A 55,226-nucleotide genomic window follows, 5' to 3' on the forward strand; every position below is an offset into this window, starting at 1 on the left:
TTGCGATTCAACGAGCGCGACGACGGAGTCCAGCTCCAGCGGTTCGTTCGCCACGGCGCGGGACTCGAGAAGGCGGAGCGCACGGGAGAGCACCAAGGCCGCCTCCTGCTCTTCTTCCGAAAGGAAACGGTTCCGGCTGGACAAGGCGAGTCCTTCGGTGCTGCGCACGGTGGGCACCGCCACGATGTCCACCGGAAAGCTGAGATCCGCCACCATCCGTTTCACCAGGGCCAACTGTTGGGCGTCCTTCTGGCCGAAGTACGCACGGTACGCGGCAGCACCGCCGTCGACGGCTGGACCGCCAGGCATGCCGTAGTGCAGCAGTTTGGCGACCACCGTGAGGGCGCCGTCAAAGTGCCCGGGACGGGATGCGCCCTCCCATTTCTCACCCAGCGGCCCCGATGTCACGCGAACCAACGGTTCGCCGCCGGGATAGACCTCCTCAACGGATGGGGCGAAGACGAGATCCACACCCTCGGCGTCCAGCAGGGCCATGTCGGCGTCAAGGGTGCGCGGATACCGTTCCAGGTCCGCGGCCTCACCGAACTGGAGCGGGTTCACGAAAATGGACGCCACCACGACGTCGTTCTGCTCGACGGCGGTGCGGGCCAGCGCCGCATGCCCGGTGTGCAAGGCTCCCATCGTGGGGACGAGGCCCTGGGAACTGCCGCGCTTTTCCGCGAGCAATCGCGCACTTTCGGCCCGCAGTTCCGCCGCGGTGGTGACAAGTTTGATGCCCATGGTCAGTTTCCTTCCTGCGTCCCGGCAGCGTCGCCGCCCGGTCGATCGTCGCCATTGTCCGGCGTGCCTGAGCCGTCCAAAGCGTTGTTGATGTCGCCGAGCTGGCCCTCTTTGAGCAATCCACGGTTGACGGCTCGACGGGCCGTGGCCCGGGCCATCGCCAGGTAAGCGTCCAGGACATCGCCGCCGGCACCGGCGTCGTACTCCTTGAGTGCCTCCGCATGGGCGGACACTGTTCCCACATCTCCGCGGGCCACCGGACCGGTCAACGCGGACTCGCCTGAAGCCAGCGCGTTCTCCAAGGTAGCGCGCAGCAATGGGCCGAGCATGCGCTCAGGCGAATCGACGCCGATTTCCCGCAAGAGCTGCGAGGCCTGGGCCACGAGCGTGACCATATGGTTCGAACCGTGGGCAAGGGCTGCATGGTAAAGCGTACGGTCGGCCTCAGCGATGGCCACAGGTTCGGCACCCATCTCCACCACAAGGGCCTGGGCGATGGGCAGCATGGCTGCGTCGGCCGTAACTCCGAACGTGCAGTCCATGAGCCGGGTCAGGTCCAGGCTCATGCCCGTGAACGTCATGGCCGGGTGGAGGGCGAGCGGAATGGCGCCGGCGGCGCGGACAGGCTTCAGAATCCCGACGCCGAAACGGCCGGAGGTGTGCGCCACGAGCTGGCCTGGCTGCCACGCTCCGAGCTTCGCCAGTCCAGTCACGAGTTCGCCAAGAGCATCGTCCGGGACGGCAAGGAGTACCAGTTCGGACCGCTCCACTATGTCCGGGATCCCCAGGACGGGGACCCCGGGAAGCAGTGTTGCGGCCCGCTCGCGGCTCGCCTCCGACACGGCGGAAACCCCGACGACGGCGTGCTCGGCCCCGCGCAGGGCCGCACCCAAGACGGCGCCCACTTTGCCGGCGCCGATGATTCCAACGCCGAGTCGTCCTGGCCTAGCCATGGTCTGGTTCCTCCTGGTTTGATGAGTGGTTTGATGAGTGTTGTACTGCGTGCACCCCTGGTAACTGGGCCAGCCATTGCTCGCTGGTCTGCAATTTGCGGGCTTTCCGGGCTCGGGCGGCCTGCTGGTCGAACAAGCCGACCGCTTCCGCGGTGGCTGCCTGGATGAGCCGGGGTGCCACGGGTCCTGGAGTCGTGTGGAGCACCAGATCGGCCACGCCAAAGAGCCGGGCCAACGGACCTTGGTGGAGGGCCATGGACTGGGTTCGTTGATGCGGGACCAGTACCAACTTCCGCCACCAACGTCCGGAGCGCAGCAACAAGGCCGTATCCGTGGCATGGAAGCCGTTGCGTCGCCAGCCCAACGGGGAAAGAATCCAGGCACGCTTGGGGCTGGTGACAAAGCCGGCGTCGGAATCGAGGCCGGTCAAGCCCGCGGTGAAGACACGCTCCGGCTCGGCGGTACCGGGATCGGGCAGGACGAGCGAGAGCATCATCATCACTTCGGACTTCCGGCCGACGGGAAGCAGCATGGTGCGGTGCTCGGCTTCGCTGCGGTGGTGTTCACCATAGCCTGCAACGTTCACGTGGATCCGATACCAGCCAAGAATGCGCCACAAGGGCGGCTGCGTGACTTTGACGGCTTGGATCCGGCCTGGGGGCACGGTCTGGGCCTGGGTGTCCAGGAGTCCGTAGCGCAGACGGATGCCGTCAGGGGAAATTGCCGCCGTGAAGTTGTAGCCCTTGTTGAACGAGCGCCAGTAGGCCGTGCCCAAACCGAGGATTGCTGGAATCAAGTAGAGGATGAAGGCGCGGGACTCAGTCAGCACGGACACCAGCACGGATGCGATGGCGCTGAGCACAATGAAGAAACTTTGCTCGCTCAGGATGAGCGAACCGACAAGCCTTCCAGGCGGGAGGTAGAGCACCACCAGTTCAGGAGCCTCGGGCACCTCGACCGTTTCGCTCCCGTCAGCAATACCGGCGGCACGGCCCAGGATGGTGGCACGGAGCTGCTTGGCCTGGGCGAGTCTCAGGTAGGAGAGCCGCACCGCCGAGTGTCCGGCATCGGCCACCTCGAACTTCAGCTCCGCGAGCCCGAAAATACGGGCAAGCAAGGGCTGCACAATGTCGATGGCCTGGACCCGGTCAAGCCTGGCCTGGCGCTGCTGTTTGAACAGGAATCCGGTGTTGACCCGGACATAGCCTTCGGCAAGCTGATAGCGGGTGAAGTACCAGCTGAGGACGAAGGATCCCAAGGCCAGCAACAGCACGACGCCTCCACCAGCCAAGAGCCATGGCGTGCGGTCGTTGAGGTTGTCGCCAATGTTTCCGCGGCCTTGGAGGGTCCGCTCAAAGGTATCTCGGCCAAAGAAATAGACGATCGCGACCAGTGCCACCCATCCCCGCATGAACGGCGACGCCGGGTGCACACGGTGCCAGTCGCCGTCGACGGCGGTCTGTTCCTGGGTCACAGCCCGGCCAGCCTCGCTTCGCCGCGCGCCGAAAGCTGCTCCCGCAGCCGCGCGCCTTCAGCGGCGGGGATGCCGGGCAAGTGGGCGTTTGTTCCAGCTGAGGCCGTGTGGAGTTTAAGGGTGCACAACCCCAGGAATCGCTCGACGGGCCCCACGGCAACATCGACGTACTGCATCCGGCCATAAGGAACCACCATCACCCGCTGGAAGAAGATGCCGCGGCGGATCAGCAGGTCGTCGTCGCGTTCCGCATAGCCGATGGCGTGCACTTGCCTCGGGATCAGCACGAGCCTCCACAGGGCAAGGAGCAGAAGCGCCGCGGGAACGGCAACGGCGAGCCACAGGGGCGGCCACTTCCACCAGCCCAGTTGAACGAAAAGCAAAGGCAAGCTGAAGACGGCAACCATGAGCACGTTGCCGATGGCCCACTCCACGAGCCGCACGGTCACGTACTTCGGTGATACACGCAGCCATTGGATGCCAGGAGGGTCAATCGCCGCGGTATGCATATTCGCCTTCGCCCTTGGCCTCGCCGTGCCGGGTACCCGTGACCCCGGGTCCGCCTTCCAGGTCTTCCGGCGGGATCCGGCAGAATCGCTCCACCACGAGCCCGACGATGGTCATGACGAGGCCTCCGCCGCCCATGATGAGCGCGAGCCAGAAAATGCCCTGATCACTGCGGAGGTTCCAGAGCCGGAGTTGCTCCAACACGATTCCCACATGCCAACCGAGCAGCACCGTGCCCGCGTAGGCGCAAGCCTGGGCCAGGAGAAGGGTTCGCGCGGCCAGAATGGGGTTGAGCATGGTCTTCTTCTTGCCGTTCCGCCAGCGCAGGACGCGGATACCCATGATCAACGTGAGCGCAGCGATGACACCCATGGTTACCAATGCTGATGGCGGAAGCACCGGCGTCGCCATGCTGTAACGCGTGGTGAGCACGGAAGCCAGCCAGCCAACGATGGCAAGAATGACGGTGATGATCGCCAACAGGATCGGACGCATGGCCTTCATGGACTACTCCACCGCCCCGGCGGCAGCAACGCTGCCGGACCCGTCGAAACCGTCGAAGGGCCGGAGCCCGGAAAAGTCCTCGGCCTTGGCGGCCAACTCGGCGACGCTCTCGCCGTTCAGCTGCGCGGCAGGATCCAGAAGCGCCCACGGATACAGCACGAAGGCCCGCTCCGCAGCCCGGGGATGCGGAAGGGTCAGGATTGCGTCGTCGCTCGTGAGTTCGCCGTAGACAATGATGTCCACATCCAGGGTGCGAGGGCCCCAGCGAACCTCGCGTACCCGGTGATGCTTTTGTTCGACGTCGTGGCAATGCTGCAACAGCTCGAGCGGCGCAAGCGTGGTCTCAACCGCGACCACCATGTTGAGGAAGTCCGGCTGTCCTTCCGGTCCGCCAACGGCCGTGGTCTGAACCACGGGAGAGACACCCAGGAGGCGTATTTCCGGGCGGTCGACGAGGTCGGCGACGGCGGTGGACAAGGTGTCGTTCCGCTCGCCCAGGTTGCTTCCCAGGGCCAGGATGGCTTTCGTGAAACGGGAGCTCATGCACGCTCCCTGTGGACGCTGACAGTGACGTCACCGAAGGGAACTTCGATGGGGGCCTGGGGTTTGTGGACCGTGACGTCAACCTCCGCGACGCCGAAGCCGGCCAAAATGCCCTCCGCGATCCGCACGGCAAGGGCCTCGATGAGGTTAAGAGGCTCTCCGGTAATAACGGAGGTAATGTATTCGGCCACTTCGCCGTAGTGTGCCGTGAACTGCAAGTCATCGGTTTCCGCGGCCTTGCTGAAATCGGTGTACAGCACGGCGTCGACGACGAATGGCTGTCCATCGCGGCGCTCGAAATCGAAAACGCCGTGATGCCCGACGGCGGTCACTCCGGTCAGTGCGATCTTGTCCAAACCGGTTCCTCCCCCTTTGCTCACGAGGCTTTAGTGTCTGACGCGCGCGGCAACCTTGACGGCGTCAAGGCTGGGTCCTACGTCGTGGACCCGCACGGCCCACGCGCCGTTCGCGGCGCTGATTGCCGTAATGGCAGCCGTGGCGTGGTCCCGTTCCTGCGGTGCCGCTGCCTTGCCGGCAACGGTCAGGAGCGTTCCGAGGAAGCGTTTACGGGAAGCCCCGATCAGGACTTTATGGCCGAGCTCATCCAGCCTGCCGATGTGCTTGAGGAGTTGCCAATTCTGGTTCTCGTCCTTGGAGAAGCCCAGGCCCGGATCCACAATGATTTGCTCCGGGGACACGCCCGCTGCGTAGAGCTTGTCGCGGACGCCCTTCAGCTCCTCGATGACTTCCTCCACCACATTGCCGTAGTCGGCAAGGCTGTTCATGGTCTCGGCGTCGCCCCGGCGATGGGTGAGGACATAAGGCACTTTGGTGCGCGCGACGAGTTCGGCCATCTCAGGTTCGAGGCTCAACCCGGAGACGTCATTGATGATCGCGGCACCGGCTTCCACGGCCGCTTCGGCCGTGGAAGTGTGGGTCGTGTCGATGCTGACGAGGGCCCCAGCCTTGACTAGTGCCTGAATCACCGGCAAGACCCGGCGTTGCTCTTCTTCCGGCGAGACAGACTCGGCGCCCGGGCGGGTCGATTCCCCGCCGACGTCGATGATGTCCGCTCCTGCGTACAACATACGCAAGCCGTGGGCGATGGCGGTATCCGCCGTGGGGTGCTTGCCGCCGTCGCTGAATGAATCCGGCGTGACATTCAGGATTCCCATGACAAGCGTGCGGTCGGCCGGCAGGTCCGCGAAGCGGGCGGCTGGACGTGGTTTGCGAAGAATAGGCAGGGGGCTCGTGGCCGGGCCTGTTCCTGGTGCTGCTGCGAGGGAATCCATGGTCTTTCTTACCTTCCGAGTATGAGGCTCATGGCTTCGGCGCGGGTTGCCGGGTCATGAAGTTGCCCGCGCACCGCACTGGTTACGGTCTTGGCGCCGGGCTTGCGGATGCCACGCATGGACATGCACATGTGTTCGCATTCGATCACGACGATCGCGCCCCGGGGCTTGAGGTGAGTTACCAGCGCCTCGACGATCTGGGTGGTGAGGCGTTCCTGCACCTGGGGACGCCGGGCGAAAATGTCCACGAGGCGGGCCAGCTTGCTCAGGCCCGTCACCTTGCCGTCGTGGGAGGGGATATACCCAACGTGCGCGACGCCGTGGAACGGGACCAGGTGGTGCTCGCAGGTGGAGTAGAACGGAATGTCCTTGACCAGCACGAGTTCCTCGTGGTCGAGGTCAAACGTGGTGGACAGGACATCCACGGGATCCTGGTGCAGGCCCGCGAAGACCTCGGCGTACGCCTTGGCTACGCGCTTTGGCGTATCCACGAGTCCACCCCGGTCCGGGTCTTCCCCCACTGCGATGAGGATCTCGCGGACGGCAGCCTCGATGCGGGGGCGGTCGACCTTGTACCCGTGGTGTCCGTGTCCGTGGCCGTGGCTGTCCGAAGATTCCCCGGATCCGCCCGCAGGCGAGTCGCCGAAGGCATCACTCGGGCGATCACTGGGGGCACCGCTGAAGTCGTCGTCGTCGATGTGAGTCACAGCAGAAAGCTTAGCCGTGATGGGAAACGTCGGTGCCCGCGTCAGGTCCTGTACCGGTGAAGGGCTCCTGGCTCCCGACTCCCTGCGGATGCGGTGACTGGGCGTCCAAAGGTTGGTCGAGACGTGCTTTCTTGGCTTGTTCCTGGGCTTCGCGCTCGGCCTTTTCCGCGCGGGATTCCACCGGCGGGAGGGTCTGGACCGGACGGGATTCCTTGGAGAGCCAGACCTCGCGGAAGTCGCGCTTGCGGATGTCGCGGAAGATGTAGGCGATCTCGGCTTGGTTCAGGGTCTCGCGCTCAAGCAGTTCGAGGGCCAGCTGGTCCAGGACGTCGCGGTTCTCGGTCAGGATGGCATAGGCCTCGTCGTGGGCCTGGTCGATCAGGCGGCGCACTTCCTCGTCAACGATGTACGCCACGGAATCCGAATAGTTGCGTTCCTGCGCCATGTCGCGCCCGAGGAATGGCTCGCCGCCACCCGCACCAAGCTTCACTGCGCCGATACGCTCGCTCATGCCGAACTGGGTGACCATCTTGCGTGCTGTACCGGTGGCCTTTTCGATATCGTTCGAAGCCCCCGTGGAGGGGTCATGGAAGACGATTTCCTCCGCGACGCGGCCACCCATGGCGTAGGCCATCTGGTCCAGAAGCTCATTACGGGTGATCGAGTACTTGTCGTCCTCGGGGACCACCATTGTGTAGCCGAGCGCACGGCCACGGGGCAGGATGGTGATCTTGGTGACCGGCGCGGAATTGCGAAGAGCCGCCGCCACCAAGGCATGGCCGCCTTCGTGGTACGCCGTGATCTTCCGTTCCATCTCCTTCATGACCCGGCTCCGCTTCTGCGGGCCGGCCATGACACGGTCGATCGCCTCGTCCAAGGCACGGTCATCGATCAGGTTGGCGTTGGACCGCGCCGTCAGAAGGGCCGCCTCGTTGAGCACGTTGGCGAGGTCTGCACCGGTGTAGCCAGGGGTCTTCTTGGCGACACCCTTGAGGTCGACGCCGTGTGCCATGGGCTTGCCCTGGGCATGGACGTTCAGGATTTGCTCGCGGCCAATCAGGTCCGGCGCTTCCACAGTGATCTGGCGGTCGAAGCGTCCCGGACGCAGCAAAGCGGGATCCAAGACGTCCGGACGGTTGGTTGCGGCGATCAGGATGACGTTGGTCTTGACGTCGAAGCCGTCCATTTCGACCAAGAGCTGGTTGAGGGTCTGCTCGCGCTCATCATTGCCGCCGCCAATACCGGCACCGCGGTGACGGCCGACGGCGTCGATCTCGTCGACGAAAATGATGGCGGGCGCATTGGCTTTCGCTTGCTCGAAGAGGTCGCGGACGCGGGAAGCACCGACACCAACGAACATTTCGACGAAGTCCGAACCCGAGATGGAGAAGAACGGGACCCCGGCCTCGCCCGCGACGGCACGGGCCAGGAGGGTCTTACCCGTCCCCGGAGGGCCGTATAGCAGCACGCCCTTGGGGATTTTCGCCCCAACGGCTTGGAACTTTGCCGGTTCCGCGAGGAATTCCTTGATTTCCTGGAGCTCCTCAACGGCTTCATCCGCACCTGCAACGTCAGCGAAGGTGACCTGCGGCATATCCTTGTTGACCAATTTGGCCTTGGACTTGCCGAACTGCATCACCTTGGAGCCGCCACCCTGCATACGGGAGAGCAGGAACCAGAAAAGCACACCCAGGAGCAGCACAGGCACGAGGAGCGAGAACAGTCCGGAGAACCAGTTGTTTTCGACCGGCTGGTCGGTGAAGCCGCCGGATGGCTGGGCATTGGTGACAGCCTTGACGACGTCTGCAGCGCGGGCCGTGACATAGAAGAACTGGACGTTCTTGCCCTTGTCCTGGCCATCAATGACGAGGTTGTCTTTCAGCGTCAAATCAACGCGGTTCTCGGCGTCGTAAATTTTGGCCTGGTCCACCTTGCCGCTCTGGGCGAGGATCGCGAGACCTTTATCGGTGTCGATACGGGTGGATCCGCCGGGGGCAAGGGTTGCAAATGCCACCAGGAGCAAGCCGACTACGACAACAATCCAGATGCCCGGGCCCTTGAAGAAACTCTTAGCTTTCATCTGTTCGGGGGCTCCGCCCCGTCCCTCCTGGTAGTGCTGCACGGCGCAGTTTCTGCGCGCGTGTGGTGCTGCGTCATTTTCTAGCTTTACACCGTTCGGAGTGATTCACGCACAGTAAGGGATAAAAGTTCCCTCTAGGCGTACACGGAGGTGCTCCTGGAAGAGTTATTCGTAAACGTGCGGGGCGAGGGTTCCCACAAAGTCCAGGTTGCGGTACCTCTCGGCGTAGTCCAGTCCATAGCCGACAACGAATTCGTTGGGAATGTCATAGCCGACGTATTTGACGTCGATCTCCACCTTGGCGGCCGTCGGTTTGCGGAAAGCAGTACAGATTTCCACGGAAGCGGTGCCGCGCGATTCGAGGTTAGTCTTGAGCCAGGAGAGGGTCAGCCCGGAATCGATGATGTCTTCGACAATGAGGACATCCTTGCCCATCAAGTCGGTGTCAAGGTCCTTGAGAATGCGCACGACACCGGAAGACTGGGTGCCGGAGCCGTAGGAGGACACTGCCATCCAGTCCATGCTGACGTGGCTGTGAAGTGAGCGCGCGAGGTCGGCCATGACCATAACGGCGCCCTTGAGCACGCCGACGATCAGCAGTTCACGGCCCTCATAGTCCTTGTCGATCTGCGCGGCCAGTTCACCAATTCGTCGCTGGATCTGCTCCTTGGTGTAGAGAACGTGCTTGAGGTCTGCCTGGACGTCGTTTGAATCCACCAATGGCTCCTGTGTTGATGCGTGGGTGCGGCTAGTGTTGGGGCGATCTTTGATGCCGGAATACTAGCTTCCCACAGCCGCCGCCTTCACGGGGAACGGCAGTTCCTCCTGCGGAGGCCTCCTGCTGGAATTCGCTGAGGGATACGCGAAAGACGCTGACGCTTCCGGGAAGTTGCACGGGACCGGCCGAGCCCTGCCGGCGCAGTAAGGCTTCGGCAGCTTGAAGCCGCCCGTAGCTAGGCTGTTGGCCCCCGACGTCGGCGGCTGCTTTGGCGATGACCCGGAACCTCAGTGCGGGGGCAAGTTCCCTCAACGCGTCTTCGGGGAGCCAGACGCCGTCGTCGGTCCGGTGCAGGAGGCCCGCATAGCTCTCTGCGGCGAGCTGCTCCAGGAAATCAGCGTCCTGTTGGAGAATCGCGGCGGTACGGGCGAGTGACTCGGCGACGCCGGGCCCCAGTTTGTCCTCAAGCAAGGGCATCACCTCCACTCGGGTTCGCGAGCGGGCGAAGGCTGGGTCCGCGTTACTGGGATCGTGCCAGGTTTCGAGTTCCTCGGCCTCGCAGATTTCGAGCGTTTCTGCGCGGCGAAGCCCGAGGAGGGGACGAAGGAGTTTGCCCCGGGCAGGGCGCATCCCGGCAAGGGAGCGGGTTCCCGAGCCGCGGGCAAGTCCCAGCAGCACCTGTTCCGCCTGGTCATCCAGGGTGTGCCCGAGCAGGATTGCCTGGCAATCGAGCTCCGTAGCGGCTGCTTCGAGGGCTGCGTGCCGCGCGTCCCGTGCTGCGGCTTCGGGTCCGAATCCGGTGGCCGCCACCTCCACGGTCCGCAGCTGAACAGGCGAAAGTCCCAGCTCTTCCAGGATCGCCACAGTGCGTGCCGCGACCTGGCCCGAGCCTTCCTGCAACTGGTGGTCAACCACGACGGCGGCCACGCTCACGGAGCGGCCGTCCACGTCTCCGCGACGAGCGAAGTAGGCAGCGGCGGAGGCGAGGGCCAGGGAGTCGGGCCCACCGCTGCAGGCCACCAGGATTCGCTCGGGGTAGCCTGCGGAGGCCAGCGCGTCCCGTACCATGTTCCGGGCTTTGCCGACGACTGGCGCCAAACGTCCGGGACGCCGTCGTCCGCTGCCCGGTGAACTGCTGAGCGAACTACTGCATGCACTTCTGCTGCCTGCTCCGGAGCCGGATGGGCTATCCAGGGTCACAGCCCCATCCGCTCAAGCCACAGCTTGGAGTCGTGGATTTCGGTTTCCGTGGGCAGTTGCTCGGCAGACTCCCACACCCGGTTCAGGCCTTCCATGCCAGCAACCGCAACAACTTCGCGGACAAACTTGGCCCCGTCGCTGTACTGGCGCATCTTGGCATCCAAGCCGAGGATGTTGCGGATGAATTTCTCGATGACTCCGCGATCCTTGCCCCGTGCGCTGAAGCGCTGCCTGATGGTCTTCACCGACGGGATCAGGGTGGAATCCACGGCGTCCATCACTACATTGGCGTGGCCTTCCAGCAAGCTCATGACGGCTGTGAGGTGCGAGAGCGAGGCCTTTTCCTCGGGGTTTTGCAGGAGGTCCAAGATGGCCCCGCGGCCTGGCACGGCCCCCGTGGAGCGGTCGCGCAGGGAACGCGCGGCAGCGGTGGCACGGTCCATGATGGAGTCCACATTGCCGAGGAGGTTGGTGCTGAGGCGCCCGATTTCATCCAGCATGTGAGTCCGGAGCCACGGCGCGGCGGCGAACTGCACACGGTGGGTCTGCTCGTGGAGGCAGACCCAAAGCCGGAAATCGTCCGGATCCACGTTGAGCTCGCGCTCCACGGAGATGATGTTCGGAGCCACGAGCAAGAGCCGGCCAGCAGGCGGCGCCTTCGAGTCCGGGGCGAGTGCCGCAAAAGGATCGTATTGGCCAAGGACCTTGCTCGACAAAAAGGCAAGCACGGCCCCGAGTTGGCTGCCCGTAATGGCACCACTCGCGGCCGCCGCGGCCGGAGTCATGGCCGGGCCTCGCCGGGAATCCAGCATTTGCTGAAGGGCCGGCTGGAGCATCACTGCGAAGCTTTGGGTGTTGGCCTTCGCCCACGACGCCCTGTCCACTACCAGGACATGGGAATCGCGGAGATCGCGAGCGGCTTCCAATCCGGTGATGTCGTGCACATGCGGCACCGAGATGTCCGCGTTTAAGCGGAGGTTATCGACGGCTTTGCCGATCTGGGCCGGACTCAGGGATGGACCGGGGGGAGCGAGCCGGGCAGCCGTGGAGGCGGCCAGCTCCCAGTTGATGAGGGACTGGGCTTGCTGCTGAGACTCCATACGGTCCATCAGAACACAGCGGGCTGAATCTGCGCCCTTAAGTTCGCTCAGCGGCGAACGTCAGGCAGCTTGAACGTCAACCACCAGTGCAGCCGCACGAGGCGAGTGCCGTGGCAGACCTGTCCAGCGCCACCTTGTTCCCGGCGGCACCGGGCGTCAGCCCGTTGCCGATAAAGGAGAACACCAGAAGGCGACCATTCGCGTCCACGACGTAGCCGCTCAAAGCGATGACCGTATTCAGTGTTCCGGTCTTGGCCCGGACCAGCCCCGCCCCTTGGGAGGTGCTGGCGTCACCGTAGCGGTCACCGAGTGTTCCGGTCAGCCCGGCGACCGGGAACCCGGCGAGGGCCGCGCGGAGGCGGGTGTCGGGCCCGGAGGTGATGGCCCGGACCACATCCGCGAACTGCCGGGCTGATACCTGGTTACCTAGGGCCAGGCCGGACACGTCTGCCAGATGCATGGAGTCCGTGGCGATCCCGAGCTCCGCCAGCTGGGCGCTCACGGCCGCCGTCGCGCCGTCGTTGGATCCCGCCTGTCCCATGGAAAGCGCGGCCATCCGGCCGAATATCTCGGCGAGGTAGTTGTCCGAGGTTTCCAGCATCAAGTCCACCTGCTCCCGGACGGTGGCGGACTCCACGTTGGCGAGGACGTCCTGCTGTCCGGCCGGGGGTTTGGCACGTTCGACGCCGGGGGCCACCGTGAATCCGGCAGCGGCACCTGCGGCTTGGAGCTTCCCCGCGAAGGCCTCGGCGGCGGTGAGCGCGGCGTCCTGCGGTCGCGTACCGGTGGTTGCGCCGGGGCTGGTCCGCGCAGAGTTCAGTGCGAGCGGGAAGATCGGCGCGGTTTCGCCAGCAGCGACGTCGTCGAGGCTCCATGCTGGATTCAGGGCCGGCCCGCTGAACAAACCATCATCCAACTGGACGGTGACCGGGCCCTTCACTCCACGTTCCTGCAGCGCTTTGGCCGCATCGACTGCGAGGGTTTCCGCACCGGCATGGCCCAGCACTTCGCTTGGTTGGGACGGCCCTGCACCGAGCAGGACGTCGCCCCCAGCGCTCAGGATGATCGTCGACGCCGATGATCCCGTCAGGACCCGCGTGCTGAAGCGTGTTTCCGGGCCGATCGCCCGCAATGCCGCGACGGCGGTGAGCAGCTTCATGTTGGACGCCGGCACCCGGTTCTTGGCGCCGTCGCGGTCGTAAAGTGAAAGTCCGGTCAACGCGTCCTCAACGACGCCGGTGAAGTCTCCCCCGCCGTCGGGGGTCAGGAGGGCGTTGAGCTGGCGTGTGACATCGGCCGGAAGCGGAACCGGTGCAGAAGGATCCAGGGGTGAGACCACCTGGGTGCGGCTCAACTTATTGGGGATCTGTTGCCAAGCCGGCACCTGGGGCGTGGGCGAACTCACGGCCCCCAGGAACCCTGGACCGAAGAATCCGGGCGCCACCCCCAGGCCCATCGGCACCGCCAAGGCAGCGATGACAACGGTCAGGAGGACCAAGGGCAGAAAGCGCCAAGTGCGCTTCGACGCCCGTTTCCTAGGTCTGAAAGCAGGGGTCTCCTGCTGGTTCGAAGCCGGCTTTCCGGCTCCCGCCTCGTCAACGACCTTCATGCGGCTTTAGTCCTCAAAGTCTTGAATGTCCCCACCGTTTCAAGAAACTTGGGCCTCTCGCTATATCCTCAATAGTAGTCGGCGGCGTCGGCTGTTCTCTTGCCGCGCCCATGCCAATACCGTCAAGGAGCATTCCATGAAGCACGACGTCACGATCGAGATCCCCAAGGGGTCGCGCGTCAAGTACGAAGTTGACCACGAGACCGGTCGCGTCCGCCTGGACCGCGTCCTGTTCACGTCCATGCAGTACCCCACCCACTACGGGTTCTTCGAGAACACCCTGGGCGAAGACGGCGACCCGCTGGACGCATTGGTGCTCCTGCAGGACTTCGACCTCTACCCCGGCGTCATCGTCGAGGCCCGTCCGATCGGCGTGTTCAACATGACCGACGACGGCGGCGGAGATGCCAAGGTCCTGTGCGTTCCGGTCGACCCGCGCTTCGACCACATCCAGGAAATCTCGGATGTCAGCGAGTTCCTGATCAAGGAAATCGAACACTTCTTCACCCGCTACAAGGACCTTGAGCCGGGCAAGTGGGTCAAGGCCGAGGGCTGGGCCGATCGCGCAGCCGCCGAAGCCGAGCTGGAAGCTTCCATCAAGCGTTACGTTCCGCTCGCCCACTAAGGTCCCGACCACCTGCCCCGCGGCGGGGATCTACATGCACGACGACGGCCGGTGAGGTTCCCTGCGAACCTCACCGGCCGTCGTCGTCACGAAGCAGTGGGCTCAGTTTAACCGGTTGAAACTTGGCTACCTGCCGGTAATGTTTGATCCACCATGTTCACGCTGACCATCAACCAACGCGACAACCGTCGCGACGGAGACCTCGTACCGCAGCTACTGAAGGACCTGCGCCACATCCCTGCGCGCCTGGACTTTGACCGCTCGGTGGAGGATGAAGTCCAAGGCATCGTGGACTGCCCGCACCAGGCTGTGGACACGGCGCTCATCGCTTTGCGGAGCGGACAATGGTACGTGGGGATCGGTGTCGGGCCGGTCAACGAGCCTCTTCCGAACCAAATCAAGGACGCCTCCGGACACGGGCTGGTCTACGCGCGCCGCGCAGTGGACCGCGTGCGGAACAGCAAGGAGCGGGTCCCTGTGGCCGTCGAGGGGCCGGTCGCTGCCCTCGCCGCCGAATCCGAAGCGGTGCTGCGGCTCCTGGGGCACATCGTGCAGCACCGAAGCGTTGCCGAGTGGCGCGTCCTTGACCTGCTGACACCAGGCGTGCGTGGACAACAAAAGGCCGTCGCCCAGGAACTGGGGATCAGCACCCAGGCAGTCAGCAAGGCACTCTCCCGCGCACAGTGGGCGGAGGAGCACGCTGCCCGGCCAGCTGCTGCTCGTCTACTCAAGTTGATCCTTGAGGTTTACTAGCGCCGGGACGTTTCCGTGTCTGGACGATCCTTCGATAACCTTCAGCCGAACTTGTCCTCGACACATCCGACGCCTTGCGCCTACCTTGGGTCATGATCCCCAAGCCAAAGCTTCGGCGGGTTCTTCCAGCCCTGAGGCAAGCCGTCACGGGCCACCGGCTCCTGTTTGCTGCAAAGACGGCCGCCGCGGCCGGGCTGGCTTGGTACCTGGCGCCGCTCATGCCCGGAACTGCCGCCTCCTACCCTTATTACGCACCCTTGGGCGTTTTGGTCAGCATGCACCCTACCGTCGCCGCTTCGGCGAAACACGGACTGCAAAGCCTGCTGGGACTCGGCTTGGGCATTGCCATGGCCTTCGTCGTGACCACGGTGAGCACGCCGACCGCGCTGGCGGTGGCCGTCGTCGTCGGGCTGGGAGTGGTCATCGGCGGCCTGCCAAGACTCGGAAGCGCTTCCGAATGGGTTCCCATGGCGGCCTTGTTCGTGCTGGTCCTGGGCTATTCAAATACGCAGGGATTCTCTTTCGCCTACGTCCTGCAAATGGCCATGGGGGTTGCTGTCGGCTTCGCGGTGAACTGGCTGGTCTTTCCTCCCCTGCATCTTGAAGGCATCGATCCAGCCATCGACGGACACCAACGGGCGCTGTCCAAGCAGCTCGAGGACATGGCAAGCGCCATGATGGAATCCTGGCCGCCGAACCATGAGGATTGGGCGAGCCGCAGCGGCGAGCTCGCCCGCACCGCGACCGCAGTGCGGACAGCTGTCCAGGCGGCGAAGTTGAGCGCCAAAGCCAATCCGCGGTCGCGCCGTCGGGCCGGACGCTTGGGCGGCGACCTGGCCGGTTTGCGCACGGTGGAACGGCTGACCTTCCACGTCCAGGACATCACCGACGTCCTGGCAAGCGTGATCTGGGAAGAGAACGCGGGGACTGTCATCCCCGAGGGCGTCCCCCGGAATTTATCCCGGGCACTGGAGGACGTAGCCACCTTGATAAGGCAATGGCGACACGGAGACGCAGAGGACTTCAAGGGGGCCTTGGACGACGCTCATGACAGCGTCGCGGCCCTCAGCGGCACCCTCACGGAAGTGGCCGCCGACAAGGCACCCGTGAATGCCCCCGCGTCAGTCGCCATGAGCCTCCGGCGTATCATCACAGCGGTCTCCGACGGCTGAGCCGAAAAGCGTTGGTCCGCCCCCCGCACGTCTGTCTACAGGAGGCCACGCAAGATCAGGGCCGCGCCATCGTCGTACACCGAAGCGGTGACTTCGTCCGCGACGGCAATGACTTCCTGGGGGGCCTGGCCCATGGCGACGCCGCGGCCGGCCCAGCTGAGCATCTCGATGTCATTGCGGCCGTCTCCCACCGCCACCGTGTGGCGCGGGTGCGTGCCCAGCCGCTGACGCAACTGCTCCAAGGCACTTGCCTTGGTGACTCCGGCAGCGGCAATGTCCAGCCAGGCGGTCCAGCCTACGGAGTACGTGACGCCGGACAGCCCGATCTCGCGGATTGCGGTGGAAAATTCCTCGGCGGTGTTCTCGCTGCTGAACACCACGACGCGCACTGCGGTGGCATCCAGCATGGTCTGGAAGTCCACGCCGATTGCCTCGACGCCGAAACTGGCGTCCTGGAACCGTTCGGTGGAGAGGAAGTTCCCGTCCTCGTCCTCAAGGGCGTACTTGGCGGATGGCAACTGCTCGCGGAGCGCCCTCAACGCCGGTGCAGGATCGAAGGTGGCTTTCTGGATGATCTCGTAGCCGGCATCCAGCTGCGGATCGAGCCTTACGGTGACGCCGCCGTTGCAGCACACTGCGTAGCCGCGGTCCAGTCCGATCTGCTCGATGATGGGCAAGGTGGCGTTCAAGGATCGGCCGGTGGCGATCAGGACGTCGTGACCGCCGGCGACAACTGCCCTGGCAGCATCGCGGACGCCCGGCGACATGTGGCCATCGTGGTCCACGAGGGTTCCGTCAACATCCAAGGCGACCATGAGTTTGTGATTGAAATTCCGCTGGTCATCGATGCCAGCGACTGAGGTACCAGTCAAAGTAGTCATGCCTCCAGTGAAGCAGACCCCACCAACACCGGCTAGGACGCAGGCCACTGCAAGGGATTAACAAGCGGTGAATACTCCCACGTTTTCCACAGTGTGAGTATTTACCTCCGGAAGTTATCCACATAGGCGATGTGCGGGGTACTCCTCTGCGCGCCGACCAAGGAAGGTGGTCCCATGAGCAAACCACCTCCATTCATCGTTGCCCGCGATCAGCGCCCCGGCTCCGGTGATATCCGGATATTGAGCCGGAGATACGCAAAGGGCGAGCTCGTCAGGGTCCGCAGGGGCGTCTACCTCGCCAAGCAATACTGGCTCTCCCTGACCCCCTGGGAACGCTATGCCCGGACCACGGAAGCCGTGGCCCTGGAACTCCCCACGGCCGCCTTTTGCTACGAAACCGCCGCGCATGTGTGGGGCTTGAAATTGCTTGGCGTACCTTCCCATGTCCACCTGGCCGTGAAGTCGCCTAGCCATGCAGGGGCCGGGAAGGCCACAACTACTGCCGCAATGCAGGCGAGGTCAGGAAACACCGGCCTTGAGGACGTCCGGGGCTATGGAATATTCCGCCACTGCTACGCAGGATCGCCGGTGCACCACCGGGGCCTGAACGTCACCCCCCTGCTGCAGACCGCCGTCGATGTCATGGCCCGCTCTTCGTTTGCGAAGGCCGTCGTCTTGGCGGACCACCTCGTGAATCCCCTGCACTTCAAGGGCATCTCCACCGTCAAGGCGGACCTGCACGGCGCCGCAAAAGGCCTCCATTCCTCGTCCCGGCAACAACAGGTTGCCCGCGTCATCGATTTTGCCGATGCGCAGTCCGGATCCCCCGGGGAATCCTTGAGCCGGGCTCAGATGCACCTTCTCGGGTTCCCGAGGCCGGAGCTTCAGCTCGGGTTCCAGGACAGTGACGGTTTCGTTGGCCGGGCGGACTTCTTCTGGCGGGAGCTGCGGATTATCGGGGAATTCGACGGCGGCGCGAAATATCTGCAGGACGAGTACCTTCACGGACTCTCGGCACGCGAGGTGGTCTTGGCCGAAAAGAAGCGTGAAGACCGTTTGCGTGCATTGGGATTCACGATGGTCCGCTGGGACTGGCCCATCGCGAAAGATCCGGCGAAGCTCACGAGGAAACTCGTTCAGGCGGGCCTTCCCCTGGGGAAGGCAAAGAATAAGAAGCTTCGCCTGCTATAAGACCGGCAAGACCTCGAGGCCACCGATGTACTTCTGGAGAGCCTTGGGAACGTTGACCGAGCCATCCGGGTTCTGGTGGTGCTCCAGGATGGCCACGATCCAGCGGGTGGTAGCCAAGGTCCCGTTCAGGGTCGCGACGGCGCGCGTGCCCTTGGCAACGCCTTCCTCGTTGACCGTGCGCTCACGGATGTTGAGGCGGCGGGCCTGGAAGGTGGTGCAGTTTGAGGTGGAGGTGAGTTCGCGGTACGCATTCTGGGTGGGGACCCAGGCTTCGCAATCGAACTTACGCGCAGCCGACATTCCGAGGTCTCCGGCCGCCGTGTCAATCACACGGTACGGGAGCTCCACCTTGGCCAGCATTTCCTCTTCCCACGCCAAGAGCCGCTGGTGCTCGGCAGCGGATTCTTCAACCGTGGTGTATATGAACATCTCCACCTTGTTGAACTGGTGGACACGAATGATTCCGCGGGTGTCCTTGCCGTGCGAACCAGCCTCGCGACGGTAGCAGGAGCTCTGTCCTGCATAGCGGATGGGGCCGCCGGAAAGGTCCAGGATCTCATCCGCGTGGTAGCCGGCGAGGGCCACTTCCGAGGTTCCCACCAAGTAAAGGTCGTCGTCAGCGAGACGGTAGATCTCGGCGTCGTGCTTCACATCGAAACCGGTGCCCTGCATAGTCTCCGGACGGACCAAGGTGGGGGTGATCATCGGCACGAAGCCGGCCTCTATGGCTTGGTCCATGGCCATCTGGAGCAGCGCCATCTCCAGGCGGGCACCTACACCGCGGAGGAAATAGAAACGCGCACCGGATACCTTGGCGCCACGTTCCATGTCGATCGCGCCAATGAGTTCGCCGATTTCCAAGTGGTCCTTCGGCTCGAAGTCGGGGAATTGGCGGGGTGTGCCAACGGTCTTGACCACCACAAAGTCGTCCTCGCCGCCCTCGGGCACGCCATCCACGATCAAGTTGGGGATGACGCGGAGCAGCTCGTCCTGCTTGGCCTGGGCGGCATCGGCCTCGACGGAGGCTGCCTTGACCGAGTGGGCCAGTTCCTTGACCTCGGCCAGCAGTGCCTGCTTTTCCTCGCCCTTGGCCTGTGCAACCTTCTTGCCGAAGACGTTCTGCTCAGCGCGGAGGTTTTCGTAACGGATCAAGGCTGCACGGCGGTCTGCATCGGCGGAAATGATCGCGTCCACCACGGACTCGTCGGCGCCGCGGGCGCGCTGGCTTGCACGGAACTTGTCCGGGTTTTCGCTGAGGTCTTTAACGTCGATCACCAGACAAGAGTATCGAATGAGGGCACAGCTGCGCGGCCAGCGTCCGACCGTGGCATGCTCCCCTGCCGCCGTGCGCGTCCGGACCCGGCGGCGGGATAGGGTTGGACCACCATGAGCGACTGGATCCTGTACGCGATTTTCGCTGGGGGCGTGGTCTTCGCCGCCTCCAGTTGGTGGGGTGTGCGCCGGCTCAGGGCCAGGCACACCCGCAGCGCCGTGCGTGAAGACGCGCACAAGCCCGGACCCGGCTTGCAGAGAGTCGCCGTGATCCTGAACCCTGTCAAAACCAAGGCCGAGGAAGCCCGGAGGATCATCCGGGAAGCCTGCCACCTTGCCGGCTGGGACGAACCCCGCTTCTTCGACACCACTGCGGAGGACCCTGGCCATTCTCAAGCCAAAGCGGCGCTGGCTTATGAGCCCGACGTCGTACTCGTGGGCGGAGGCGACGGCACGGTGCGGGTGGTGGCAGAGGCCCTTGCCCACACCGACGTCGCAATCGGTCTGATTCCCCTCGGAACCGGAAACCTGCTGGCGCGCAACGTCAACCTGGATGTCAACGATCTGCGCGGCAACGTCCACACGGCACTTTTCGGGAACCAGCGCTACATCGACACTGCCCGCATGGCCATCCACAACGCGCTGACGGGCGCCTCCTCGGAACATGCTTTCCTGGTGATCGCGGGCATGGGCTTGGATGCCGAGGTCGTGGGCGACACCAACGACGATCTCAAGAAAGCAGTCGGCTGGCTCGCCTACACGGAGGCGGGTGTTCGCCACCTGCCCGGGAGGCGCAAGCGGGTCACCATTGCCATGGACGACGAACCCGAGCAATCCCGGAAGATCCGAAGTGTCTTGTTCGCCAACTGCGGCCTGATTCCAGGGGGTATTGACTTCATCCCCGGGGCGATGATTGACGACGGCGTCCTGGACGTTGTGGTGATGAGCCCTCGCAGCGCCATCGGCTGGCTCGCTGTGTACGCCAAGATCTTGTTCAAGCACAAGCGGAACCTGCCGGTCATGAACTTCTACCGTTCAGGAAAAGTGGTCATCCGGAGCAACGAACCAATGGCGACGCAACTTGACGGCGATCCGTCGGGTGAAGCCACGAAGGTCACCGTCAAGGTGGAGCCGCGTTCTCTTCTGGTGCGAGTGCAGTAGCTGATGCACGTGGATTAGCGAGCCGCCCTATTTGGCGTTCTTCGCCGCTTCCGCTGCCTTGTGTTCTGCCAATTTGTGTTCCGCCAAGGCCTTGGCGGCTGCGCGCGCTTCCGATTGCTCGCGGATCATGGCCTGTTCTTCCTCAAAGCGCAGCCGATCGGCACGGTCGGCGTCGTCGCCGTCCCAGTCCTGGTTGTCCGCCTTGGGCTTCGGGTTGACGATCATTCCCTGGCCGCTGGTGTCATTGCTATTTCCCGACATGGCCCGCTCCCTCCGTTAGGGGCATGCGTCCATCAATTGTGGATCAAGCAAGCATACGCACAGAAATATCCACGCGATAGGGGTTGAAGAGTCAATTATCCCAGTCGTGGGGAAACGTTTTCCCCGCCCAGGATGTCCCGGACCCACGCATGCGCGGATGCGAAGGCAGCGTCCGAAGTATGCGGAGCAACCGAGGTCTGCTGCGCGTCGGCCCTGGCGTAGGAACCCAGGAAGCGGGTAGCAGGGCTGATCCGGTGCAGGCCCGCCAAGGCATCGGCTACACGAGCGTCGGAGGCGTGGCCGTCGGCGTCGATGCTGAAGAAATAATGGCCGAGGTATTGGCCGGTGGGCCTTGACTCAATGCGGCTGAGGTTGACCCCGCGGGTGGCGAACTGATCCAGGATCTCCATGAGGGCGCCGGGGCGGTCTTCCGGCAGCGGTACGACGACGGTGGTCTTGTCCGCACCCGTCCGTTCTGTCAGCGCGCCCGGGCGGCTGACCAGGATGAAGCGGGTGACCGCACCCGGGTTGTCTCCGATGTTCTCGGCAAGCACGTTCAGGCCCGGCCGTTCGGCTGCGACCAAGGGTGCGCAGATGGCCGCCTCATAGTGCGCATCGTCTTCGAGAAGCCCGACGGCGGCAGCCGCCGTGGAGGATCCGGGGACGTATTCTGCATTCGGGATATTTTCGTCGACCCAGAGCCTGCATTGGGCCCACGCATGGCCATGGGTCGAAATTCGGCGGATGTCCGAGATCTTCACCCCCGGGCGGGCAACCAGCACGAAGGTGATGGGTACGAGGGCTTCACGGATGATCCGCAGCTCGGTTCCAGTGGCAATCGCGTCCAGGGTGGCCGTCACGCCGCCTTCCACCGAATTCTCGATGGGCACCATGGCCGCGTCGGCCTTGCCTTCACGGACGCGCTCCAAGGCAGTGTTCACATTTGTGCACGGCACCCGGTCGGCGTCAGCCGCGCCGGGGACCTGCAGGAGTGCAGCCTCAGTGAAGGTGCCCTCCGGGCCGAGGAAGGTGTAAGTAAGCGCGGATGCCGGCATCAAATATTCCTTAGGTGTTATGCGGCGCGGCTAGAGGACGACCGGCTTGAGGCCGTTCTCCGAAACCATCGGAAGGCCGGACTCGAACCACATGTCCATGCCGCCGCCGATGTTCGTCGCGGTGTAGCCCTGACCCACGAGCCATTGAACGGCTCGGTAGGAACGTCCCCCCGTGCGGCAGATGACAAAGAGGTCTTCGTCAGGATCTAGATCGTCAAGCCGTGCAGGGAGCTGGTCAAGGGGAATGTGCAATGCGCCCTCAGCGTGACCGGCTACCCATTCGTAGTCCTCCCGGACATCCAAGATCTTCGCGTCGGCCGGAACATCGCCGACAGGCACGGTCTCGAAATCGCTCACGTGACTTCCTTCCAGTTGATCCAGGTCTCCAGCCCAGCCTAGTCCCCGCCGGCTGCCCTTACCTCGCTTCGCTTCGGCAAGGGAACCCTCGCGGCGTGGGCCCACCGCCGGCTACGGGATCATCACCGCTGGAACCCTCGGGTTACGGTACTTCCTCACTCGGCCGCCGCGGCACTAGTCTTGGCGCTAACGTCCGGCATGAAAGCCCGGCGACCCGCACACGTCAGGAGGAGTCACATGGCTACTGGCGAGCCCACTATCTTGGCGACCTCCGGCGGCTACAAATCCGGCCATCGCACCAGGATGGAGTTCGATCTCCTGGTGCACCACGCCGTCGAACTCTCGGGAGTGAGCGGGCGCGCGCCGCGCGTGGCGCATATCGGCACAGCGTCCGGGGACCAGCGTTGGTTCGCCGCGGAATTGGATCAGGCCGCCCGCGTTTCCGGTTTCGATTTCAGTCACTTGAACCTCTTCACGATGCCCAATCACCATGACCCCGAGGCCTACCTTTTGGAACAAGACGTGGTGTGGGTCAATGGAGGCTCTGTAGTCAATCTTCTGGCTGTGTGGCAAGCGCACGGACTGGATGGCATCCTCAGGCGTGTCTGGGAGCAGGGAGTGGTCCTGGCAGGGGTCTCCGCGGGCTCGATTTGCTGGTTCCAGGGCGGCACCACGGATTCCTATGGCCCTGAACTGCGCGCCGTCACCAATGGCTTGGGGTTCCTCCCCTATGCCAACGGTGTCCACTATGACTCCGAGCCGGGCCGCCGCCCGCTGGTCCATCAACTGGTGGCGGAAGGCGTGCTGGGTGAAACGCATTGCACCGACGACGGTGTAGGGCTCGTCTACCGAGGCACGGACCTTGTTGATGTGGTCGCCGAAGTCAGGGGCAAAGCCGCCTACCGGGTCACCGCGGCACCCGGCGATTCCACCGGCGCCGTAGCCGTGGAAGAGCGCTTGGAGTCCCGCTTCCTTGGCTGACATCCACGAACTCGGCGCGGTCGAGTTACGCCACGCCCTGGCCACGGGTCGGCTCTCCGCAACAGAAGTGTCAGAACACTTCCTTGCCAGGATCGCAGAGCAGAACCATAGCTTGGGCGCTTTCATCACGGTGACGGCAGAGCAAGCCATGCTCGATGCCCATGAGGCCGACTCAGCCTACGTTCGCATGCGGAGGGAAGGTACCGAACTTCCGTCGCTGCACGGTGTACCGCTGGCCTTCAAGGACCTCACCGATGTTGCAGGAGTCGTGACCACCCACGGCAGCGCCGCCTTGGACCGCAAGCCCGCCCCGGAGGACGGAGCCCTCGCAGCCATGCTCAAAGGCGCTGGCGCCATCTCACTGGGCAAGACTCAGGTTCCGGAGTTCGGACTGACGGCATACAGCGAAAACCGCATCGCTACGCCGTCGCGCAATCCGCACGCATTGAGTCGCAGCTCCGGTGGGTCGTCGGGAGGGAGCGCTGCCGCGGTCGCCGCTGGCTTGGTTCCCTTCGCACCCGGGAGCGACGGCGGCGGTTCGATACGTATTCCAGCTGCGGCATGTGGATTGCTGGGTTTGAAGCCAGGCCGTGGGTTGGTGCCTGCCGGCGAAAGTGTCGGGGACGCCGCGCGCTTGGTGGTTGCCGGGCCCCTGGCGCGGACTGCGGCCGATGCTGCGCTCATGATGGACTCCTTGGTGCCGCGCGAACTCCAGCCGGAAGCTGGCTACCTTGCGGGCCTCGCGGAAGCGCCAGCCACCTTGCGCATCGGAGCGAGCCTCGACAGTCCATGGTCCACGGCATTTCCCTTCAGCACCGGGCAAGAGGCCCTGGATGCCTTCGCCCGCGGAATCGAAATGTTGACGCAAGCGGGCCACTCCGTTTTCGACGCCGAAGTCCGCTACGACAACCGCTATCCGGTTGCGTTCACCACCGCCTGGACTGCCGGCGTCGGGAGCGCACGCATACTGCCTCAGCGCGAAGCCCTGCTGACCCCGCTGACCCGGACCTTCCGGCGTAGGGCACAACAACGGAGCGCAGCAAAGGTCAACGAAGCGGTCGCCTTCCTTCGGCAATTCACGCACGACACCGTTGCCCAGTACGCGCAGTGGGACCTGGTGCTAACGCCGTCGTTGGCGCAAGTGCCAAGACCGGTGGGTTGGTTCACCGGAACAACGTCAGGAGGCGAGCAGTGGCCGGCCCCCGACTGGCCAGGCGACGCAGATGACGATTACCGCAAGCAATGCGAGTTTGCGCCATGGTCCTCCATGGTGAATGTGTGCGGACTGCCTGCGATTACCCTCCCTGTCCATTGGACCGGACCGATCCCCGGAACGGGGCTTCCCATGGGCATTCAACTCATCGGAAGAGCGGGATCCGAACTCCTGCTCCTGCAGCTTGCAGCGCAGCTTGAGCGGCAGCAAAAAACGACACCCAACCCTCCAGGTTAGTTGCCTAAGGCATCTAAAAAATGTGACAATGCGCTCAGTCAATGTCACCATGGATTAGATGAGCACAACTCTTGACACGCGGACGCCCGCCAAAAACACGGGCGATACGTCATTTTTCGGCCACCCAAAGATGCTGGCCAGTCTCTTCTCCGTGGAAATGTGGGAACGCTTCTCCTTCTACGGCATGCAGGGCATCCTGCTTTACTACATGTACTTCACCGCAGACCACGGCGGACTATCGATCAACAAATCGCTCGCCGCCGGATTGGTTGGCGCGTATGGCGGAGGCGTCTACCTCTCCACGATCCTGGGCGCCTGGCTGGCGGACCGGATCTTCGGCTCAGAGCGAGTTCTGTTCGGTTCGGCCATCATGATCATGGCCGGCCACGTCGCCCTCGCACTTCTCCCCGGCATCCCGGGCCTGGTAGCGGGCCTGGTGCTCGTGGGAGTGGGCTCCGGTGGCCTCAAAGCGAATGCCACGGCGTTGGTCGGAAGCCTCTACAAGGAGAAGGACGAGCGCCGTGACGCCGGCTTCTCCATCTTCTACATGGGTATCAACATCGGCGCCCTGATTGGCCCGATCGTCACCGGCTGGCTGCAGGAAAGCAACGGCTTCCACTGGGGCTTCGGCGCGGCCGCAGTTGGCATGGCGATCGGCCTCGTCATCTACGCGCTCGGCCGAAACAAGCTCCCGGAAGAAGCGCACCGCGTCCCGAACCCCCTTCCTTCAGCACAGCGGCGCCGCTACGGGCTCATCTTCCTGGGCATCGCCGTCGTGATCGCTGTGCTGCTTCTGAGCGGTGCGGTGAACCCGGGCAATCTGGCCCGCAGCATGGCTTACGCAGCAATCGCCGTCTCGGTGCTGTATTTCACGCTGATCTTCCGAAGCAAGAAGGTCACGCCGATCGAGCGAAAGCGGGTTACCGCGTTCATTCCGCTCTACATTGCCTCGGCGGCATTCTGGGCGCTCTTCCAGCAGCAATTCACCTTCATTGCCGTCTACTCGGAAGAAAAGCTGGACCGCAACCTCTTCGGTTGGGAGATGCCCGCCGCCTGGGTGCAGTCCATCAATCCGGTATTCATCATCGTCTTTGCCGGCGTCATGGCCGCCCTCTGGACCAAACTCGGCCCGAAGCAGCCGGGTTCCCCCGTCAAATTTGCCGCCGGACTCTTCGTCATGGGCCTGGCGTTCCTGGCCTTCATCCCGCTGACCGGTGCGGGCAAGACCCCGCTGCTGGTGCTCGTGGGAATCCTGTTCCTCTTCACCCTGGCGGAACTGTTCCTGTCCCCCATCGGCCTGTCCGTGAGCACCAAGCTGGCACCCCAGGCGTTCCATACCCAGATGGTGGCCCTGTTCTTCCTCTCGGTATCGCTCGGCACCACGCTGGCCGGAATTCTGGCCGGGCTGTACAACCCTGACAACGAAATGCCGTACTTCCTGGGCGTCGGCGGCACCGCAGTGGTGATCGCAGTGGCTTTGGCAGCAGGCTCGCCCGGCATCAAGAAGTTGATGAGTGGGGTGCGTTAGGACACCCGCTTAAACCGCGACGGCGGCCGGAGCGCTGGGTGGGATTCCCGCCCAGCGCTCCGGCCGCCGTCGTCGTTACTAGTAGTTGTAGTTATAGTGCGAAGCGGTCGTGGCAAGAATCGCGAAACCGACCCAGACGATGATCGCGCCGACGATGCCGAGGTATCCCATCACGAGGCCGGCGATAGCCATGCCCTTGCCGGCCGGCTCCTTTTTAAGGGCCATGTGCCCGAGGATCACGGCAGCGATCTGCGGCAGGAAGAAGAAGCCGAATCCAATGAAGACCGCGATACCGCAGCACATGCTGGCAATACTCAAGCCCTTGGGCTCGGCCGGCATGCCGTAGTAAGTGGGCTGTCCGTAGGGGCTGGCGGGCTGTCCATATCCGGGCTGGCCTTGCGGGGCCTGAGCATAAGGCGAAGCGGGCTGGCCGAATTGGCTCGGACCACCTTGCTGCTGGCCGAACGGTTCGTGCGGCCGCTGCGGCTGGGGCTGCGATTGCGGTTGGCCGTACGGGCCCGATGCAGCCGGCGAGGCAAACGGCTGCCCGCCGTACGGGTTCTCACCGGATTGATCCGCAGCTGGGGCCGCAGGCGGAACGTACGACGGCGGTTCGTAGCCCTTCGGCGGTTCCTCGCCCTGGGGAGCGTTCTCGGGTCTGGCTGGCTGATCGGTCATGGAAATCCCCCTGTGAGTCTTTGTGCCAAGCCTACCGCCGAGCCAAGGCGCACATAAGCTTATGGGCCCGGCTTCCCAGAACGTGCCGCATTCCGGTAAACGTGCAGTGAATCTTCGTCAGTGAAGCGGAAATAAGGAGTCACAGGCACCCCAATAGTCGGTTTTCTCTTCAAGCGCACAGAACCGTCTGGCATGCTGGGTCAATGGCTAGCCGTGCGGGCACAGTTGCCCTTCCCCAGGACCTTGTAGACATCACCGCTCTTCTTGACGCGTACTACGACGTGACGCCGGATCTAAGCGATCCCGCCCAGCGCGTTGCCTTCGGCACCTCCGGGCATCGGGGGTCGAGCCTGAAGGCCTCGTTCAACGAAGGGCATATCCTCGCTATCACCCAGGCGATCGTGGAATACCGTGCCGGGCAGGGCATCACCGGCCCTCTCTTCCTCGCGAAGGACACTCACGGGCTGAGCGAACCTGCACAAAATTCTGCCCTTGAAGTGCTTGCGGCCAACGGGGTGAATGTACTCATCGACGCGCGCCACGGCTATACGCCCACCCCTGCGCTGAGCCACGCAATCCTCAAGTACAACAACGAGGCCGGCACGGGGCAGCCTCAGGCGGACGGCATCGTAGTCACCCCGAGCCACAACCCTCCGGCCGACGGCGGCTTCAAGTACAACCCTCCGCACGGCGGCCCAGCCGACACGGACGCCACCGGCTGGATCGCCAACCGTGCCAACGAACTCCTGGAAAACGGGCTGCGCGGCGTCAAGCGTATTCCGCTGAACGACGCACTCAAGGCAGATGCCACCGGGAAGTTCGATTTCTTGAGCAGCTACGTGGACGACCTCCCCTCCGTCTTGGACCTCGATGCGATCCGCACTGCCGGCGTCCGCATCGGCGCAGACCCCATGGGCGGCGCGTCCGTGGACTACTGGGGTGAAATCGGCGAGCGTCACCAGCTCAACCTGACCGTGGTCAACCCCACCGTCGACCCGCAGTGGGCATTCATGACCCTCGACTGGGACGAGAAGATCCGCATGGACTGCTCCTCGCCGTCAGCCATGGCCTCACTCATCAAACGTATGTCCGACAGTGCTTCGGGCGGCACGGGCGCCTTCGACATCGCCACCGGAAACGACGCCGACGCGGACCGCCACGGCATCGTGACACCCTTTGTTGATGGGCAAGGCGGGTTGATGAACCCGAACCACTACCTCGCGGTCGCGATCGACTATCTGTACCGCAACCGCACGGGCTGGAATCCGAACTCCGTTGTCGGCAAGACCCTCGTGTCCTCCTCCATCATTGACCGCGTAGCTGCGGGTCTGGGGCGCAAGCTCGTGGAGGTTCCCGTGGGCTTCAAGTGGTTTGTCCCGGGGCTGCTCTCCGGCGAGGGCGCCTTCGGCGGCGAGGAATCGGCCGGTGCGTCCTTCAACAAGCGCGACGGCAGCGTCTGGACCACCGACAAGGACGGCATCCTGTTGGCCCTGTTGGCCTCCGAGATCACGGCGGTCACTGGCAAGTCGCCGTCGCAGCTTTACAAGGGCCTCACCGATCAGTTCGGCGCGCCCGTGTACGCCCGGATCGACGCCGCGGCCACGCGTGAGCAGAAAGCCAAGCTCGGCAAACTCTCCGCTGCGGATGTCACCGCAACCATGCTGGCAGGAGAAGAAATCACGGCCAAGCTGACCGAGGCTCCCGGAAACGGCGCCTCAATTGGCGGCCTCAAGGTGGTGACGGAGAACGCCTGGTTCGCGGCCCGCCCGTCCGGGACCGAGGACGTCTACAAGATCTACGCCGAGTCCTTCAAAGGCGCCGACCACCTCAAGCAGGTCCAAGAAGAGGCCAAGGCACTCGTGGACGGCGTGATCTCCTAGCCCTCGGGGGCGTTTGGCTCCGCCGGGAGGCGCCACAACTTCAGGATTCGACGGATGGTGTGGTTGCCTTCCGGCGCCATGTCCACCAGCGCAATCTGATTAAGCACGACGGCGTCACCCGGCTTGGGCCGCTTGCCGTCGTGGTGCGAAATGTGCGGACGGTAGTGCTCCATGACGTATTGCGGGGTTGCCGGGCGCCCTCCGATGCTTGCCACGGCCTCGAACAATTCTTCGTGCAGGCCCTGCAAAATGGGATGGTGTTCCACGAGGCTGACCGCAATGGAACCTTGGTGACCGAATCCGGCGTCGGGCCCGACGGTAAGGTCCGTCCCCAAGGCGCCCATCGCGGGTGCCGTTACAAGCTCGCTGAGGCGAGCGGCGACGTCGTCATCGTCGGAGGGCTCGACGTCGAACCTCAACAGAGTGATGTGCAGCGGCCAGTCGCTGCGCGGGAAGATCAGCCCGTCAGCCACCGATTCGACGAACGCCACCAAATTCAGGTTCCGCATAAGGAAATCTTGCCACCGAAGCCGCTCGTCCCGGGGCCGACGCTCGCTCACATATCCGGCCTTAAACACCTACGCTCCATCACAAGTCGTGAAGGAGCGTAGGCGGAAAAGGGAACAAAAGTGAGCGAGCGTCACATGGGCCGGTGGCGTTAGACGGTGCGGACGACGTCCTCATACGCGAACTTCGGCTTGGCTTCGCCGAATGCGTCCGGGCCCGGCTGGCCGATATTAACCACGAGGAAGCTCTTCTGATCCCCGGCCGGGAAGAACTCGGCGTCGATCGCGGCGAAGTCGGCACCCGTCATGGGGCCGGCCGCAAGCCCGAGGGAACGGACGGCGAGGATGAAGTAGCCAGCCTGCAGGTGGGCGTTATTGTTGCCCGTGGCTGCGGCGAGCTCGGGGTTGACGTCGTACATAGCCTTGGGGGCCGCGTAGACGGGGAGGAACTTGTCCCACTGCTCGTGCCAGGCGGTGTCGTAAGAAAGGACTGCGACCAGCGGGGCGGAAGCGGTCTTGGCCTTGTTTCCCGGAGAAAGGGTCCCGACGAGCTTCGCGCGGGCCTCGTCCGAACGGACGTAGGTGACGCGCAACGGCTGGGAGTTGAACGCCGTCGGGCCGAACTTGGTCAGCTCGTAGATGGCGTGGGCCTGTTCCTCGGAGACTTCACCGGCAAAGGAATTGGCCGTGCGGGCTTCGGCAAAGATGGCGTCGACTGCTGCGGAGTCAATCACTGCTTCTTCGTGGGCGATCGTCATTCGCATACCTTTCGCTGTGCCCGCAGCCGTGGACGGCCGGGCGCTTATGCTTTCCATGGTTGCAACTTCAGCCTCGGGCTTCCTCTTCCCGCGAAGCCACGTGACGTTCCACACAGCGGCAGGGACAAGCCATTCGGGCGGTAAGGTTGCACCCGGACAATCACAACTTTCAGGGAAGGCTCCCGTCGATGAGCATGCTCGGAACCAAATGGAAGCTGCACGGAAACGGCAAAACAATCCGGCCGGGACACGTGGTGGCACCCGAGGAGCGGCTTGCATGGCCGCTGACTATCGGCATTGGCATGCAGCACGTCGTCGCGATGTTCGGCGCTACCTTCCTGGTACCCATCATCACGGGCATGCCACCGGCCACCACGCTGCTCTTCTCCGGCATCGGCACCCTCTTGTTCCTAGTCATCACGAAGGGCCGCGTACCCAGCTACCTTGGCTCGAGCTTTGCTTTCATCGCCCCCATCCTGGCGTCCCAACAGCAGTTCGGCGTTCCCGGTGCGCTCGGCGGAGTGGTGCTTGCCGGCGTCGTACTGGCGCTTGTCGGCGCAGTGGTGCAAAAGTTCGGTGCTGAGTGGATCAACCGGACAATGCCGCCTATCGTCACGGGCGCAATTGTCGCCCTGATCGGACTGAACTTGGCGCCCGCCGCGAAAGCGAACTTCGACAAAGCCCCGGTCACCGCCCTCGCCACGCTCGTGACGATCATCTTGGTGAGCGTCCTGTTCCGCGGTATTCTGGGCCGCCTGAGTATCCTGGCGGGTGTAGTGGTGGGCTACTTCACCGCCATGGCGCGCGGCGAAGTGGACTACTCCAAGATGGACGCGGCCTCGTGGATCGGACTGCCGCATTTCCAGACGCCCGAATTCCACCTCGGCGTCGTGGGCTTGTTCGTGCCGGTTGTCTTGGTGCTTGTGGCTGAGAACGTAGGGCATGTGAAGTCCGTCGCCGCGATGACGGGACGCAACCTCGACGACGTCTCCGGGCGTGCTTTGATGGCCGACGGCGTCGCAACGGTCCTCGCCGGGTTCGGCGGCGGCTCCGGCACCACAACGTATGCCGAGAATATCGGCGTCATGGCAGCCACGAAGGTCTACTCGACGGCGGCTTACTGGGTTGCCGGGATCTTCGCCATCCTGCTGAGCTTCTCGCCCAAGTTCGGCGAACTGATCGCCACAGTACCCGCTGGCGTCCTGGGCGGCGCCGCGACCATGCTCTACGGAATGATCGGCGTCCTGGGCGTGAAGATCTGGGTGCAGAACAAGGTCAACTTCTCCAACCCGATCAACCTGACCACGGCCGCGGTTGCTTTGATTATCGGGATCGCGGATTACACCTGGACCATCGGCGAATTGAAGTTCACTGGCATCGCGTTGGGTTCGGCCGCTGCTTTGGTGGTCTACCACGGCATGAAGGGCCTGGCCCGTTGGCGTGGGACCGTCGCCGAGCCGGAGACGGAGACGGCGGGGCTGCCGCCGGCTGTGAAATCGGCGATGAATTCCGCGGCTAAGAGGAGCGGGAAGAAGCCGTAAGGGCCCGTCCCAGGGCAATTCATGTGCTCGGCGGGGAGGGTTGCCCTCCCCGCCGAGCACCATTAGCTATGACAGGCGCTTGCGGACAATCTCACTGACCGCCTTGCCGTCGAAGCGGCCAGCGACCTTTTCGTTGACCGGTTTCATGACATACCCCATGTGCAGAAGGGTCAACTCCACGCCGTCGGCCTTCCGGGAGGCTATGACCTCGTCAACAATGGACTCGACTTCTTCGAGGGTTAGCGGTTCTGGCAGGTAGGCCTCGAGTACCTCGGCATCCGCGATCTCCGTAGCGGCACGCTCGGACTCTCCGGCCTCCTCGTAAAGACGAGCGACCTCGTGGTACTGGGAAGCCTCCTGCTGCAACATCGCCGTAATGTGGGCGTCGTCCAGATGGATGGGCGTCTTCCCGGCCTTCTCACGGGTGTCAATCTCGCTGAGGACGTTGCGCGTGGCGTTCAGCGCGATGCGGTTACCGTCCTTCATATGGCTGACGACGTCTGCGTGCAGGCGCTCTTTCAAGGTGGTCATGGTGTGCTCCTCGATTCGAATTGCCGTGCTGGCCGGCTGCCAGCCCGGCAGGCGGTGACGGCGTCCCGGCGGGGTCGTCGCATCGTAGGCGCATGGCAGAAGTTCAAGCCATACTTGTACCTTCATTATCTGCCCTGCGACGACGCCTGGCCCCATTGAGCATGCCCCCTCTTGGCACTCAGGAATGGACATATTGGCACTATGTCCATTCCTCGTGTCCACCGGAGGGCATGTCCCTTGGTGGACGGTGGCTAGACCCCTTCGAGTACCTGGCTCGTGGCCCACGCCAGGTACTTGGCGGCGTTCGCTACGGCGTCGTCGGCGTCGGGCACTCCGTTCTTGCGCTGCGCAACATCGAGCAACTGTGCCGCGGCAACCACCCCGTGCCCGGCCAGTTCCTCGGGCGTTACAACGATCCTGCCTGCCACCACAATCACAGGGATGCCATGCCCATGCGCTGAATCGGCCAAGGCGATGGGTGCCTTGCCGGTCAGCGACTGCGAGTCCATGGAACCTTCGCCGGTGATCACCAAATCCGCGCTGGCAAGCTGCTCAGGAAGTCCCGTGAGTCCCGCCACGAGTGCGAACCCGCCTTCCAGCGTCGCCTGGGTGAAGGCCAGGAACGACGCCGGGAATCCGCCAGCCGCGCCGGCACCGGGCACGTTGACGTCCTGACCGCCAGCTTCCCTGAGCAGGGAAGCCCAGTTGCGCAGGCCGGCGTCGAGCAACTCCACAGCCTCCTCATCCGCGCCCTTCTGCGGGCCGAAAACATGCGCGGCGCCGCCGTCGCCAAAAAGCGGATTCTGGACGTCGACGGCGATCCGGAACCTCACCACGGTCAGGCGCGGATCCAGCCCGGAAAGGTCGAGGGACACGACGTCGGCGAGCGAGCCTCCGCCGAGCGGAACCACGTTCCCGGCCGCGTCCAGGGGCTTGAGCCCGAGCGCGCGCAAGGCCCCGCTGCCGCCGTCGGACATGGCGGAACCGCCCACACCGAGCACAATCTCGTTGGTTCCGGCGTCGAGAGCTGCGGCGATGAGCTGGCCGCAACCGTAGCTGTGGGCGCGCAAAGCGTTCTCCGGCGTCGGCTCCATGTGCGCCAGTCCGGACGCTTGCGCTGTTTCGATCACCGCGGTCGCTCCGCCGAAGGCATTTTTCCGGATAGCCCATGCGGCACCCACAGGTTTGAGAATGGGGCCCACGACGGCGGTGATCCGCTCCTCGTAGCCTGCCGCCACGGCCGCTTCCAATGTTCCTTCTCCGCCGTCGGCAATGGGGAATTGCGTCACCACGGCATCCGGATAGACACGCAATACGCCGTCGGCCATGGCCGATGCAGCCTCGGCAGCGGTGAGGGAGCCTTTGAACTTGTCCGGGGCTATCAGGATGCGCATGCTTCCATCCTGCCAGCGGGCTAGGCTTTTCGCAGATCCGTGGGTAGGGATGTCGAAAACAGCTCACGCCGTTCGTATAGAGGATGAGACGCGGGCAGGGTGCCGGCGCCACACCCCAAGGAGGAACAGTCATGTCACGCTATCTGCTCAGCATTTACCAGCCCGACGGCCCCATTCCGGAACCCGAGCTCCTTAACAAGATCATGGCCGATCTCGACGTCCTGAACCAGGAAATGCGCGACGCCGGGGCTTGGGTTTTCACGGGTGGGCTGCACCCCGCCAGCACCTCCACAGTGGTGCGGATGAAGGACGGTGAAGCGCTCATCATGGATGGCCCCTTCGCGGAGGCCAAGGAGCATGTGGGTGGACTGTGGATCATCGAAGCCCCGGATCTAGACGGGGCACTGGAGTGGGGACGCAAGGCCGCCCAAGCTACCACTTTGCCTATCGAGGTCCGGCCGTTCGCGGGATATCGGGAATAGTTTCCCTATGATCCATATTTCGGAGATCGCACAAATATTCCGCGAAGAGTATGGACGCTCCGTGGCTATCCTGGTCCGTGTTTTGGGCAGCATCGACGCGGCCGAAGACGCGGTCCAGGATGCCTTCACCGAGGCGGTGGCCCGTTGGCCAGCCGCCGGGCTCCCGCCTAGTCCGGCCGGCTGGATCATCACCACGGCCCGCAACCGTTCCATCGATCGGTTACGCCGAGAGGCTACCGGGAGGGAAAAGATCGCCCAGGCCGCCCTGCTGCACGGCGGGCTGCACGGTGACGAAGCCGAAGGAATCGAGGTCGATTCAGTGGATGACAACCAACTCGGGCTGATCTTCACATGTTGCCACCCCGCCCTCAACCGGGCCGCGCAGGTCGCCCTGACGCTCAAACTCCTGGGCGGGCTCACCACCGGCGAAATTGCCCACGCATTCCTGGTGCCCGAGCCCACCATGGCCCAGCGCCTGGTACGAGCTAAAGGCAAGATCCGCGACGCCCATATCCCCTATCGTGTGCCAACGGGAGCTGAACTGCCCGAACGGCTGAAATCGGTACTGGCCGTGATCTACCTGGTCTTCAACGAGGGCTATGCGGCGAGCTCGGGCGCCGGGTTGGTTCGCGAAGACCTCTGCCGCGAGGCCATACGTCTAGGCAGGCTCATCATGGAACTCATGCCCGATGAGCCCGAAGCCAAAGGGCTCCTGGCCCTCATGCTTCTGCTTGATGCCCGCCGCGCCGCCCGGACAAGTCCCGAGGGCGGCCTGGTGCGGCTTGCGGACCAGGACCGCAGCCTCTGGGATACCGGCTTGATTGCCGAAGGGCAACGCTTGGTACGGGAATGCTTGAAGCTGAATCAGCCGGGGCCGTACCAACTCCAAGCTGCCATCAACGCGGTGCACAGCGATGCCGCATACCCGGCGAACACCGATTGGCGACAAATCCTGGCGCTCTATGGGCAACTCATTGCCATGGAGCCGACGCCGGTAGTCGCCTTGAACCGGGCAGTCGCCCTCGCGGAGGTGGAAGGACCCGCTGCGGGCCTGGCCGCCGTCGACCTTCTTGAACTGGGCAATTACTACTTGTTCCACGCCGTGCGGGCTGAGCTGCTCCGGCGCCTCAGCCGCGACGACGAAGCTGTCGCCGCATACCGTGCCGCGCAGGAACGCACCAAGAACGGCGCGGAATGGGACTTCCTGGAAGCGCGAGCCCAGGCGCTCACCACCATTGCCCCCGGCCCTGCAGCACCGACTTCAGACGATCCGCACGGTCGGTGACCAAGCCGTCCACGCCCATATCCAACAACCTGGCCATCTCTGCGGCTTCGTTGACCGTCCAGACGTGGACCTGCAGTCCAAGCCGGTGCGCCCGTCGTACGAAACCGGGCGTCACTACCGTCAAGGGTCCGTAGCGGACCGGCACTTGGAGGGCGTCGACGTCGTGCAGGATCTTCCGCAGCCAACGTGCCGGAAGAAGCGGTCCCAGCAAGGCGAAGGCGGCGTTGCAGACAATCCCCGCCGAAGAAGCCGTTCGACGGCGGAGCAGGCGTAGGACCGCTCGACGCCGGCGGTCGGAGAAGCTCGCGATCAACACGCGATCATGCGCATCGAGCCGTTCAATGACCTCGGCGAGGGCTTTGACGGTGTGCCAATCCTTGACGTCGATGTTCAGCCGTGCCAAGGGGAAGTCGGCCAGGGTGCCTGCCAGGAGCGCAATCCCTTCGCGGCCGCCGATGTGCGCCTTGGCAACCTCGGCGGCGGCGAGCTTGGAGATCTGGCCTTGGCTGTCCGTGACGCGGTCCAGGGTCTCGTCATGGAAGAGGAGCACCACGCCGTCGGCCGTGGTGCGTGCGTCAGTTTCAACATGCGTGAAGCCAAGCTCAAGCGCGGCGGTGAACGCCGAGGCCGAGTTCTCGAGCCCTTCCGGCGAAAATCCGCGGTGCGCGAAGGCAAGCGGTGCCGTTTGCCCGTCCGGGCGGCTGAAGAAGGGCAGATTTGGGCTCACATCGGTAGCGTAGCCCGGGGACCCCTGGCGAGTTAGCCGCGAGGCCCGCGACCCCCTCAGGATTCCTGCGGGACGATCTCCACGCCGTCGCCGCAGTGCACCAGCGTGCGGCCGCGGCCGCCGTCGAGGTTCACCCAAACCACGCTGTGGTCACCCGACACGGCGTCCACCTGGCCAGGGTTCTCAAACCCCGGCGCGAGCTTGACCTTCACGCGGTCTCCGCGGCGCAACTGCTTCCAATGTTCAGCCGGCACTGCGCGGAGAACTGGCGCCTCGGGCCACCCCGTCGTCTTCCTCTTTGCCATCATGTCCCCTGTGATAAGTATCGAATGATGGCAAGAGCCTATGGGGAGTAGTTGAACGGCAGTTGGACTGAAGCTGTGTAAAGGGTAAGCGGACCCAACTAACTCGCATTAGATGTCGCTTTGAGCCCTGATAACGACAACAAGTGCGAGTTAGTTGGACTCAGGACGCTAGACGCGCAGGGAAGCGAGCTTCGCCTCGAGGATCTGGGCCACACCGTCATCGTTGAAGTGCGGGGCTTGCTGTCCTGCCGCACTGATGGCTTCGGGGTGGCCGCTGGCCATCGCGTAACCGTCGCCTGCCCAGCGGAGCATCTCGACATCGTTGGGCATGTCCCCGAAGGCCACCACATCCGCGGCGACAATGCCCCGGGATGCCGCATATTCAGCCAACGTCACGGCCTTGTTGACACCGGGGGCGGACATTTCCAGGAGTGCCGTCCGTGGCGCTGAGTGGGTAGTCTCCACGAGATGCGCGACGGCGGGCTGCACCTCCGCCAGGAAGGCATCCGGCGTTCCGCTCCGGGTCACCGCAAGGAACTTGACGACGGCGTCTTCCGCGGTGAGCGTTTCGTCCAGCCGGGCCGGCGTGAACTCTGCCAGGAGCTCACTGGTCTCGTTCTCGATGAACCCTGGTTCGAGGTGGAATCCGGCAAGGGTTTCGGCCCCGAAAAGTGCGTCTGGACGGAGCCGCTTGATGATCCGGCGGGCCTCCAGCACTGACTCGATACTCAAGGCGTTGGAGGACATCAGTTTGTCGGCTTCAAGATCCCACACCACGGCTCCATTGGAACAGATGACGATACCGGTGTGGCCGATCTGCTCGCGGAGAGGGTGGAGCCAGCGTGGCGGCCGCCCGGTCACGAACACCACCTCGATGCCGGCGTCGCGGCACGCATGGAATGCGCTGATGGTGCGGCTGCTGATCCTGCCGTCATGGCCAAGGATGGTGCCGTCAATGTCACTTGCTACGAGCCGCATTATGTCAGTCTACGTGGGGCGCCCGCCGTCGAACCCGCCAAGGGCTAGTGCCGCTCAAATTGGCCCGTGATGACGGCCCGGCCCAAGGTGTGCGAAGCCAACTTATGGACGAGTGCTTCCGTGGAGGCCCCGGCGTCGGGACCCAACTCTGCGACATCGACGGCGTGGACGGCCACGATGTACCGGTGCGGGCCGTGCCCGGGCGGAGGCGCGGCACCCAGATAACCGGGGAACCCGGCGTCGTTCTTCAGCTGGAATGCACCTGCCGGCAAGCGCGAACCACCTACGGCCCCGGCGCCGGCCGGCAAGGAGCTCACACTGGCTGGCACGTTGACCACAGCCCAATGCCAGTAACCACCAGCTCTGGGCGCATCGGGATCAAAGACGGTGACAACGTAGCCCTTGGTGCCATCCGGGGCGCCGCTCCAGTTCAACTGCGGGGATTCATCCTTTCCGCCGGCCACCCCGAAGCGTTTGCTGGTCTGGGCGCTGCGCAGTGCCTCACCGTCCCGGAACGACTCGCTGCTCACATCAAAGGACGGGACGTCTGGAAGATCGGCGTAGCTCATGGCTGCCTTTCGATGCTTGACTCGGTCTCGGACGGCTGAAGGGCGTTGAGTTCGGCGCGCGTGGGCGGGTTCGCGCCTGGTCGGGACACCGTGATAGCTGCGGCGCGCGCTGCGTGGTTGAGGATCTCTTCAAGTACTTCGACGGGCAGGGCGTGGAGCTCTTCCCGGTTTTGTGCCCCTGCCAGTTCGTGGTCGACGATCCCGGAGAGCAGTGCGGCCATGAAGGAATCCCCCGCGCCCACCGTATCCGCCACGTCTACCTTGGAGGCGTCCACTTGAGCCTCACCCGCGGCGGTGACGCCCCACGGACCAGCTGCTCCCCGTGTGACGACGACGATGGCCGGACCAGCGCTCCCGCCCAAGCGCAGCCAGTGCCGGGCCGATTCCAAGGCGTCAACGCCCGGATAGAGCCATTCGAGGTCTTCGTCGGATGCCTTGACCACATCGGCAAGCGCAACGAAGCGCTCCACCTGGGCGCGCGCATAGTCCCGATCCTTGATGATGCTGGGACGGCAGTTCGGGTCGAAGCTAATGGTCGCGTTCGGGTGGGCATGCTCGACGGCGGCAAGGACTTCAGCGGCGCCCGGCTCCAACATCGTGGCGATGGAGCCGGTGTGCAGGAGCGATGTCCCCTGGAGCATGAAGGGCAGTCGCGCGGCGAGTCCGGGAAGCTCCCATATGAGGTCGAAGGTGTAGCTGGCCGCGCCGTCGTCGTCGATCAGGGCCGTGGCCACACTGGTGGGACTCTCGTCCGGCGGGAGGGGGACCATAACGGAACTGGACCGCAGGTGGGCCGCAATCGAGTCTCCGTAGGCGTCCTTGCCGAAGCGCCCGACGAACTGCACTGCGTGGTCCAGCCGGGCCAATCCGACGGCAACATTGAGGGGACTGCCGCCCACGTGGGCAGCAACTCCCGAGGAGCGCTGAACGACATCAACCAGCGCTTCACCTATGACTGTCAGCATGGGACAACTCTGCCACGCGGAGGCAGTGTGCGTCTCGCGATAGCAGCTGGTTTGTCTCAGCAAGCCTCACGCCAGCAGCCTTTGCACCAACTCCCGGCACTTCTTGTACGCAACCGCCCTGGGGTCGATCAGATCGAAATGGTCACCTGGTACCTTGAGGAACTGAGCCGCACCCCCGGAAGCCGTGGTTGCGGCAACATAGCCCTCGGATTGGCTGCACGGGACGTCGTCGTCCGCCGCAGCGTGAACGGCAAAAACCGGGATGGCAAGCGGGAGCGAACTCATGGGGTCCGCATAGATATGCCGTTTGGGGTATCTCACCGAGTCGCCACCCATCAGGTTGTCGACGGCGCCGTTGCTCAAGTTGAGTCGCTCGGCATCCGCCAGGTTCAGCAACCCCGATTGGCTGACGACGCCGCTCAGCTTCACTGACGAGCCGTTGTCGTGCCGATGGAGTTGACGATCGGCGTCCGGGGCGCCGATCGTGGAAAGCTTTTCCCGTCCGGCCGCCCAGACCGCGAGATGGCCACCCGCGGAGTGGCCAAGCGCAACCACTTTGTCGAGGTTGAGTTCGTGCGCCCCGGCAATCTCGCTCAGGTGGTCGATTCCCGTGAGGACGTCTTCGAAGGTGTGCGGCCAGCCGCCACCGTTGCCAGCCCTCCGATACTCAAGGTTCCAGGCGGCTATTCCATGCGCAGCCAGGTCCCTGGCAATCGGCTCACCGAGTTCGGCGCCGTACTGCGACCGCCAATAGCCTCCGTGGATCACCACCACCACTCCGTCTGGCCGACTGCGGTGTGGCTGCAGCGAGTTGTCAGGGACGAAGAGCTCGCCCCATTGGCTGGGGTGCTCCCCGTAGTAATACTTGTGCCGCTTCATCGTGTCCTCCTTTGTGCCGAGCCTATCGCGGCGAAACGCCGCGTAGGGGGAGCCAAGGCCGTGGAGATCTTGCTCCGGGTCAATGGCCGCTTCACGGGAACCCGGCCCCGTGCTCGTACGGACCCCCTCCCGAAACTGTCGGCCCACAGCCGTAAGCTGGAGGCATGGCTAGCAATTGGGACAGCTTGGATCCTCAGCTGCGCGAATCAGTACAGGCGAATGTGGAGCTCTACGAACGCGTCCGGCCTGCGCTGAAACTCGTCACCCGCGACGTCTTGCTGACTCTGCGGGACATGCTCAAGGACAGCGAATCCGTGCCCCTCTTCGTCACGGGACGCACCAAGACGGTCGAATCTTTCCGGGAGAAGATTTCCCGGACCGAGGCGCCCCTGGACGGCGGCCCGCGGGTGCTGAAGTTCCCGGACCCGTTCCGGACCTTGAACGACATGGTGGGCCTGCGCGTCATCACCAAGCTTCCGGCCGAAAACGCTGCGGTGGCCAACCTGATCAAACGTCAGCGCCAGCTTTTCGATTGCCGAGGCGACCTTGAAAAGGACATCGGATCCATCGAGTCCGGCACGTACGGATATTCAAGCCGCCACCTCATCCTGCGCACCATCCAGAACGAGTCGGTGAAGGCATACCAACAAGTCTTCAATCCGGACATTCCACCGAACGGCAGCTACTTCTTCGAGTGCCAGATCCGTACGGTATTTGCGCACGCCTGGAGCGAGATCGAACACGACATCCGCTTCAAGGCCGAGGATCCACGGGCCTGGACGCCGCACTTCGACCGCCAGTTCACCGCCACCGCGGCCATGCTGGAAACCGTCGAGAGTGCCTTCGCCGACCTCCACGAACGCTACGAGGAAGTCCGCGGCTACTGGGATCTCGAGGGCGAAGGTTCCATGCCCCTCACGCCCAACCGTGTGCGGGACGTCTGGCGGACGCTGCTTCCGCATGTTGACCGTAAAGTGGACGACGACTGGGGCTGGGCCGCGGAGCTTCTTGCGGCCCACGGGCTAAACAAGACCGTGGAGCTAGCCGGACTCCTCAGCGCCAACCGCATCACCGAAGTGCGCAAAGCCCTGGACCACCGCTACTCCCCCGGACCCGACCGCCTCTTGGATGACCTCCTGCTGTGGCAGTACGGCACCGAACACATCGACCTCACAGCCGAGGCGCCCGACGTCGTCCCCCACCCCCGGCGGGACAGCCTCCAGCGGCGGCTCAAGCAGATTGAGCGATACCGCCTGACCAACAACAGCAAGTAGCTCGCAGTAGATGTCGTTTTGAGGGCTCAAAACGACATCTACTGCGAGCTAGTTGGGCTGGGAGATCAGAACTTCCACGGCGCAGCCACGGCGGTCCCGGCGCCGACGGTGCGCCCGGCGAGCCGGTCAAGGAGCATCCTGATAGCGCCTTCGAGGGCTTCCGGATCCGGAGTGCCGGCGGCAGATCCAGGGCCCGCGGAACCCGGTGCCAGCACGTCGAAACCGGCCGGCTGCATGGTGTCCGAGATGATGACCTGGGCTACTCCCCGCCGTGCGAGCTCGCCCACCGTGAGGTCAAGAACGGTACCTGGAGGAAGGGCGCCAACGATCGCGCCGTCGGCCCCGCCGGAGAGCATGAAGCGCCGCCAACCTTCTCCGATGAGGATCACCGGCTGGTAGCCGTGCTGGGGCAAAATGCGTGCTGCCGTCGTGGCCAAAGCCCGGTCCCACGGCCATTCGAGGTCGCCAATGGCAATCGCCACAAGATCGGTCTTGCCGCGGCGCATTCCCCGGGCCGCCTGGTTCGGTACGTAACCCAGTTCCTTGGCAGCCGCCTGGACGCGCGCTTGCGTGGATTCGCTGATGCGGGTGGTGCCGCCGAGGCGCCCGGACAAAACATACGACACCGTGGTGAGGGAAACGCCGGCGCTCTTGGCAACGTCCCGAATGGTCGGTTTCGCTCCAAGCCCCATCGCCTAGCGCCTTCCTTTCTTACGGGAGCCCTTGCCGCGGCCCTTGTCCGGGTTCGGGGCATAGCGCTGCGCCACGGCCGGTTTCTTGGCGCCAGTGCCGCGCCGGTCCGGTTTAGCTGCCTTCTTGGGCTTCTCCTGCTGTGCCGAAGGCTGCCGGGAACTCTGCGCCGTGCGGCCACGGACAATACCGATGAATTCCTCGATGACCTCACTCGTGGAATCGCTCGGCCAAGCCAGAGCAATCTGGGTCCCTTCAGCCCCGGTCAGGCGACGCACCACCGTGTCCTTGACATTGAAGTGCCGGGCCACGGACATGGGCAAGACCACGAGCCCCGCACCGGAAGCCACTACCTGCATGGCCAGCTCCGGACCTCCCATCTCGGCAACATCCAGGAAGTTCTCTTCCGCGAGATCCTCCAGTGCCACCTCTTCGAACACGGAGATCTCGTGCCCTTTCGGAGCTACCACCACGGGCTGCTCTTCGTAAAGCGGAATGACATGGAGTCCTTCGCGGTCCACAGGCAAGCGCACAAAACTGAGGTCCGCGGAACCATCGCGCAACACCTCAAGCTGCGCGGCGTCGTCGGACATGAACGAGTGCAGCGGAACATCGGGCATGCGATCTTCCCAGCGCCGGATCCACTTCCCGGGCGTCACGCCGGCGACATAGGCGAAACGCAGCTCCCGGGGACCGCTCGTTTCGGCGTCGGAGGCATCGGAAGCGTCGGGAGCACCGGCTCTATCGGAGGCCTCTGGGGCTCCAATGGCGGGCGGGGATTCTTGATCGGCAGGCACCAGTTCACAGTACCGCTCACTCGGCTGCCAACGCAGCGCCAAGCCAAGCTACGCGGCGTACACCTGGACCGCCGTCGCCTTGACCACAAAATGGACGCGCGATCCCGGTTCCAACCCCAGTTCCGCGGACGCCGCCGGCGTGATGTCGGCCGCGAGATCCCCGGCCCGGACCCTAATGTGGTCTCCGTGCGGTTCAAGATCCGTGATGCCAACCGGAAAAGAGTTGCGCGGGCTGCCGTGCGCAGCATCCAGGAACACGGAAACGGCCGACGGCGGGAAGGCGGCGACGCCGGGCTGGCCCGGTTCCGCTTCGTCGTCGAGGTGTCCCGCGACGTGCAGGCTGGGAAGTTCCCCTGTGGCGACCGTCCTGAGACCGTCCTCCGTGACGGTGCCCGCCATGAGGTTCACTCCGGCGAGGCCGGCGGCGAATTGGCTGCGGGGCCGCCGAAGGACCTCACGGGTGGCGCCTTCCTCCACGATCCGGCCCTTTTCCATGACGATCACCCGGTCCGCGAGCATCAGGGCATCCAGGACATCGTGGGTGATTATCAGAGCGCGACGTCCCGAAAGGACCCGCTTGAGGAGCCGGCGCAAATGCGGAGCGGCATGGATATCCAGGGCAGACATCGGCTCGTCAAGGAGCAACAACTCGGGGCTGGCTGCCAGCGCCCGGGCCACGGCAACGCGCTGGGCTTGTCCTCCGGACAACTGCCCAGGCTTCCGTCCGGCCAACTGCGTGACATCGACTTCAGCAAGCCAGTACCGCGCAGTTTCACGCGATTGTGCCCTCGAAGCGCCAGCGCTGCGTGGGCCGAATGCCACGTTGTCCAAGACGCTCAGGTGCGGGAAAAGCAACGGCTCCTGTGCCATCAGTGCGGTACCGCGAATATGCGGCGGGGTCCATAACCGGCTGCCGCCGTCGAGGTTGAACAAGACCCGCTCCCCCAGACGTGCGGAGCCGGCGTCGGGCCGCAAGAGCCCTGCCGCGATGGAAAGAAGCGTTGATTTCCCGGCCCCGTTAGGTCCGAGGATCGCCACGGTTTCCGCCGGTCCAAGGCTCAAGGACACGTCCAAGTTGCGGGCGCGCACAGTGGCTTCGATGTGGAAGCTCATGCCGCGGCCTCTGCCGGGATATCCGCCCGGCGCGGACGCCGGTAGGACAGCCCGACGACGATCACCGCCACGGCTACAAGCACCAGCGAAAGGGCGACGGCGGCATTGGCGTCGGTCTCGCGCTGAAGGTAGATTTCCAGCGGCAGAGTTCGCGTGACACCCTGCAAGCTCCCCGCAAACGTGAGGGTTGCCCCGAATTCTCCCAGGCTGCGGGCAAAGGACAACACCGCTCCGGAGGCGAGCCCCGGAAGGACCATGGGCACGGTCACGCGCCGCAGAATCGTGCTGGGGCGGGCACCAAGCGTCGCAGCAACGGCTTCGTAGCGGTTTCCGGCCGTCCGGAGGGCGCCTTCGAGGCTGACTACTAGAAAGGGCAACGCGACGAACGCCTGTGCCAGGACCACTGCCGTCGTCGAAAAAGCGATCTGGATGCCCGCGAGCTCAAGGCTCTTGCCCAGAAGTCCCTGTCGCCCGAAGGTGTAGAGCAGCGCGATGCCGCCCACCACCGGCGGCAACACCAAGGGCAGGAGGACGAAGGCGCGGAGGAGCCTTTGACCGCGGAAGGGCCGCCGGGCAAGGACGAGGGCCAAGGGAATGCCGAGGAGGACGCAGAGGGTTGTGCTCGCTGCGGAGGTGCGAAGGCTGAGACCCAGCGCAGTGAGCGAGGACTCGGAGGTCACCAACGGGATGAATTGGGCCCAATCGACTTTCACGACCATGGCGGCCAAGGGCAGCAAGACGAACAAGCCGCCCACTGCCGCCAGTCCGTAGACCCAACGCGGTATCCCGCTGTAGTTCATCAGCGCCTACGGTACGCCAAAGCCTGCGTCGCCGAGGACTTTCTTGCCTTCGCTGCCGGTAACCAAGCTGATGAAGGCCGCGGCAAGGTCCTTGTGCTTGCTGGTTCCCACCGTGGCGATCGGGTAGGTGTTGACCGCATTGCTGGACTCGGGGAAAGGGACGCCCTTGACCTTGTCTCCAGCGCTCTTGACGTCTGTGACGTAGACCAGGCCGGCATCGGCCTCGCCCGAGGTCACCTTGCCCAGGACGTCGGTCACCGACGACTCTTCGCTCACGGGCTTCAGGGTGGTGCCGGTGGCCTTCTCCACGCTCTGGGCAGCTGCCCCGCACGGCACCTGGCTGGCGCAGACAACCACCTTCACGCCGGGCTTGGCGAGGTCCGCGAAGGAAGAGATCGACGCCGGATTGGCCGGCGGAACGGCTATGGTCAGGACATTGGTGGCGAAGTTCGTTGCCTTCCCGTCCAGGAGGGAAGCGTCGGACAGCTTGCCCATGTTCTTGGTGTCCGCGGAAGCGAAGACGTCGGCCGGGGCACCCTGGGTGATCTGCGTGACCAAGTCCGAGGATCCAGCAAAACTGAGGACCACTTTGGTGCCGGGGTTCTTCGCTTCGAATTCCGAGGCCAGCGTAGTGAACGTTGCTTTGAGCGAGGCTGCGGCGTAGACCGTGACGGTGCCGGAGAGCTGGGGCGAGCTGCTGCTTGTTGAACTGCTGTTTGTTGAGCTGCTGCTCGTTGCGCTGTTTCCGTTAGTGCCTGGGGTCCCGGCACAGCCGGCCAGCCCTACGAGCAAGCTCCCTGCTGCCACGAGAACCCCGATGTTCATGCGTGCGATCTTCACGTAATGCTCTTTCCCTGCGCGGTTTCAACAATGACGGTGGTGGCCTTGACGACGGCCGTAGCCACGGATCCCAGCTCGAGGCCAAGTTCGTGGACAGCCTCGCTGCTCATAAGGGACACCACCCGGAAGGGCCCGCATTGGAGCTCTACCTGGGCCATGACCTTGTCCGTAATGATTCCCGTGACCAAGCCAACGAAGCGGTTACGGGCTGAGCGGCCAACGTTGGTGGGGTCCTCGGGCAGCGCTGCCTGCTCACGAGCCACGTGGGCAAGCTCTAGTCCGTCCACTACCAGCCGACCGGACTCGTCTTTCATCCCCGTGAGGGACCCGTGGTCAATCCACCGGCGAACGGTATCGTCACTGACCCCGAGGAAGCGGGCGGCCTCGGAGACTCGTATATGCGGCATGAATCCATCCTAGAACCTCATATGCGTTTTAAACTAGAACTATTAACCGCAAAACCGTATATGACAGTCCGCGGGTGGGTCGCTTGGCCACCCAAGGGACGGAACCCCGGCCCCCGCAGCACGTCCGCCGCTGTGCCACTTCCCCGCGGTGGCGGATACCCTTGAACCATGACCTCTGCAAACTCCCAGTCCATGAAGCCGGCCACCGTTGCCAAGAAACTTGGCATCTACCTGCCCGCAACACCCCAGGAGTTCCAGGATTCGGAAATCACCCGCGCCGATTTCGCCGAGCTCCAGGCCAACGCGCCGGAGTGGCTCGCCGAACTCCGCAGGACGGGTCCGCACCCGCGTCCCGTGGTGGCCCAGAAGCTGAACATCTCCATCAGCGGGCTCGCCCGCGGCGGGATCACCGAGCCCCTGACGACGGCGGAAATCACCGAGCTGCTGGCAGCTCCCCCGCAGTGGCTCGTCGTCGAGCGCGCCACCCATGCAGCCGTCCGCTCCGAGGCGAAGCGCATCAAGGAAGAAGCCACCAAGAAGGAAGCCACCAAGGAAGCGAAGACGAACGCCTCGGCAAAGCGGGACGCACCCAAGGCATCCAAGCGGGACCACGCCTAGTCCCACCACTCGCCTCCACGCTTTGCTCAGCGCATACTGAAGGTGAAGCGTGCGCATTCGCGTGGAGGTGGTCCGATTGCCCGCCACAACTGGAGTCCAGCTGACGGTCTGGGAGATCGCCCTATGGGCAATCCTGATCATGTGCGCTGTTGCATTGACGGTCCATGCCGTCAGCAAGGGCGTCGCCCAGGGAAGCGCCGAGAGTGGACATGTCCCCCTGCGCGATCCGCTCGGCCACCGCAACCGTGACCTCGTCAAAGAGCCCGACGCCATCTTTTGGAACGTCTTCGCCGGACTCGTGGTGGTTGTCCCGGCAATCGTCATTCCCGCCTTGGCCTCGCCCGCCGTCGGACTTTTGATGCTCTTCCTCGGCGTCGGTGCTGCTCTTGCGGCCTTCTCAGTCGGCCGGAAGTTGGAGCAGAAGCGTCAAAGCAAGCCCGAAAACCGAGCGGGGTTCGCGGACGCCGCAGCTCGTCATGACGCCCTCTTGGCCCGTTGGAAAGAGTACGAGCTGGACCCTGCCAGGGGCATCGACTTCCCCGGCATGAGCGACGTTAATATTCCCCAAACCGCTGCCTTGGTTCGGGCTCTCCAGGAAGCGCAACGCTGCCGGATCACCGCTGGGACGGACTATCCGAGCGCCGTCGAGCTGTTGGATGCCGCGATGGCCGAAGCTGAAGCGGCTGCGGGCATTTCTGCGACGATCCGCAACCAGCCAGCCGAATTGCCCGGATTCCAAAAGTGAAGTCTCGGCTCTTTCGGGGTGTGAAAGCGCCAAGACCTCACGCGTGGATTAGCCGCGCGCCCTAAGAGACCGGCACAGTAGCTACGCGGTTGTTGGCGGTGACGATCCTGGCGGCCGTTGCCTGGCCCATCCGGACTGCTCCATCCACATGCTGGTAGCCTTCCGCAGCGAGGTCGGAGGAGGACCAGTAAATGGGCCCAACGTTGGCGTGCTGGTCCTTGCCGTAGCGGTGCAAGCCACCCAGGTCGTAGCTGGCCGCGTAGGCACCGCGGGTCCATTCCTCGGAGCCCCAATCGGATTCGTAGTAGACCTCGGCATCCAAGGCCCTCTCGCCCAGGAAGTTCGCGATGGACTCAAGGATGGCTTTCTTGCGCTCCTCGGCGCTGAGTTCGAAGACGGCATCGGCCTTTTCGTCGGACACGAAACCCACCAAGGTGCCGCGGGTATCTCCATGGTTGGTGTTGTCGTATACCTCCTGGACCAAGGCGTCCGCACCGAAGCCGGTACCGGACAGGCCGTCTTCGCGCCAGAACGGCGTGCTGTAGACAGCGTGGACCTTGATGACCAGGCCCAGGGACTGGTGCTGGTGCATCTGGTGTTGGCGGCGCGGCAGCGGCGGGTTGAAGGACACCCGGGAGTACAGGTTCGGCGGGACCGCCATGATGACGAATCGCGCATTGACGATGGCGCACTCGGACTCGACCGTGACGCGGTGGCCTTCGCCGTCTCCCCCAGCTGGCTCCCAGTTGATGGTTCGGACGGGACTGTTAAGTACGACGTCGTCGCCCAATTCAGCGGCGATCAGCAGGGAGACCTGCTGCATGCCGCCGATAACCCGCTTGTCCAGGATGAAGTCTTCGTCGGTGAGGTTGGAGAAGGAACCTGCCGAAGCCGCCATCAGCACGGCCTGCAGCGCCGAGAAAGCGTGGGCGGGCTTGGTGAGCATGCCTCCGGCGATGAAGAGGCCGATGTTGTTGCAGGCTTCCTCGTCCGTGGAGTTCTGGCGCAGCCAGTGGTGGAAGGAGATGGTGTCCAGTTCGCGGGCCTTGGGGTGCGCCCAAGGCTCCTCGGGGCCGATCTCGGCGGCGAGCCTGTCCAGGGTGGCCGTAAGCTGGTCCATCTCGGCTGCGGTGGTCTCGCTGACCGGGAAGGAAGCCCCGGTGTAGCGGGTGCGGTGGCCATCCGGCGCCAAGTAGACAGACTCTCCATCGCGGTAGCGGGAGTGCATCTTCAGGCCCAATTCGTCCAAGAGTCCCATCAGGGCGGACTGATCCGGGGACACCCATTGTCCACCGATTTCCAGCATGGCTCCGTCAATGGTGTCGGTCCACGTGCGGCCTCCGACGCGGTCGCGCGCTTCGAGCACGGCCACGCTGAGTCCGGCCTTCTTCAATTCGCGTGCGGCCGTCAGCCCCGACGGACCAGCACCGACAATGACGACGTCGCGATCAAGATTCAACATGATGTCCTTTCTGTGGCCGCCCCCGTTGGCTGACCAATAAATGAATGGCATTCATTTATCTCAACTGTAACCGGCGTGGCCCCGGCTGTGAAGACCCCGGTGGAATAATGCTTTGACACAGCTTCCAGAAAGGTCAGCGATGCCTGCACCCACCCCTGCTCCCGGGGAGACCAAAGCGCGCCGGAGGGCGGGCCGGCCAATGGCGGCGGTCCTGGACCAGGACGGCATCACTGCAGCCGCATTGGAACTGATCAGCAAGAAGGGCTACGACGGCCTCACCATGGCCGCACTCGCCCGCTCCCTGGGCGTGGCGCCGTCGGCCCTTTACAACCATGTGTCCTCCAAAGATGAGGTCCTCAAGCTGGTTGAAGAGGACCTGATGTCCAAAGTGGACTCCGGCGGCTTCGGCACGCTGCCTTGGGAGGACGCAGTCCGGCAGTGGGCGTATTCCTACCGTGGCATCTTCGCCAGGCACACTCCTTTAATCTCCGTGATCGCAGTCCTTCCGGTCACGGACGCGCCACAGACCCTCGCAATGTACGAAGCCGTGACTGAGGGCTTCCTCCGCGCCGGTTTCCCAGAGCAGCAAATCATCCCGAGCATCGTCGCCCTCGAGGCATACATTTTCGGGGCTGCTTTCGACGCGAATGCACCGGCGGACATTTTCGACTCCGGCAAGCTGGCCGACTCGACGCCGCACTTCACCTCTGCGGTCCGCAGCCTTGGATCCGAGGGGAATAACTCCACCTCCGACCTGGCATTCAGCCTGGGCTTGGATGCCCTGATCACCGGGCTCGGGGGGCTAAGGGTGTAGCCCAACTAACTCGCACTTAACGTCGTTATGAGCCGCCAAAACGACAACAAGTGCGAGTTAGTTGGGGGGTTAAACAAAGGAACCCCGGTCAAAAAACCGGGGTTCCTTTCAAATGCGTGCGCGAGGGGGGATTTGAACCCCCACACCCTTTCGGATACTGGCACCTGAAGCCAGCGCGTCTGCCGTTCCGCCACTCGCGCGCAACTTCTTTCGCCGGGCTGTACCAGGATTCCCCTGACTCACCCCTGCGAAAGCAGCGAGATCAAGCATAACGGACAAGGACTTGAAAACACCAATCGACTAAGAACAGGAGCGTGAAACCCCTGGAATTGCTGGATCGCCGCCTCGCTGCGCACTACAGAAATCGCTCACGAGAGGCGGTGAAATCAGACGAGCCGGCGAACTTTTCCGGCGTTCCGGGCGTTGTGGAATAAGAGCATTCACAGTCTTGCCCAGTAGTATCGGGGTTGAGGACAGGCTCTTTGCGTGCGCTGCGGCCACTGCAAGGATGCGTCACGGCTATTCATACTGCAGGGTCACCGAAACGGAAGGAGAAGGACCATGGGCTTGCTTGACAGGGTTGAACGTGGCCTCGAAAAGGCCGTCCGCGGCGTCTTCTCCACGGGGTCGCGTGCGCGGGTGGAACCCGTGGAGATAGCCAGCAGGCTTCGCCGCGAACTGGACCACGAGTCCATCACCATCGCTGCCGGCCGCACGTTGGTTCCCAACGTCTTCGATGTCCATTTGAGCGATGGAGACTTCGCCCGGGCCCAAGAGTGGGGAACGCCCTTGGCCGAAGAGTTGTGCGACGTCGTCATCCAGCACGTGCGCAGCCAAGGTTACATTCTGCAGGGTCCGGTGCGGATCTCCTTCCAGCACGACGACGCCCAGCGCGAAGGCCACTTCGAAATCGCGTCCAGCACCGAGAAATCCAACGGGACCGCCGCGCCTGCCGCCCCGAAGCCCGTTGTCCCCGCAGCGCCAAGGCGTGAACCCACACGGCTCCAGCCTGTACTCGACATTGGCGGACAGCGCTATTCCCTCAACGCACCTTCGATCGTGCTAGGCCGCTCCTCCGAGGCGGACATCCCGGTGGATGACACCGGCGTTTCACGCAAGCACCTTGAAATCCAAACTGTGGACGGCGTGACCCGCGCCGTGGACCTCGGTTCCACCAACGGAAGCTACGTCAACGGCCACAAAGTGGACGGTAGCGTGGAACTTACTGACGGATCCACCATCACCATGGGACGGACCAAGATCATTTTCAGACTTCTTCCCCTGCCCTCTGGTGGGCGCCCGTGAGCGACATCAGCGAACTCACCATCACAGCACTCCGTTTCGGCTTCCTCCTGCTGCTGTGGGTACTGATCTTCAGCATCGTCTCGACCATGCGCCGTGATCTCGTGATCGGCCGCAAAGCAGCCATGGGAACGCCGACGGCGCGCGAAGTACGCAAGCATCCGGAACTCGCCCCTGCACCGCCCCAACCAGTGAAGCAGCAGGCCCGCCAACTCGTCGTCGTCGAAGGTCCGCTTAAGGGGACCACGCTTCCTTTGGCGGCCAGCCCCATCCTCTTGGGCCGCGCCCAAGAAGCCACGCTTGTCCTGGAAGATGATTACGCTTCGGGCCGGCACGCGCGCTTGTTTCCCCAAGGCAGCCGGTGGTTCATCGAAGATCTAGGCTCCACCAACGGCACCTATCTCGCCGACCAGCAATTGACCCGCGCCCTGCCGGTGGAGCTTGGCGTCCCCGTGAGGATCGGCAAGACGGTCATCGAATTGAGGGCGTAGCCCATGGCTTCCCCCCAGCCCTCCGAGGGCAAGGCGCTGCCTCCGGAGCCGCCCCTGATCATGCATTACGCGGCGCGGTCCGACGTCGGGCGCGTCCGCTCCAAGAACGACGATTCCGCCTATGTCGGCCGCCACCTTGCCGTCGTTGCGGACGGAATGGGCGGGCACGCGGGCGGAGACGTCGCCTCGGCATCCACCGTGCTGGACATGATCCACCTTGATCACGATGCATACCCGGACGGGGCGGAAACTGTCCTGGCCGACGAAATCCAGACTGCCAATTCCCTCCTCTCCGAGCTTGTCCACGTGGACCCGAAGCTCGCAGGCATGGGCACCACGGTCACGGCCCTGCTGCTCGAAGGCAGGCGACTGCACTTCGCGCACATCGGCGATTCCCGCGCCTACCGCCTGCGCAATGGCAAATTCGAGCAAATCAGCGTGGACCACACTTTCGTGCAGAGGTTGATCGATGAAGGCCGGCTGCGCCCCGAGGAAGCCGAAACCCACCCGCACAAGAACGTCCTCATGCGCGTTCTGGGCGACGTGGACGCCAGCCCTGAACTTGACTTGGACGAGCTTGACGTCGAACCCGGCGAACGCTGGCTCCTCTGCTCCGACGGCCTGAATTATGTCCAAGGCCCTGTGGTGGAGCAGGTGGTCCGCGAAACCAAGGACCTCGCAGAATGCGCCGAACTCCTCATTGAGCTCACACTCGCCAACGGGGCTCCGGACAACGTCACCGTGGTGCTCCTGGAAATCGTGGAAGCAACCGCTGGGGACGAGCTCAGCACGGCCGCCGTCGACGTCGTCAATCCGGTGCCGACCGTCCCGTCGAAAACACCGTCAGCCGAAAAGACCGAGTCTGAGGATAAAGAGTCCGGCCCCGCAGGCAAAACGGGCAATCCGGCGATAACGCCAAACAAAACAGCGCCCGACGCCGGCCCCTCCGACGCGGCCATGGTACCTGGGGCGGCGGGTCCAGCAACACCAGGCGGCACCTCTGAACCCCCGACCGCAACAGACCCGCACTTGGGCGAACATCTGTCTGCGGAAATCCTTCGCGAGGAACTCTCGAGCCGTCCGCACGAGTTGGTCGGCGCCGCGGCTACTGCAGCGGAAACAGGGTCCATCCCCACAGTGGCCGGACGCAGCGTCGCACGGCGCGCTGCCACCGTGCTGACCCACAAGGCTGAACAGGACCGCCAGGATCCGGTGCAGCTTGTCACCCGCAATCGGCGCTGGTTGACGCCTGCGATCGCTGCGGTCTTGGCCATTTTTGTGGTTGCCGGGCTGTGGCTCGGTTACGCATGGACCCAGACTCGCTACTATGTGGGTGAATACGAGCAGCATGTGGCGATCTTCAACGGTATTTCGCAGAGCCTGGGCCCGTTCCAGCTCTCGAAGGTGGAGGCCGTGACCAGCATCCGCATGGACTCCTTGCCTGAATTCACTCAACAGAGTGTTCGCCAGACCGTCCCGGCCCACGATCTCGCCGATGCCCAGCAGATTGTGAAAAGCCTGCAGGACCGGGGCACTACCGGCCTACCAAGCAATTGCCCCACAGCCACACCCAGGCCAACGACAAGCCCGAGCAGCACGGCAAGTCCTGCACCGGCGAGCCCAAGTCCTTCGAATGCGCCCACGGCGTCACCCACGTCCACACTGGTTCCAAGCTGTGCGGTGTCCCCATGATTCATGCAATAACCGCACCTAGCCCGCGCCGCAACGTCGAGCTCGCGCTGCTTGTCCTTGCCCTTGCTGTGGGAATCGGCGCCAGCGCCATGGTCGGGCTCAACAGCCCAGCGGCTTTCGACAGCGATTTCTGGTTCCAGTCGAGCCTTCTGGTCGTGGCCGCACTGGCTTTCCACATAGTCCTGAGGCTCCGCGCAAAATATGCGGATCCGATCATGCTTCCGATCGTCGTTGCGCTCAACGGCCTGGGCCTGGCCCTCATCCATCGTATGGACCAGCCGGGAGAGGACACGGGCAACAACCAGCTGCGCTGGACCATTCTGGCCATGGGTGTTGCAATCGTGGCGATCTGGTTGCTGAAGGACCACCGGCTTCTTCGCCGTTTCACCTTTATCTCGCTCGCGGCCAGTGCGATTCTTCTGGTACTGCCGCTGGTGCCCGGGATCTCTGCCGGCGAAGTGCTCGGGGCCAGCGTCTGGATCCGGCTAGGGTCCATGACTTTCCAACCGGGAGAAATCGCCAAGATCACCCTGGCTATATTCTTCGCGGGTTATCTTTCCTCCAATCGGGACCTTATCCTGCTTGCCGGCCGCAAGATCGGCCCCATGCAATTTCCGCGGTTCAAGGACCTTGGCCCCATGGTCACGGCATGGCTCGTGAGTATCGGCATCCTGGTCTTCCAGCGGGACCTCGGCACCTCGCTCCTTTTCTTCGGCCTCTTCATCGTCATGATCTACGTGGCAACGAGCCGCATCAGCTGGGTGGTCATCGGTCTTGTCCTGATCGTGGGCGGCGGATTCCTGGCGGCGAAGTTTTTCTCGCACGTGGCGTTCCGCTTGGACAGCTGGTTGAACGCCTTCACTCCGGAGGTTTTCGACCGGTCTCCTGGCGGCAGCGGGCAGATCGTCCAAGGCCTCTTCGGCATGGCCGACGGCGGCCTCGTCGGTACGGGACTCGGGCAAGGCAGGCCGGACCTCGTGCCTTTTGCCAATAGCGACATGATTGTCGCGCTCATCGGCGAAGAACTGGGACTGATCGGTCTCTTCGCCGTGGTGCTGCTCTACATGCTGCTCTTCACCCGCGGGTTCCGCACCGCTCTCGGCGCGCGGGACGCGTTCGGCAAGCTCCTCGCTTGCGGCCTGTCCTTTGCCATCGCGATTCAATGCTTCGTGGTGATCGGCGGCGTCACACGGCTGATCCCCCTGACGGGTCTCACCACTCCCTTCCTTGCGGCAGGCGGTTCGTCCCTGCTTGCCAACTGGATCATCGTGGGCCTGTTGCTCATGATTTCCCACACCGCGCGCGGCCCGGTGGACACTACGCCCATTACCCATGCCCCTACAGAGGCGGTGACTACCGCATGAACCATTCCATACGCAATTCGTGGATGGCAGCCGTTGCCATGTTCGCCCTCCTCTTCGGTGCGATCAGCTACGTCCAGGTCATCGGCGCCAACGACCTGAATGACAATCCTTGGAACCAGCGCGCCGTCCTGGCGAACTACTGCAATGACCGCGGTGCCATCATCGTGGGCGGCAAGCCCATCGCCGAATCCGTGGCCGGGGATGAAACCTGCAAGTACCAACGCAGCTACGCCCAGCCCGAGCTCTACGCGGGGATTACGGGTTACTTCTCCAGGACCTATGGATCCACTGGACTTGAGCAGCAGCTCCGGGATGAGCTGGCAGGCAGCTCCGACCAACTCTTCCTGGACCGGGTCAGCCAGATTTTCCTCGGCAGCCAGCCGAAGGGGGCCTCGGTGGAGCTGACCCTCGATCCAGCGATCCAGAAGCTCGCCTACGACCTCATTCCTGACGGCCAGCGTGGTTCGATCGTCGTCACCAACCCGAAGACGGGCGCCATCATCGCCATGGTCTCCAAACCGTCCTACGATCCCAACCTGATCGCCACGCACGATCCCGCCAAGGAACAGGCAAGCTACAACCAGCTCAACCAGGTTCCGGGCATCAATCTGAACCAATCCGTGAGTGGACCGACCGGTGCGCTGCTGGCGCCCGGTTCCGTGTTCAAGCTTGTCGATACCGCGGCTGCGTTGAGCTCCGGAAAGTACAATAAGGACAGTGTCCTGCCGAACCCGGACAGCCTCCCCTTGCCGGGTTCCACTGCCTCGTTGCCCAACTATGCCGGCGGCGACTGCTCAGTGCGCAGCACAGCAGATTTCCCGTTCGCGCTCGAGCAGTCCTGCAACACGCCGTTCGCCAGCATCGCGCTGGACCTGGGGCAAAAGGCCATCGCGGACCAAGCCGCCAAGTTCGGCTTCGGGCAGGATTTCGGCGACCAGCTCAAGCTTCAGTCCGCGATCAGCGTCTTCCCGAAGGACCTGGACCAGGCAGAGCTTGCGCAGTCCGCCGTCGGGCAGCGAGACGTGAAGGCCACTCCGCTGCAAATCGCGATGATGACCGCTGCCATTGCCAATCACGGCGTCCAGATGAAACCGAATCTCATCAAGACCGTGCGGGCACCGGACCTACGTGTCATCAGCGAACCCAAAGCCGAAACCTTGCGCACCTCTACGACTCCCGAGATCGCCAGCCAAATCACCGAGTGGATGACCGACGTCGTATCCA

The 55,226-nt window shown here is 63.9% G+C and carries 58 protein-coding genes and 1 tRNA gene (2 of these 59 only partly in view); 21 read left to right on the forward strand and 38 right to left on the reverse strand.

The genetic code is table 11. From position 1 onward, the window contains the following. The 14 genes from panC to dacB form a co-directional block, all read right to left on the reverse strand. Positions 1 to 741, reverse strand: the 5' portion of a protein-coding gene (panC, locus tag ABD884_RS22675; RefSeq protein WP_345052316.1) for a pantoate--beta-alanine ligase. 162 nt of this gene lie to the left of the window's left edge; 741 of the gene's 903 nt are visible here — the first part of the coding sequence; its start codon is at positions 739 to 741; its stop codon lies beyond the left edge, outside the window. A 2-nt stretch (positions 742 to 743) separates the two neighbouring features. Beyond that, positions 744 to 1,694 (reverse strand): Rossmann-like and DUF2520 domain-containing protein, encoded by a 951-nt coding sequence (locus ABD884_RS22680; RefSeq protein ID WP_345052319.1) that lies wholly within the window; start codon positions 1,692 to 1,694, stop codon positions 744 to 746. Further along, positions 1,687 to 3,168 (reverse strand): PH domain-containing protein, encoded by a 1,482-nt coding sequence (locus tag ABD884_RS22685; protein ID WP_345052324.1) that lies wholly within the window; start codon positions 3,166 to 3,168, stop codon positions 1,687 to 1,689. Before ABD884_RS22685 ends, ABD884_RS22680 begins: the two co-directional genes overlap by 8 nt. Further along, complete coding sequence (locus ABD884_RS22690; protein ID WP_345052328.1) at positions 3,165 to 3,677, reverse strand: PH domain-containing protein; 513 nt, start codon at positions 3,675 to 3,677, stop codon at positions 3,165 to 3,167. The genes ABD884_RS22685 and ABD884_RS22690 overlap by 4 nt, the downstream gene beginning before the upstream one ends. Next, positions 3,658 to 4,179, reverse strand: coding sequence for a DUF3180 domain-containing protein (locus ABD884_RS22695; protein ID WP_345052342.1), 522 nt, complete (start codon positions 4,177 to 4,179; stop codon positions 3,658 to 3,660). The genes ABD884_RS22690 and ABD884_RS22695 overlap by 20 nt, the downstream gene beginning before the upstream one ends. Before the next feature lie 3 nt (positions 4,180 to 4,182). Then, complete coding sequence (folK, locus tag ABD884_RS22700) at positions 4,183 to 4,722, reverse strand: 2-amino-4-hydroxy-6-hydroxymethyldihydropteridine diphosphokinase (protein WP_345052345.1); 540 nt, start codon at positions 4,720 to 4,722, stop codon at positions 4,183 to 4,185. Then, positions 4,719 to 5,078, reverse strand: coding sequence for a dihydroneopterin aldolase (folB, locus tag ABD884_RS22705; RefSeq protein WP_345055213.1), 360 nt, complete (start codon positions 5,076 to 5,078; stop codon positions 4,719 to 4,721). Before folB ends, folK begins: the two co-directional genes overlap by 4 nt. 30 nt (positions 5,079 to 5,108) lie before the next feature. Next, complete coding sequence (gene folP, locus ABD884_RS22710; protein WP_345052353.1) at positions 5,109 to 6,014, reverse strand: dihydropteroate synthase; 906 nt, start codon at positions 6,012 to 6,014, stop codon at positions 5,109 to 5,111. 8 nt (positions 6,015 to 6,022) lie between these two features. Then, entirely contained in the window at positions 6,023 to 6,721 is a 699-nt protein-coding gene (gene folE, locus ABD884_RS22715; protein ID WP_345052356.1) for a GTP cyclohydrolase I FolE, read from the reverse strand. Between the two features lie 10 nt (positions 6,722 to 6,731). Beyond that, on the reverse strand, positions 6,732 to 8,801 hold the full coding sequence (ftsH, locus tag ABD884_RS22720) for an ATP-dependent zinc metalloprotease FtsH (protein ID WP_345052363.1): 2,070 nt from the start codon (positions 8,799 to 8,801) through the stop codon (positions 6,732 to 6,734). Between the two features lie 165 nt (positions 8,802 to 8,966). Next, positions 8,967 to 9,518 carry a hypoxanthine phosphoribosyltransferase gene (gene hpt, locus ABD884_RS22725; RefSeq protein ID WP_028267981.1) on the reverse strand — a complete coding sequence of 184 codons (552 nt, stop codon included), beginning with the start codon at positions 9,516 to 9,518 and terminating at the stop codon, positions 8,967 to 8,969. Between the two features lie 31 nt (positions 9,519 to 9,549). Beyond that, positions 9,550 to 10,587: a tRNA lysidine(34) synthetase TilS gene (tilS, locus tag ABD884_RS22730; RefSeq protein ID WP_345052368.1), complete on the reverse strand. Its 1,038-nt coding sequence runs from the start codon at positions 10,585 to 10,587 to the stop codon at positions 9,550 to 9,552. 128 nt (positions 10,588 to 10,715) lie between these two features. After that, positions 10,716 to 11,828 (reverse strand): zinc-dependent metalloprotease, encoded by a 1,113-nt coding sequence (locus ABD884_RS22735; RefSeq protein ID WP_345052372.1) that lies wholly within the window; start codon positions 11,826 to 11,828, stop codon positions 10,716 to 10,718. 67 nt (positions 11,829 to 11,895) lie between these two features. Further along, positions 11,896 to 13,428 (reverse strand): D-alanyl-D-alanine carboxypeptidase/D-alanyl-D-alanine endopeptidase, encoded by a 1,533-nt coding sequence (gene dacB, locus ABD884_RS22740; RefSeq protein WP_376953730.1) that lies wholly within the window; start codon positions 13,426 to 13,428, stop codon positions 11,896 to 11,898. Between the two features lie 136 nt (positions 13,429 to 13,564). On the opposite strand from dacB, the gene ABD884_RS22745 reads away from it, so the two are divergent. The 3 genes from ABD884_RS22745 (at position 13,565) to ABD884_RS22755 (ending at position 15,978) form a co-directional block, all read left to right on the forward strand. Continuing rightward, entirely contained in the window at positions 13,565 to 14,053 is a 489-nt protein-coding gene (locus tag ABD884_RS22745; protein WP_028267977.1) for an inorganic diphosphatase, read from the forward strand. Between the two features lie 153 nt (positions 14,054 to 14,206). Continuing rightward, on the forward strand, positions 14,207 to 14,806 hold the full coding sequence (locus ABD884_RS22750; RefSeq protein WP_345052378.1) for a hypothetical protein: 600 nt from the start codon (positions 14,207 to 14,209) through the stop codon (positions 14,804 to 14,806). Positions 14,807 to 14,898: 92 nt separating this feature from the next. Next, positions 14,899 to 15,978, forward strand: a complete 1,080-nt coding sequence (locus ABD884_RS22755; RefSeq protein WP_345052381.1) for an aromatic acid exporter family protein — start codon at positions 14,899 to 14,901, stop codon at positions 15,976 to 15,978. 35 nt (positions 15,979 to 16,013) lie between these two features. Here ABD884_RS22755 and ABD884_RS22760 read toward each other — a convergent pair whose 3' ends face one another. After that, positions 16,014 to 16,859: an HAD family hydrolase gene (locus tag ABD884_RS22760; RefSeq protein WP_345052386.1), complete on the reverse strand. Its 846-nt coding sequence runs from the start codon at positions 16,857 to 16,859 to the stop codon at positions 16,014 to 16,016. A 174-nt stretch (positions 16,860 to 17,033) separates the two neighbouring features. Between ABD884_RS22760 and ABD884_RS22765 the strand changes: the two genes are divergently transcribed. Beyond that, positions 17,034 to 18,050, forward strand: a complete 1,017-nt coding sequence (locus tag ABD884_RS22765) for a hypothetical protein (protein WP_345052389.1) — start codon at positions 17,034 to 17,036, stop codon at positions 18,048 to 18,050. On the opposite strand, the gene serS is transcribed toward ABD884_RS22765, so the two are convergent. Next, complete coding sequence (gene serS, locus ABD884_RS22770) at positions 18,045 to 19,325, reverse strand: serine--tRNA ligase (RefSeq protein ID WP_345052392.1); 1,281 nt, start codon at positions 19,323 to 19,325, stop codon at positions 18,045 to 18,047. The two genes, ABD884_RS22765 and serS, sit on opposite strands and share 6 nt — an antisense overlap. 111 nt (positions 19,326 to 19,436) lie before the next feature. On the opposite strand from serS, the gene ABD884_RS22775 reads away from it, so the two are divergent. Beyond that, positions 19,437 to 20,483 (forward strand): diacylglycerol/lipid kinase family protein, encoded by a 1,047-nt coding sequence (locus ABD884_RS22775; RefSeq protein ID WP_345052397.1) that lies wholly within the window; start codon positions 19,437 to 19,439, stop codon positions 20,481 to 20,483. A 27-nt stretch (positions 20,484 to 20,510) separates the two neighbouring features. On the opposite strand, the gene ABD884_RS22780 is transcribed toward ABD884_RS22775, so the two are convergent. The 3 genes from ABD884_RS22780 to ABD884_RS22790 form a co-directional block, all read right to left on the reverse strand. Continuing rightward, the gene (locus ABD884_RS22780; RefSeq protein ID WP_345052400.1) at positions 20,511 to 20,744 is read right to left on the reverse strand and encodes a hypothetical protein; all 234 of its coding nucleotides are present in this window, start codon (positions 20,742 to 20,744) and stop codon (positions 20,511 to 20,513) included. A gap of 95 nt (positions 20,745 to 20,839) precedes the next feature. Further along, positions 20,840 to 21,799, reverse strand: a complete 960-nt coding sequence (gene pheA, locus ABD884_RS22785; protein ID WP_345052404.1) for a prephenate dehydratase — start codon at positions 21,797 to 21,799, stop codon at positions 20,840 to 20,842. Between the two features lie 30 nt (positions 21,800 to 21,829). Next, positions 21,830 to 22,156 carry a rhodanese-like domain-containing protein gene (locus ABD884_RS22790; protein WP_028267968.1) on the reverse strand — a complete coding sequence of 109 codons (327 nt, stop codon included), beginning with the start codon at positions 22,154 to 22,156 and terminating at the stop codon, positions 21,830 to 21,832. Between the two features lie 237 nt (positions 22,157 to 22,393). Here ABD884_RS22790 and ABD884_RS22795 point away from each other — a divergent pair, with 237 nt between their 5' ends. Genes ABD884_RS22795 through ABD884_RS22805 form a run of 3 tightly spaced genes read left to right on the forward strand, consistent with a single transcriptional unit; the run spans position 22,394 to position 26,115 of the window. Further along, the gene (locus tag ABD884_RS22795; protein WP_028267967.1) at positions 22,394 to 23,137 is read left to right on the forward strand and encodes a Type 1 glutamine amidotransferase-like domain-containing protein; all 744 of its coding nucleotides are present in this window, start codon (positions 22,394 to 22,396) and stop codon (positions 23,135 to 23,137) included. After that, the gene (locus ABD884_RS22800) at positions 23,130 to 24,587 is read left to right on the forward strand and encodes an amidase (protein WP_345052411.1); all 1,458 of its coding nucleotides are present in this window, start codon (positions 23,130 to 23,132) and stop codon (positions 24,585 to 24,587) included. Before ABD884_RS22795 ends, ABD884_RS22800 begins: the two co-directional genes overlap by 8 nt. A gap of 58 nt (positions 24,588 to 24,645) precedes the next feature. Beyond that, on the forward strand, positions 24,646 to 26,115 hold the full coding sequence (locus ABD884_RS22805) for a peptide MFS transporter (protein ID WP_345052415.1): 1,470 nt from the start codon (positions 24,646 to 24,648) through the stop codon (positions 26,113 to 26,115). 78 nt (positions 26,116 to 26,193) lie between these two features. Here ABD884_RS22805 and ABD884_RS22810 read toward each other — a convergent pair whose 3' ends face one another. Beyond that, positions 26,194 to 26,793 carry a DUF4190 domain-containing protein gene (locus tag ABD884_RS22810; protein ID WP_345052419.1) on the reverse strand — a complete coding sequence of 200 codons (600 nt, stop codon included), beginning with the start codon at positions 26,791 to 26,793 and terminating at the stop codon, positions 26,194 to 26,196. A gap of 203 nt (positions 26,794 to 26,996) precedes the next feature. Between ABD884_RS22810 and pgm the strand changes: the two genes are divergently transcribed. After that, positions 26,997 to 28,673 carry a phosphoglucomutase (alpha-D-glucose-1,6-bisphosphate-dependent) gene (pgm, locus tag ABD884_RS22815; RefSeq protein ID WP_345052422.1) on the forward strand — a complete coding sequence of 559 codons (1,677 nt, stop codon included), beginning with the start codon at positions 26,997 to 26,999 and terminating at the stop codon, positions 28,671 to 28,673. On the opposite strand, the gene ABD884_RS22820 is transcribed toward pgm, so the two are convergent. Next, on the reverse strand, positions 28,670 to 29,251 hold the full coding sequence (locus tag ABD884_RS22820) for a 2'-5' RNA ligase family protein (protein WP_425548302.1): 582 nt from the start codon (positions 29,249 to 29,251) through the stop codon (positions 28,670 to 28,672). The genes pgm and ABD884_RS22820 overlap by 4 nt on opposite strands. An 80-nt stretch (positions 29,252 to 29,331) precedes the next feature. After that, positions 29,332 to 29,937: a malonic semialdehyde reductase gene (locus ABD884_RS22825; RefSeq protein WP_345052426.1), complete on the reverse strand. Its 606-nt coding sequence runs from the start codon at positions 29,935 to 29,937 to the stop codon at positions 29,332 to 29,334. A 188-nt stretch (positions 29,938 to 30,125) separates the two neighbouring features. Between ABD884_RS22825 and ABD884_RS22830 the strand changes: the two genes are divergently transcribed. Beyond that, on the forward strand, positions 30,126 to 31,478 hold the full coding sequence (locus ABD884_RS22830; protein WP_345052430.1) for a uracil-xanthine permease family protein: 1,353 nt from the start codon (positions 30,126 to 30,128) through the stop codon (positions 31,476 to 31,478). A 66-nt stretch (positions 31,479 to 31,544) separates the two neighbouring features. On the opposite strand, the gene ABD884_RS22835 is transcribed toward ABD884_RS22830, so the two are convergent. Then, positions 31,545 to 32,135: a GatB/YqeY domain-containing protein gene (locus tag ABD884_RS22835; RefSeq protein ID WP_345052433.1), complete on the reverse strand. Its 591-nt coding sequence runs from the start codon at positions 32,133 to 32,135 to the stop codon at positions 31,545 to 31,547. A gap of 125 nt (positions 32,136 to 32,260) precedes the next feature. After that, positions 32,261 to 33,403 (reverse strand): glycerate kinase, encoded by a 1,143-nt coding sequence (locus ABD884_RS22840; protein WP_345052436.1) that lies wholly within the window; start codon positions 33,401 to 33,403, stop codon positions 32,261 to 32,263. 131 nt (positions 33,404 to 33,534) lie between these two features. Between ABD884_RS22840 and ABD884_RS22845 the strand changes: the two genes are divergently transcribed. Continuing rightward, positions 33,535 to 33,885: a YciI family protein gene (locus ABD884_RS22845; RefSeq protein ID WP_345052439.1), complete on the forward strand. Its 351-nt coding sequence runs from the start codon at positions 33,535 to 33,537 to the stop codon at positions 33,883 to 33,885. A gap of 7 nt (positions 33,886 to 33,892) precedes the next feature. Continuing rightward, positions 33,893 to 35,170, forward strand: a complete 1,278-nt coding sequence (locus ABD884_RS22850; protein WP_345052442.1) for an RNA polymerase sigma factor — start codon at positions 33,893 to 33,895, stop codon at positions 35,168 to 35,170. Here the strand turns inward: ABD884_RS22850 and ABD884_RS22855 are convergent. From ABD884_RS22855 to ABD884_RS22880, 6 genes are all read right to left on the reverse strand, one after another. Next, positions 35,112 to 35,897: a glycerophosphodiester phosphodiesterase family protein gene (locus tag ABD884_RS22855; protein WP_345052446.1), complete on the reverse strand. Its 786-nt coding sequence runs from the start codon at positions 35,895 to 35,897 to the stop codon at positions 35,112 to 35,114. The genes ABD884_RS22850 and ABD884_RS22855 overlap by 59 nt on opposite strands. Positions 35,898 to 35,953: 56 nt before the next feature. Beyond that, positions 35,954 to 36,202, reverse strand: coding sequence for a hypothetical protein (locus ABD884_RS22860; protein ID WP_345055225.1), 249 nt, complete (start codon positions 36,200 to 36,202; stop codon positions 35,954 to 35,956). 168 nt (positions 36,203 to 36,370) lie between these two features. Next, a complete protein-coding gene (locus ABD884_RS22865; RefSeq protein WP_028267954.1) occupies positions 36,371 to 37,180 on the reverse strand; it encodes a Cof-type HAD-IIB family hydrolase in 810 nt (269 codons plus the stop codon). Positions 37,181 to 37,224: 44 nt separating this feature from the next. Further along, positions 37,225 to 37,749, reverse strand: coding sequence for a YbhB/YbcL family Raf kinase inhibitor-like protein (locus tag ABD884_RS22870; RefSeq protein ID WP_345052451.1), 525 nt, complete (start codon positions 37,747 to 37,749; stop codon positions 37,225 to 37,227). Then, positions 37,746 to 38,714 (reverse strand): carbohydrate kinase family protein, encoded by a 969-nt coding sequence (locus ABD884_RS22875; protein WP_345052453.1) that lies wholly within the window; start codon positions 38,712 to 38,714, stop codon positions 37,746 to 37,748. The genes ABD884_RS22870 and ABD884_RS22875 overlap by 4 nt, the downstream gene beginning before the upstream one ends. A 66-nt stretch (positions 38,715 to 38,780) precedes the next feature. After that, positions 38,781 to 39,593: an alpha/beta hydrolase gene (locus tag ABD884_RS22880; protein ID WP_345052457.1), complete on the reverse strand. Its 813-nt coding sequence runs from the start codon at positions 39,591 to 39,593 to the stop codon at positions 38,781 to 38,783. 164 nt (positions 39,594 to 39,757) lie between these two features. Between ABD884_RS22880 and ABD884_RS22885 the strand changes: the two genes are divergently transcribed. Then, the gene (locus ABD884_RS22885) at positions 39,758 to 40,867 is read left to right on the forward strand and encodes a GTP pyrophosphokinase (RefSeq protein ID WP_345052461.1); all 1,110 of its coding nucleotides are present in this window, start codon (positions 39,758 to 39,760) and stop codon (positions 40,865 to 40,867) included. Between the two features lie 65 nt (positions 40,868 to 40,932). Here ABD884_RS22885 and ABD884_RS22890 read toward each other — a convergent pair whose 3' ends face one another. From ABD884_RS22890 to ABD884_RS22915, 6 genes are read right to left on the reverse strand one after another with little or no spacing between them, the layout of a single operon-like run. After that, the gene (locus ABD884_RS22890) at positions 40,933 to 41,559 is read right to left on the reverse strand and encodes a LacI family DNA-binding transcriptional regulator (RefSeq protein WP_345052466.1); all 627 of its coding nucleotides are present in this window, start codon (positions 41,557 to 41,559) and stop codon (positions 40,933 to 40,935) included. Positions 41,560 to 41,562: 3 nt separating this feature from the next. Beyond that, entirely contained in the window at positions 41,563 to 42,354 is a 792-nt protein-coding gene (locus ABD884_RS22895) for a LysR family transcriptional regulator substrate-binding protein (RefSeq protein WP_376953743.1), read from the reverse strand. Positions 42,355 to 42,402: 48 nt separating this feature from the next. After that, on the reverse strand, positions 42,403 to 43,467 hold the full coding sequence (locus tag ABD884_RS22900; protein WP_345052476.1) for a sulfate/molybdate ABC transporter ATP-binding protein: 1,065 nt from the start codon (positions 43,465 to 43,467) through the stop codon (positions 42,403 to 42,405). Further along, positions 43,464 to 44,267: an ABC transporter permease gene (locus ABD884_RS22905; RefSeq protein WP_345052480.1), complete on the reverse strand. Its 804-nt coding sequence runs from the start codon at positions 44,265 to 44,267 to the stop codon at positions 43,464 to 43,466. The genes ABD884_RS22900 and ABD884_RS22905 overlap by 4 nt, the downstream gene beginning before the upstream one ends. A gap of 6 nt (positions 44,268 to 44,273) precedes the next feature. Beyond that, positions 44,274 to 45,107, reverse strand: a complete 834-nt coding sequence (modA, locus tag ABD884_RS22910; RefSeq protein WP_345052484.1) for a molybdate ABC transporter substrate-binding protein — start codon at positions 45,105 to 45,107, stop codon at positions 44,274 to 44,276. Next, positions 45,104 to 45,514 carry a TOBE domain-containing protein gene (locus ABD884_RS22915; protein ID WP_345052489.1) on the reverse strand — a complete coding sequence of 137 codons (411 nt, stop codon included), beginning with the start codon at positions 45,512 to 45,514 and terminating at the stop codon, positions 45,104 to 45,106. The genes modA and ABD884_RS22915 overlap by 4 nt, the downstream gene beginning before the upstream one ends. A gap of 168 nt (positions 45,515 to 45,682) precedes the next feature. Here ABD884_RS22915 and ABD884_RS22920 point away from each other — a divergent pair, with 168 nt between their 5' ends. Continuing rightward, the gene (locus tag ABD884_RS22920; protein ID WP_028267944.1) at positions 45,683 to 46,132 is read left to right on the forward strand and encodes a DUF5997 family protein; all 450 of its coding nucleotides are present in this window, start codon (positions 45,683 to 45,685) and stop codon (positions 46,130 to 46,132) included. Between the two features lie 49 nt (positions 46,133 to 46,181). Next, positions 46,182 to 46,877 (forward strand): hypothetical protein, encoded by a 696-nt coding sequence (locus ABD884_RS22925; RefSeq protein WP_345052494.1) that lies wholly within the window; start codon positions 46,182 to 46,184, stop codon positions 46,875 to 46,877. Between the two features lie 61 nt (positions 46,878 to 46,938). Here ABD884_RS22925 and ABD884_RS22930 read toward each other — a convergent pair whose 3' ends face one another. After that, positions 46,939 to 48,339 (reverse strand): flavin monoamine oxidase family protein, encoded by a 1,401-nt coding sequence (locus ABD884_RS22930; RefSeq protein WP_345052499.1) that lies wholly within the window; start codon positions 48,337 to 48,339, stop codon positions 46,939 to 46,941. A gap of 139 nt (positions 48,340 to 48,478) precedes the next feature. Between ABD884_RS22930 and ABD884_RS22935 the strand changes: the two genes are divergently transcribed. Further along, positions 48,479 to 49,153 (forward strand): TetR/AcrR family transcriptional regulator, encoded by a 675-nt coding sequence (locus tag ABD884_RS22935; RefSeq protein WP_345052502.1) that lies wholly within the window; start codon positions 48,479 to 48,481, stop codon positions 49,151 to 49,153. 117 nt (positions 49,154 to 49,270) lie between these two features. On the opposite strand, the gene ABD884_RS22940 is transcribed toward ABD884_RS22935, so the two are convergent. Next, positions 49,271 to 49,353 (reverse strand) — tRNA-Leu (locus tag ABD884_RS22940). Between the two features lie 361 nt (positions 49,354 to 49,714). Here ABD884_RS22940 and ABD884_RS22945 point away from each other — a divergent pair. The 5 genes in view from ABD884_RS22945 to ABD884_RS22965 are tightly spaced (at most 5 nt apart) and all read left to right on the forward strand, a layout consistent with a single transcriptional unit that may run on beyond the window. Beyond that, a complete protein-coding gene (locus ABD884_RS22945) occupies positions 49,715 to 50,458 on the forward strand; it encodes an FHA domain-containing protein (protein WP_028267941.1) in 744 nt (247 codons plus the stop codon). Between the two features lie 5 nt (positions 50,459 to 50,463). Continuing rightward, positions 50,464 to 50,946 (forward strand): FHA domain-containing protein FhaB/FipA, encoded by a 483-nt coding sequence (locus ABD884_RS22950; protein ID WP_345055232.1) that lies wholly within the window; start codon positions 50,464 to 50,466, stop codon positions 50,944 to 50,946. A gap of 3 nt (positions 50,947 to 50,949) precedes the next feature. Further along, a complete protein-coding gene (locus ABD884_RS22955; RefSeq protein WP_345052510.1) occupies positions 50,950 to 52,638 on the forward strand; it encodes a PP2C family protein-serine/threonine phosphatase in 1,689 nt (562 codons plus the stop codon). Continuing rightward, the gene (locus ABD884_RS22960; protein WP_345055236.1) at positions 52,635 to 54,002 is read left to right on the forward strand and encodes an FtsW/RodA/SpoVE family cell cycle protein; all 1,368 of its coding nucleotides are present in this window, start codon (positions 52,635 to 52,637) and stop codon (positions 54,000 to 54,002) included. Before ABD884_RS22955 ends, ABD884_RS22960 begins: the two co-directional genes overlap by 4 nt. After that, a protein-coding gene (locus tag ABD884_RS22965; protein WP_345052517.1) for a peptidoglycan D,D-transpeptidase FtsI family protein crosses the window boundary here: on the forward strand, positions 53,999 to 55,226 show its 5' portion. It continues 230 nt past the right edge of the window; only the first 1,228 of its 1,458 coding nucleotides appear in the window; its start codon is at positions 53,999 to 54,001; the stop codon falls past the right edge of the window. Before ABD884_RS22960 ends, ABD884_RS22965 begins: the two co-directional genes overlap by 4 nt.

It is taken from the genome of Arthrobacter methylotrophus (assembly GCF_039539965.1).
Taxonomy (GTDB): Bacteria; Actinomycetota; Actinomycetes; order Actinomycetales; family Micrococcaceae; genus Arthrobacter; species Arthrobacter methylotrophus.

Bases quoted from the DNA above. Each gene is read 5' to 3' on its own strand.
- ABD884_RS22680 (WP_345052319.1), bottom strand. From the start codon at position 1,694: ATGGCTAGGCCAGGACGACTCGGCGTTGGAATCATCGGCGCCGGCAAA.
- tilS (WP_345052368.1), bottom strand. From the start codon at position 10,587: ATGGTACGGGACGCGCTGGCCTCCGCAGGCTACCCCGAGCGAATCCTG.
- ABD884_RS22900 (WP_345052476.1), bottom strand. From the start codon at position 43,467: ATGAGCTTCCACATCGAAGCCACTGTGCGCGCCCGCAACTTGGACGTG.
- ABD884_RS22735 (WP_345052372.1), bottom strand. From the start codon at position 11,828: ATGGACCGTATGGAGTCTCAGCAGCAAGCCCAGTCCCTCATCAACTGG.
- pheA (WP_345052404.1), bottom strand. From the start codon at position 21,799: ATGCCGGCATCCGCGCTTACTTACACCTTCCTCGGCCCGGAGGGCACC.
- ABD884_RS22690 (WP_345052328.1), bottom strand. From the start codon at position 3,677: ATGCATACCGCGGCGATTGACCCTCCTGGCATCCAATGGCTGCGTGTA.
- ABD884_RS22880 (WP_345052457.1), bottom strand. From the start codon at position 39,593: ATGAAGCGGCACAAGTATTACTACGGGGAGCACCCCAGCCAATGGGGC.
- ABD884_RS22920 (WP_028267944.1), top strand. From the start codon at position 45,683: ATGACCTCTGCAAACTCCCAGTCCATGAAGCCGGCCACCGTTGCCAAG.
- folK (WP_345052345.1), bottom strand. From the start codon at position 4,722: ATGAGCTCCCGTTTCACGAAAGCCATCCTGGCCCTGGGAAGCAACCTG.
- ABD884_RS22825 (WP_345052426.1), bottom strand. From the start codon at position 29,937: ATGACGATCGCCCACGAAGAAGCAGTGATTGACTCCGCAGCAGTCGAC.
- ABD884_RS22845 (WP_345052439.1), top strand. From the start codon at position 33,535: ATGTCACGCTATCTGCTCAGCATTTACCAGCCCGACGGCCCCATTCCG.
- ftsH (WP_345052363.1), bottom strand. From the start codon at position 8,801: ATGAAAGCTAAGAGTTTCTTCAAGGGCCCGGGCATCTGGATTGTTGTC.
- ABD884_RS22915 (WP_345052489.1), bottom strand. From the start codon at position 45,514: ATGCCGCATATACGAGTCTCCGAGGCCGCCCGCTTCCTCGGGGTCAGT.
- ABD884_RS22955 (WP_345052510.1), top strand. From the start codon at position 50,950: ATGGCTTCCCCCCAGCCCTCCGAGGGCAAGGCGCTGCCTCCGGAGCCG.
- ABD884_RS22765 (WP_345052389.1), top strand. From the start codon at position 17,034: ATGAGCAAACCACCTCCATTCATCGTTGCCCGCGATCAGCGCCCCGGC.
- pgm (WP_345052422.1), top strand. From the start codon at position 26,997: ATGGCTAGCCGTGCGGGCACAGTTGCCCTTCCCCAGGACCTTGTAGAC.
- ABD884_RS22875 (WP_345052453.1), bottom strand. From the start codon at position 38,714: ATGCTGACAGTCATAGGTGAAGCGCTGGTTGATGTCGTTCAGCGCTCC.
- ABD884_RS22850 (WP_345052442.1), top strand. From the start codon at position 33,893: ATGATCCATATTTCGGAGATCGCACAAATATTCCGCGAAGAGTATGGA.
- folP (WP_345052353.1), bottom strand. From the start codon at position 6,014: ATGGATTCCCTCGCAGCAGCACCAGGAACAGGCCCGGCCACGAGCCCC.
- ABD884_RS22885 (WP_345052461.1), top strand. From the start codon at position 39,758: ATGGCTAGCAATTGGGACAGCTTGGATCCTCAGCTGCGCGAATCAGTA.
- ABD884_RS22945 (WP_028267941.1), top strand. From the start codon at position 49,715: ATGGGCTTGCTTGACAGGGTTGAACGTGGCCTCGAAAAGGCCGTCCGC.
- ABD884_RS22775 (WP_345052397.1), top strand. From the start codon at position 19,437: ATGAGCGACTGGATCCTGTACGCGATTTTCGCTGGGGGCGTGGTCTTC.
- ABD884_RS22860 (WP_345055225.1), bottom strand. From the start codon at position 36,202: ATGGCAAAGAGGAAGACGACGGGGTGGCCCGAGGCGCCAGTTCTCCGC.
- ABD884_RS22695 (WP_345052342.1), bottom strand. From the start codon at position 4,179: ATGAAGGCCATGCGTCCGATCCTGTTGGCGATCATCACCGTCATTCTT.
- ABD884_RS22840 (WP_345052436.1), bottom strand. From the start codon at position 33,403: ATGCGCATCCTGATAGCCCCGGACAAGTTCAAAGGCTCCCTCACCGCT.
- ABD884_RS22830 (WP_345052430.1), top strand. From the start codon at position 30,126: ATGAGCATGCTCGGAACCAAATGGAAGCTGCACGGAAACGGCAAAACA.
- dacB (WP_376953730.1), bottom strand. From the start codon at position 13,428: ATGAAGGTCGTTGACGAGGCGGGAGCCGGAAAGCCGGCTTCGAACCAG.
- ABD884_RS22760 (WP_345052386.1), bottom strand. From the start codon at position 16,859: ATGACTACTTTGACTGGTACCTCAGTCGCTGGCATCGATGACCAGCGG.
- ABD884_RS22890 (WP_345052466.1), bottom strand. From the start codon at position 41,559: ATGGGGCTTGGAGCGAAACCGACCATTCGGGACGTTGCCAAGAGCGCC.
- ABD884_RS22960 (WP_345055236.1), top strand. From the start codon at position 52,635: ATGATTCATGCAATAACCGCACCTAGCCCGCGCCGCAACGTCGAGCTC.
- ABD884_RS22865 (WP_028267954.1), bottom strand. From the start codon at position 37,180: ATGCGGCTCGTAGCAAGTGACATTGACGGCACCATCCTTGGCCATGAC.
- ABD884_RS22935 (WP_345052502.1), top strand. From the start codon at position 48,479: ATGCCTGCACCCACCCCTGCTCCCGGGGAGACCAAAGCGCGCCGGAGG.
- ABD884_RS22805 (WP_345052415.1), top strand. From the start codon at position 24,646: ATGAGCACAACTCTTGACACGCGGACGCCCGCCAAAAACACGGGCGAT.
- ABD884_RS22750 (WP_345052378.1), top strand. From the start codon at position 14,207: ATGTTCACGCTGACCATCAACCAACGCGACAACCGTCGCGACGGAGAC.
- ABD884_RS22930 (WP_345052499.1), bottom strand. From the start codon at position 48,339: ATGTTGAATCTTGATCGCGACGTCGTCATTGTCGGTGCTGGTCCGTCG.
- ABD884_RS22870 (WP_345052451.1), bottom strand. From the start codon at position 37,749: ATGAGCTACGCCGATCTTCCAGACGTCCCGTCCTTTGATGTGAGCAGC.
- ABD884_RS22780 (WP_345052400.1), bottom strand. From the start codon at position 20,744: ATGTCGGGAAATAGCAATGACACCAGCGGCCAGGGAATGATCGTCAAC.
- ABD884_RS22795 (WP_028267967.1), top strand. From the start codon at position 22,394: ATGGCTACTGGCGAGCCCACTATCTTGGCGACCTCCGGCGGCTACAAA.
- ABD884_RS22835 (WP_345052433.1), bottom strand. From the start codon at position 32,135: ATGAAGGTACAAGTATGGCTTGAACTTCTGCCATGCGCCTACGATGCG.
- ABD884_RS22810 (WP_345052419.1), bottom strand. From the start codon at position 26,793: ATGACCGATCAGCCAGCCAGACCCGAGAACGCTCCCCAGGGCGAGGAA.
- ABD884_RS22745 (WP_028267977.1), top strand. From the start codon at position 13,565: ATGAAGCACGACGTCACGATCGAGATCCCCAAGGGGTCGCGCGTCAAG.
- ABD884_RS22755 (WP_345052381.1), top strand. From the start codon at position 14,899: ATGATCCCCAAGCCAAAGCTTCGGCGGGTTCTTCCAGCCCTGAGGCAA.
- ABD884_RS22905 (WP_345052480.1), bottom strand. From the start codon at position 44,267: ATGAACTACAGCGGGATACCGCGTTGGGTCTACGGACTGGCGGCAGTG.